We start from the raw sequence: 57,671 nt of genomic DNA on the forward strand, positions 1-57,671 counted from the left end.
CGCCAAATTCCTGGGCGCTCAGCCAGAGCAGGTTGGTAGCGGCGATTCTGCTCAATTGAAACAAGCTGAAGTTGTATCTGCCGATTCGAAAACAGTTGCTTAATATGAATATTCATGAAGTTCGCCGGTGGCATGGCCTTGTTGGAGCGGTGATAGTCTTTTTTTTGTTCTACCTGATGCTTTCGGGATTACCATTGAATCATGTTGAACTACTTAAATTAGAGAAACGTGAAATAAGCTCTCCTTGGCTAATGCGCTGGTATGGTGAAGATATTGCAGATCCCACTCAAGGGTATTTACTTGGTAATAAATATATAACTTGGGAGGGTAGTAAATGGGTTTTAGGCGATAAATTATTGGCTAGTAGCTCGGGTCAACCCGTTGGAGCAGTCGAGGTTGGGGGTATTAATTATGTTGCAACTACCGCTGCCCTATATTTGTATCAATCCGATGGACGGCTGTTAGACAAGGTAGAACAGCAATCGCTACCCGCCTCTCCTATATCTGCGCTCGGTAAAATGGGCAGCAATGTTATGCTGCAAACACCTACTGCTGTATATGCTAGCGTTGATGGTCTGAATTGGGAACAGTCAAATTCTACTGGAATGACATTGTCTTCTCTACAAGTGCTTCCTGCAGACGTTAAACGTCGCTCGGCTGACATTCTATCGCCGGGCATATCGCTGAAGCGTATATTGCAAGACCTGCACAGTGGCCGTTTTTTTGGACGCTATGCGGTATGGGTGATGGACATTGCTTCAATTGTTTTGTTTGGACTAGGTATCAGCGGGTTTTGGCTCTACTGGAGGTTAAGGTGATTGGAGAAAAAACTCATCGCTTGCAACTGCTTGTTGAGGATGGATTACGGAGCGTAAATATTCGGGATACTGTTGCCTGACTTGATCATTCTTAAATTAGTTTTACTATGTTAATTTCGGCTGAGTATCTCTCCCCTGAGCATGTGTTTATAGACTGTATAGATGACTGAGGAAAATAGATTTCTAGTCTGCGGTTCGATCTTCGGCTAGAATTTGCCAAAATTAACATGTGCTTATCCATGAGGTAAAGCAACTCAGCACGAACTTAAGTTCGTTTGTTCAATCTGTTGAATCGAACAGCAATTCACACTATCGTCCTGGTTAAAGGGATCGAGACGCAGCCAGAATATCTCCTGATCTGCGAATTGGGGCATGCCTGTGGGCAAGTTTAGCGCATTACCCTTCTTCACAATTTTTCTCCACTACGCTATCTGCTCGAATTCGCAGGTAACTAATCTGTTTAGATATTTGTTATTCCGCAAAAAATAAGCCCCTGCATATAATATAGCTACTGTTAAAAAATGCAGCGAAAAATTCCACCGTCACGTCCGACAGCCTCAGCAATGAGATCTTATTTCGATCGAAGAGAAGTTACATATCATCCCAGATGTTGACAATGGCAAGTTGCTTGGTCTGACTTGCCGAGGCTGTATGATTGAATAATTTTCCGCCCATATGACCGTGAACTATATCAATACATTCCTGTTCCTTTCTCATGAATGTCGATCCGCTATTGACGGAAATGGAAGCACAGTTTTGTAAGTACAACTATGAAACTGATCGATTTCAAGTCAGCCATTCTGAATTTTATATAGTATCGATGGTCAAGATCGTAGCGATCTGCTAGCGAAGATCGGCAGAGTAGAAAATATACTACTATTTGATAGCCTATCGCTTGGCGTGGTCAAATTCTGCATGAGACAGTGCTATGCTCACTATTACATTACCTCGGTAGTAGGTGATGTCCAAGAAGCAGGCAAAGAAAATCAATGATAACAGCCTGTTCACCCACCGCCGCAATGTAATTCAAAATAGTGATTACAAGTCCAATTAATTGGAATATATTATTGCTCAACTAAATTAAGTTAGTGGGACATAAGATATGTGAAGGCTCAGAGCCTGTGGAGAATGACCAACGGCGTCATGATCATGGGTGACCGAATGACTCTGTTGCATTAACTTAAATTTTAAAGGCACAATGCGACAGAATCAGGAAATCATTGGATATGACAGACTTTAATGTGTAGCCTGGTAAGTAAAAATGAATTCTAAAACCAGTAAAGATTTCAGTCCGCAGCATTTTATTAATCGTGAGCTTGGTCAACTGGAGTTCAATCTGCGCGTGCTGGCGCAAGCAGAAAATGTTAGCGTTCCAATTCTGGAACGTCTGAAATACCTGTGTATTGTCAGCAGCAACCTGGATGAATTTTTTGAAATTCGTGTCGCAGGGTTGAAGGAACAAGTTAATCTAAAAAGTGTTGGATCCGGGCCAGACGGCATGGATGCGCGCCAGACACTCAAGCGTGTACGGGAGCAGGTGCAACGTCTCATCGAGCGGCAATATCGCATACTGAACAGCGACATTCTGCCAATATTGGATACGCATGGCATCAGTTTCCTGCGCCGCACTAGTTGGAACGAGGCTCAGAGCGCCTGGATAAAAAATTTCTTTTTGTGTGAAGTTAAGCCGGTGCTTACTCCAATCGGCCTCGATCCATCGCATCCTTTTCCTCGTGTACTTAACAAAAGTTTGAATTTTGCTGTCGAGCTGGTAGGTAAAGATGCTTTTGGGCGCAATTCTGCCAAGGCCATAGTGCAGGCGCCGCGTGTTTTGCCGCGCACTATCTTGTTGCCGTCTGAAATTAGTGGTTGTGCTCATGGCTTTGTGTTTCTATCGTCTATTTTGCATGCGTTTGCTGGCGAGCTGTTCGGCGGAATGGAAGTGTTGAGCTGTCACCAGTTCCGTGTTACGCGCAACAGCGACCTCTTTGTCGATGAGGAAGAGGTGAAAAATCTACGCGTCAGTTTGCAGGGGGAATTACCGCAGCGACACTTCGGCAATGCTGTGCGCCTGGAAGTTACAGACCATTGCGCGCCACAAGTAGCCACATATTTGCTGCAGCAATTGGAGCTGGGTGAAGACGACCTGTATCGCGTAGATGGACCGGTAAATTTGGTGCGCCTGATGGGTATTCCTGACCAGGTGGCGCGCGATGACCTGAAATTCCCTGCTTTTGATCCTGGTATACCTGGCGATTTATTGAAGAAGGGCGCGGATATGTTCAAAGTCATCCGCAAGAACGATGTATTACTACATCACCCTTTTCAGTCGTTCAAACCCGTCGTCGATCTTATACAACAGGCTGCCGCCGATCCTAATGTCGTTGCCATTAAACAGACCGTGTACCGCACTGGTGTGAATTCAGAGTTAATGGAAGCGCTTGTTACCGCTGCCCACCATGGCAAAGAAGTAACGGTAATCGTTGAATTGCTTGCGCGTTTTGATGAGGAAGCCAATATCAACTGGGCAAGTCGTTTAGAGGAAGTCGGGGCGCATGTGGTATATGGCGTTGTTGGATACAAGGCACATGCCAAGATGCTAATGGTGATACGGCGCGAGGATGGCAAGTTGCGACGCTATGTACATCTGGGCACCGGTAATTATCATCCACGCACTGCCCGACTTTATACGGACTTCGGCCTGTTTACGAGCAATGAGCAAATATGCACAGATGTAAATGAAGTATTTACACAACTTACCGGACTAGGCAAAGCGGGTAAATTAAATCATTTATGGCAATCGCCTTTTTCATTGCACAGCCAGATTTTGCGCGCCATTCAGAATGAAATTAAACTCGCCAAGGCAGGTAAGCGTGCGCACATTATTGCAAAGATGAACGCGCTACTTGAACCAGACATCATAATGGAGTTATACGAAGCATCGCAGGCCGGTGTGAAGGTAGATCTTATTGTACGCGGGGTATGTGCGCTGCGTCCGAGAGTGCCAGGACTGTCCGAAAATATCCGTGTGCGGTCGATAATTGGTCGCTTTTTGGAACACACGCGCATATTCTATTTCCGAAATAATTTGGCGCATAACGTGTATCTGAGCAGTGCCGATTGGATGGACCGCAATTTCTTTCGTCGAATAGAGGTGTGTTTCCCAGTGCTCGACAAAAAACTGAAAAAACGCGTTATTGATGAAGGGTTGAAAGCTTATATGCAGGACAACGTTCAAGCGTGGGAAATGGACTTGAATGGCCATTATCGAGCTAAGTCTCCCCGGCGTGCTGTGCGGAAATGCGCACAATCTTCATTGTTGCAACAGCTCGCCAATCCAAAGTCGGAGCCGTTATAACTTATGTTTAACCCCCCTCCTCACTATATTGGAAAATGCTTAGGGTGACCTTATAAAGGACACGTCGTAACTCACCATGCTTGCCCAAGCCTCTGACTACGCGCGCCGCCAAGTGGTCCCAGATGCATAGTCTTCCAGCGCAATTCCCGCTTCTAATAGCTCCTTACGGATGCGGTCGGATTCGGCGAAATTTTTGGATTGTTTGGCGACAGTTCGTTCGGCAATTAAGGTCTGGACGCTTTTAGTCATACCCGGTGGAGTAAAGTCAACTGTAGAAGATCCATCGGATTTTAAAGAAGCCGTGGCAAAGCCTGTAGCAGAGCCTGTACCAGAAGCTTTAGCATATTTAAGCCCTTGCAGGTAATCCTTAGGATTCTGCTGCAACAAGCCAAGAACTTCTCCTAACACCTTAAGTGTTTTTGCAGCTTCTAACGAATGACTGCGATTCACCTCACTTGCCAGATCGAACAAGACAGCCATTGCTTCCGGCGTATTGAAGTCATCATCCATTGCGGTTTTAAATCGTTGTGAATACGGCTCGTTCCAATCGATTGAATTCGTTTCGATAGGGTCAGTGATTTTACTTAATGTCGTGTATAGACGATTCAATGACTGTTTTGCATCGTCCAGATGCGCATCGGAATAATTCAACTGGCTGCGATAGTGTGCGCGCAGAATAAAAAAGCGCACCACTTCCGCATCATATTTTTCCAGCACCTCGCGGATAGAGAAGAAATTACCGAGGCTTTTTGACATCTTCTCATTGTCTACGCGCACGAAGCCATTGTGCATCCAGATATTCACAGACTTGCACTGACAAGCCCCCTCACTTTGAGCAATCTCATTTTCGTGGTGCGGAAACTGCAAATCGGCACCACCGCCATGTATATCGAAATGTTTACCAAGCGTTTCCAAGCTCATAGCCGAGCATTCAATATGCCAACCAGGTCGTCCTTTCCCCCAAGGAGAATCCCATTTAACTTCGACTGGATCGCTATCTTTGGAATGCTTCCAAAGGACGAAATCGAGCGGATCAAGCTTGCCATCATTCACCTCCACACGCTCGCCAGCTCGCAAATCTGCCAGTGTTTTGCCAGATAATTTGCCGTAATTGGAAAACTTGCGCACTGCATAATTCACATCCCCATCGGCAGCTTGATAGGCTAATCCCCTGGCCTCCAACTTGGCGATCATGTCCAGCATTTGCGGTATATATTGAGTAGCTCGTGGTTCTAAGTCTGGTGGCAGGATACCAAGTGCACGTTCATCCATATGCATCTCATCAATGAAACGCTGAGTGAGTGCATGGATAGATTCAGCATTCTCCGCGGCTCGCTTGATAATCTTGTCGTCAATGTCAGTGATATTACGTACATAGGTCACGTCCAGCTCACTTGCCTTAAGCCAGCGATAAGCCATGTCGAATGCCACCATCACCCGCGCATGACCGAGATGACAATAGTCATAAACGGTCATGCCGCATACATACATTCGAACTTTGCCGGGTTCGATGGGAATAAAGTCCTGCTTGTCGCGGGTTAACGTATTGTAAATTTTCAGCATCAAAAACCTTTAGAGCAACTTTGTTTAATTATTTCTCACCAGCAACACCGGCATGGATGCGCTACGGGCCACAGCTTCTGCCACACTGCCCATCAGCAGATGCGCAATACCCTTTCGGCCGTGCGTGCCCACTACCAGCAAATCGGCATTCCATTGCTGTGCCTCTTCCGATATAACGCTACCGATACGGCCATCATAGGTCTCAACCAATTTCGTTTCGGCCGTCATGTCTTGCTCAGTAAGCTTTATTTTATGTTTTTCCAGCAATTCTTTACCTGCATTGGCAACAGCTTCCAAGCTATTCCGCATCAGCACCATATGCAAACCGTCGGGCTCCCACATGATGGGTATTTCCTCACACACATGCAGCAGCAGAATTATGGAATTCATCACTCGAGCTAGCTTGGTTGCTTCATCCAACGCTTTATCGGAAGTCTTGCTACCATCCACCGCCACCACAATGCGCTTATACATCAAAATCTCCCTGTTTAAACTGGTTCTTTTGTCCACGAATCTTTGAGGGTTACGGTCCGATTGAACGTCAGTTTTCCACCAGGCTGGTGCTCATACCGATCGGTGCAGAAATAGCCGAGGCGTTCAAATTGATAATGTGTTTCAGGTGCCGCATCACGCACGGTAGACTCGACCCAACCCTGCACTACGGTCAGTGACGCTGGGTTGATGAATTCACAAAAATCGCGTGTTTTGTCGTTGTCTGGTTCCGGCACGTTAAACAGGCGATCGTACAAACGAATCTCTGCGGGTAGTGCGTGTTCAGAGGACAGCCAGTGGATCACACCTTTTACCTTGCGCCCTACTGGATTCTTGCCCAGCGTGTCTTGATCAATAGAACAATGAAGTTCAATGACGTTACCGGCATCATCTTTAATGACCTCATCACAACGCATCACGTAACTGTAGCGCAAGCGCACTTCTCCACCAGGTATCAAACGCTGCCAACGAGGAGGTGGGTTCTCGGTAAAGTCGTCGGTTTCAATCCAAATCTCTTTGCTGAATGGCACCATACGGCTACCGAATTCAGGATGCTCCGGATGAAAGCCAGCTTCACGTGATTGGCTCTCGCCCACCACAAAATTGCTGATGATGACCTTCAGCGGTTTCACCACCGCCATCACACGCGGCGCTCGCGATTCTAAATCTTCGCGAATGCAGCCCTCAAGCACTGCCATGTCAACCACGTTTTCACTCTTGGAAACACCAATCCTGCGAGTAAATTCACGAATGCCTTGCGGTGTGTATCCGCGTCTGCGCATACCGACAATAGTTGGCATACGTGGATCATCCCAGCCGGATACATGTTGCTCAGTGACAAGTTGCAAGAGCTTGCGCTTGCTGGTTATGGTGTAGCGCAATTCCAGACGCGAAAATTCAATTTGCCGGGGATGAGACGGTACAGTCAACTGATCCAGCATCCAGTCATACAAGGGCCGGTGATCTTCAAATTCCAGAGTGCACAACGAATGCGTAATGTTTTCCAGTGCATCGGAAATACAGTGAGTGTAGTCATACATCGGGTAGATGCACCAAGCGTCACCCGTGCGAATGTGATGGACGCGACGAATGCGGTAAATCGTCGGGTCGCGCAAGTTGATATTGCCAGAAGCCATGTCGATCTTAGCGCGTAGTACCTTGGCGCCATCGGCAAATTCACCAGCGCGCATGCGTTGAAACAGGTCAAGGTTTTCAGTTACAGAACGCTCGCGGTACGGACTGGGTTTGCCCGGATTAGTAAGCGTACCGCGATACTCGCGCATTTCCTCAGCACTGAGATCATCCACATAAGCCTTGCCCTGATTAATTAACTCGATTGCGTAGCCATAAAGCTGTTCGAAATAATCAGATGCCCAACGCACCTCGCTCTGCCAATGAAAGCCTAACCATTGAACGTCCTCCTGAATAGCGCGTGCATATTCATCGCTTTCCTTTTCCGGATTAGTGTCGTCAAAGCGCAAATTGCAGTGGCCCTGATAGTCGATTGCCAAACCAAAATTCAGGCAAATAGACTTGGCATGACCAATATGCAAATATCCATTCGGCTCCGGTGGAAAGCGTGTGACAATATCCGTATGTTTACCACTCGCCAGGTCGGCCTCAATAATGTTGCGGATAAAGTGGGGGGCGGATGCTGGTGCTTGTGTGTGGCTGCTCATTATTCGACGTTTCTTTCAATACAAGAACTATTGATTTTACCCGAAAATCTCCTTGCTCAAACAGATGAAGCGCGGATGGCCTTGTCAGTTGATACGATAAGCTGTGAAAAAAATGGGCAGATTTGATAGAATCTGGTTCCCTTGGGTAACCCATTTATTCTGAATGCTTCATAAACTTCGCGTGATAATCACGCAGGATTGACTGATACGGAAATTTTGGTAAAGACGTGGCGTAATTATTGATACGCCCAAGCAGACAAAATATTTCATATCTAATGACCACATAATGGAAAATGTTCACCGTTTTGGCTTACGCGCAGCACTATTCATAGGCGCGCTGTCACTATGCTTCAGCCTGACTGCAGTCGCGGATGAAATCCAGGATATCAATAAGCTATTCAAACTGAATCAGCACACGCAGGCGCTGACGCGGATCGACACCTACCTCGCAAGCAATCCTAAAAATGCAAAGGCACGCTTCCTGAAAGGGCTAATTCTCGCCACGCAGAACAAAACTGATGATGCAATCGGCATATTCGTATCGCTGACTGAAGATTACCCAGAACTACCGGAGCCATATAACAATCTTGCCGTGCTATACGCTGGGCTAGGCCAATATGGCAAAGCCAAGGATGCATTGGAAATGGCTATCCGCAACCATCCGAACTATGCTACTGCACAGGAAAATTTGGGCGATATCTACGCCAAAATGGCAAGCCAAGCTTATGAACGTGCGCTACAACTGGACCGGAACAGTGCTAGCGCACAGGCCAAGGTGGCGCGGATTCATAACCTGCTCTCTCAGAACAAACCCAGTATAGTGAAGCCACAAGTCGCAACCCCTAAAACAACGCCTGTACCATCTAAAACAGTTTCAGTCGCACCTGAACCTGTTTCGTCCAGCGAGCCTGTTAATAAACTGACTGCCGATGATAGCGCTGAAGTCCTAAAGACATTACATAATTGGGTTGAAGTATGGACATCCCAAAACGTGACTAAATATTTAGATTTCTATTCCGCAGATTTTAAGACTCCGAATGGTGAAAGCCGCGACCAATGGGAAGCCGACAGCAAGGTACGTATCAGTACGCCCAAATATATCGAGATTAAAGTTAGCAATGAGAAGGTCAGCTTGCAGGATGAAAACCATGCCACCGTTACCTTTCATCAGTCTTATCGTTCTGACTACCTAATCACATCCTTCGACAAAGTCATGCTTCTGGTAAAATCAAAAAATAAATGGTTAATCCAAGAAGAGCGTGCTGCACAATAATTTAACATGTTCCTCAACCTGACTGTCGTTGTCGTTCAGTCACTGACATTGGCTTCTGCGCTTATGTCTGTATTTACTCCTTATTCACATACATATCGGAAAATGAAACGCTATGCTGCTATTTATCATCAGCATATAAGGGACAGCATATGAAACGCCAAGTCTCTCATCCGCCCTGCTGCTCAGTTGCGCCGCATCAACTGACAATTTTCTCAACCTTCAACAATAAATGGAGAATTTAGCATGGTTAAATTACATACCAATTATGGAATAATCACTATCGAACTGGATGCCGAAAAAGCGCCTACCACAGTTAAAAACTTCCTCGAATATGTTAACAGTGGTTTTTACTACAAGACCATATTCCATCGCGTGGTCGATGGCTTCGTAATTCAGGGAGGTGGCTATAACTACTCGTATGGGACAGTCTCGATGAGCAGCATTGCAAAAATGGTACCAAAAAATACTAATCCACCAATAAAAAATGAGGCTGCAAACGGTCTGAAAAACGACAAGTATACTATCGCCATGGCGCGTCCCTCTGCCCCTCACTCCGCCACGTCTCAATTTTTCATTAATTTGAAGGATAATAACTCCCTGAATTTCACCTCAGCCGATAAGAAAGGCTATGGCTATTGCGTGTTTGGCAAGGTGGTGGGTGGAACAGAAGTTGTGGACGCTATCAGCAAGGTAGCGGTCGGTGAGCGCTACGGACTCGAAAACGTCCCATTAGAAGAAGTTGTCCTCAAAAAAGTGGAAGAAGTGCAATAACTAAAATTAGCGCCAGAGAGCCTGGCCGTTTTAAAAATGGTGAAGTCTGCAGTATTAAAATGTGAGCAAAAGCATAGGCTATAATCTTGAAGCTGCATGATCATTACCCATCAAGGGTTAAGTGCAGTAACCGCTTTCAGATCATTTACGAGGAAACGTCATAATGAAATTTCAAGGATTATTCGCTACACTGATACTCAGTTGCCTGCTGCTGTGCACAGCTCAAGCAGCGCCCAATTCTCAACAACAGTCTGCACAAAAAGGAAAAGCTAGTATGGTCAAATTGCAAACAAACCACGGTGATATCACCATTGAACTGGATGCTGAAAGAGCACCTGCCACCGTCAAAAATTTTCTTGATTACGTAACCAGCGGTTTTTATGATAATACGGTGTTCCATCGCATAATTGATGGCTTTATGATTCAAGGCGGTGGCTTCGAAGCTGGCATGAAAGAAAAGCCCACCAAGGCACCAATTCGAAACGAGGCAGCTAATGGCTTGACGAACGATAAATATACCCTGGCCATGGCACGCACCTCTGATCCACACTCTGCCACAGCGCAGTTCTTTATTAACATAAAGGACAACAGTTTCCTCAACTACACTGCACCCAATTCACAAGGTTATGGTTATAGCGTATTCGGGAAAGTGGTATCAGGCACTGAGGTGCTGGATATTATCCGCAAAGTTAAGACGGGCAATGTCGCTGGGCATCAAGACGTGCCGGTTGAGGATGTAGTCCTCATCAAAGCGGAAGTAGTGGAATAACTTAAAGAACGGCGGGCGCCTCTAAAAATTCAAGTTTCTAATCACGGCAAGGCACGAATAAAAAATTTGAGTACTGCATAGATGTTGAAATGTAGGCGATAATTTTTTTCGAGTAACGCTGCCTTGAGACGGAACGAGATTAGCAAGTTAGCCGCAAAGCGGCTACTCGCAAAATTGAATTTTTTGAGGGCCCTAAATTCCTTTAGGGTTCCACCCATTCTGTGGCCTACAGTTTAATTATTTCTGACCTGCATCTCTGTGCGGAGCAACCGCTCAGCATGCAGGTATTTTTACACTTTATTCATCAGATTGCGCCTGGAGCAGACGCACTCTACATTCTCGGTGATTTATTCGAATACTGGGCGGGTGATGATGACATCGACGATCCATTTAATTGCCAGATCATCAATGCTTTGCACGCACTCTCCGTCAGCGGCACTCGCATCAGTATTATGCATGGTAATCGCGATCTGCTAATGGGCCAGACACTTGCACAAGCCAGCGGTGCCACGCTGCTAGCTGACCCTACGCTACTTGACCTGTATGGCACGCCGACGTTGTTCATCCATGGCGACACTCTCTGCACTGACGATATTGCTTATCAAGATTTCCGTAAACAAGTACATGAGCCAATATGGCAACAGAACTTTCTTGCCCAACCGCTGGCGCAGCGCAAGGCCCTCATTGCGCAACTGCGTGCACGTAGTGAGAATGAAAAAATGCACAAGAGTGATGACATCATGGACGTCAATCTGGATGCAGTTGTAAGCCTGCTAAAGAGGCATAATTATCCGCGTTTGATCCATGGGCACACACATCGGCAAAAGCGTCACCTGCATATGGTGGATGGCCATAGTTGCGAGCGTTGGGTGCTAGGAGACTGGCACGACACAGGGAATGCCTTGCGCTGCGATGCTATGGGGTGTAATTGGCAAACGATTACTTTTTAGCACGGCACAAACTCTCGCACGGTACGCCATCGCGATTCTTGTCCAAAGATCTCGCATTGCAATTCGATAGATAAAAAATTGCTTCGTCGCAACCGTTCATTTGTGAACAATATCGCTTGCTACCGCAGAGATTATTTTTTACAGCATAGTATTGTCGAGACGCTGCATGTGTTTTGCGCCATTTCCTCGGAGGTATCGGATTACTTTGTGCCCATAACCCGCGCTTCGCTTTCATAGCGTCATTCTGCAATGCGCGCAATACTTTACGATTGCTGGAACGAGAATACTCCCACGCCATTCCGCGCTTCACCTGTTCGTGGTTAACGTTCAATTCGCCCACTTTGATCCGCGCCACCAGCCTGCCATAAACATCCTCTGCTCGGCTATCTACATGCACTTGTTTATTTAGCACCAGCTTGGCCAGCGATTGCCTGGATTTTGCACCGAACGCCTGCGTTATTTCAGGTGCATCGATCTCGGCCAGCCGCACCTTGATCCGTAAATTGTCGCGTAATAAAAGAACAGTATCGCCATCCATCACGTAGATTACCTCGGCTGTAAATTTTTCAGCGTGAGCGGCATTGAGCGTACAAAGCAGAAGTAGTGCAGCTACAAACCCATTGTTAAGGACACATTTCACAGAAGCACACTTTTCACCAGCGCCAAGACCAGTAGAGCGTAGCCCGCCGCAAGAATGTCGTCGAACATGACGCCGAGACCGCCGTGCCATGACTTGTCAAAGTAACGAATGGGCGGCGGCTTGACTATGTCAAAAAATCGGAACAACGAAAACGCCAGCAGTTGCCAAAAAAAACCTTCGGGTGTAAAAAATAGCACCAGCAGAAAAGCTACAATCTCGTCCCACACCATCCCACCGTGGTCCGGCACACCCAGTGCTTCGCCGGTTTTGTCGCATACCCACACCCCTACGACGAAGGCCACGATCAACATTAAAATAAATTGCACATCAGTCAGATGTTCTGCAAGATACCAATACATCGGGAAAGCAGCCAATGTACCCGCTGTGCCGGGTGCTTTGGGAAACAGCCCGCTGCCAAAACCGAAGGAGAGGAAATGTGCGGGGTGACTAAAGATAAAGCGCCACGAAGGCTGCACGCTGCAATCAGCGGAAGTGGTCATAGCCCGGCTCCTCAATGTTGATAACACTGCCGTCCGCAGCTCGCACTATGCACTGCTTTTCCGCCGTGATGGTGCCAATGCGTGTCAGCAACAACCCGAGATTGGCAGCGATTTTTTCCACTTCAGAACGGTCCTCAACGGATACGGTAAAACAAAGCTCATAATCATCGCCCCCAGCCAGCACACAGCACTTGCCCAGTGATTGCTCAAGATAACGTTGCATTGTGCTGGAAGCTGGCAGAGCGTTGAATGTAATTTCAGCGCCAACATTAGAGCATTTCAGAATGTGGCCGAGATCTGCCAGCAGACCATCTGAAATGTCTATTGCACAGTGCGCTACACCCCGTAGTGCTAGCCCCAGTGCCACACGCGGCACTGGTTGGTGTAACGCCGAAGTACAAGCCGCAAAATCTTTCGCAGCCAATTGCATATGCCCTTGCACATGCGCCAACGCCAGTGCAGCATCACCCAATACACCGGACACCCAAACATCGTCACCAACCTGTGCACCCGAACGCCGCAACGCCGCACCGCGCGGTACTTCACCCATGATCGTGATGCACAAATTTAGCGGTCCTCGGGTGGTGTCACCACCAATCAGCTCTACGTGGTGTTCATCTGCCAACGCAAACAATCCCGCGCTGAATTTTTCCAGCCACATCTCATCAACCTCGGGCAGTGACAAAGCCAAAGTCGCCCAACGCGGCTGCGCCGCCATCGCCGCCATGTCGGACAAGTTTACTGCCAGTGCTTTGTAACCAAGAGAAAAAGGATTTGTATCAGGAAAGAAATGCGTTCCGCTCACCAGCATATCGGTTGACACTGCCAGTTCCATACCACTCCCAACACGCAGAAGTGCGGCATCGTCGCCTACACCCAACATTGCGCCAGGCGTGCTACGGGTGAAGAAACGGCGGATTAAATCAAATTCGGAAACCATGAACTGATTTTACCGCAAACCGGCGACCAACCCGGGCAACAATGCTAGCAGCCGATTTCCTTTATGTCCGACAGGCTGCTAAGAAACCCTTAAATACTCGTCTTGCCTGCGAAGGTGAGAATTCGGAGTTTTAAAATATGCTGTAGATACAGTTTTTTATGTATTAACGTTTACGATAAAACGATGTAAATTAAAAATTTTTAAAAATCCCCTCTTGCTACGATCATGGCAAGCTATCAATAAACTTTTTCATGGATATTTTAAGCGTTGAAAAATTTGGGTTAGCCATTAAACGGCGTAAAGTCCCGGCTTTAAGGTTGTCTTCGGTTAACTCACCCAGCAAAACTTGTTCTGAATTTTGGTTGCAAGCATCGTATTTTTTAATTTCATCTGGATAATAGTGTATGCAATTTGAATACTCTCCCATCATTCCATAGTACGCATCATCTAAAGGCAAGGTAATAGAAGTATGTGCAGCACTTAATATTTTCTGTTCAGGAAAAACGCTGTTTACCAACTCCACTTGTTCTGCTGGAATATCGGGCGGAAATTTATTAGTGTCGACCGTATAAAGCACCAGTTTATTGGAATCATGTCGCGAATGAGCCATAAAATCTAAAGTGGCCGAAGTATAAACCGTCGTGTCGTCCTGACTGACAGCAGTAAACACGGGAATTTTCAGCACGTGCTTATCCAGCTGAGATTGCACTTCCTGCGTCAACCCATATATCTGGGCAGCGGCATTTTTAGTGAACGACTCGTATCTGTAAATAGCCTTGTCAGGCATGATGCTGACCCACTTTGCTGATGGCATCAACCAACTGTAAATTTTATGTATATTGGCCAAGGCAGCCAATGGCGTAACTTTTAAAGCCGGAGCATAAAGGAACAATCCACGTACTCGATCGTCTTTCAATGCCTGGTTAATGCTTAGCGTGCCACCGGTAGAAAACCCTGCCAGATAGATTTCATCAGCCTCGGTGGCGAGCTGGTCGGTGCCATAAGCTACCGCCTTTGCCCACTCCTGCCATGTTACATCCAGCAAGTCCCCCGGCTGCGTGCCGTGTCCAGGTAACAACACTGCCATGACACGGAAACAGTTTTCCTGAAAAAAAGAAGCCAGTGCGTGCATGGAATAAGGAGCATCGGTCAAACCATGGGTAAGCAGAACGCCGCGTCGATAAGGTTTCTCACCTCCTTTTTGGCAACTCTCTGCCGGCTTTAATTCAAAAGGCGCATTGCCATCGAGCACCTTTTCCATCTCGGCCCCACTACTTCCAGAACGTACTTTTGTAATCATGGCGCGGCTATCTGCCACGTATTCCGAAAACGTCAATTGGCCGCTATTAAACTGAGTATTTAAGCCAGATGGCTGATGCCTCGCTCCCAGTGGTGTAGTTGTCCCGCATGCTTGTAACAACAGAAGCGGAATCCCTAAAAAAATAGTTTTAAGTCGTTTCATTTCTGCCCCTATTTACATTGCTCGGTTTAATAAAATAGCACCTCGTTCAGGGTTGAGATGATTGGTAATTCTTTCGAAGCTTTGGCTTGTATGACGCTATCTAACCACAGTAATTTGATTTCCGATACCTAACAATATAAAAAATTAACAACGCCGATTTCGCTTGGTTTTGGGCTGAAGCGGAGACCTTGCCCACAGCGGCAAGATGCGTCAGAAACTCCTCGATATCCTGCGCAGCTAAATTTTTCGGGTGTCTTGCCGTGGAAGTAAATATAACGTTTAATCCAGTCCACATAACATTGTTTGGTTCAGGTAGCATAGTGCTTCACCCGTAACTTATCGCGTTTGATCTAGCAATTTGGGGGCGTATTCATGCCGTTCTTATCGGAAAGTTAAGAGTGTGCGGAATTTTCACATCCGATTAAAGCAATGTTCTACATTGATATTTTGAGGTGATACACCTCGAAGGTGCTTTTATCGGCATTTTTTAGGGCGACTACTTGACGTTATGAGCAAGACTAAACATGATTTGAGAGGAATGGATGCCAGCAGATAATTACATAAGGGCAGTGCTTGCCAAGTACGCTGTGAATGTTGCAGGTGCGAAGGCTGCAGGGAATTTCTTGTACCCAATTATACAGCGCTGGGCAGGAAATTTTTTGGTGTGCGCGGAATTTTCAGGTTCTCTTAGCAAGGGGACTGCGGTAACAATAAGTACCGATGCCGACATTTTTATATCTCTGTCCTCTTCCACTCCAGATACTCTAGAGAATATCTACAACACTCTCTGCAATGCTGTAGCGTCAGCCGGCTATCCGGTTAAACGCCAGAATGTTTCATTGGGAACAAGCGTGAACGGTTTTAAAATCGATCTAGTACCAGGACGACGGCAATCGCCTAATGGGAATGATCACAGTCTATGGAAAGATAGGTCAAAAACCTGGACAAAAACAAATATTCAAACCCATATAGGATTAGTCTCGAAAAGTCGGCGATTAGAGGAGATTCGCGCGGTAAAAATATGGCGTAGCCTCCACGGTATCGAGTTCCCCTCCATCCACCTTGAATTAGTGGTAATTGAGGCTCTTCGGAACGCAAGAGTTGGAAACGTAGCAAGCAATCTGAGTTTAGTTTTGGATTATTTGAGAGATGGTTTTGAACGTGCCCGATTCATCGATCCAGCGAACACAAACAACATCATCTCTGACGATCTTGCATTGGCGCAAAAAAGGGCAATAGGACGACAAGCTGGAATATCTCGGGCAAAGCCGACATACGATCAGGTTATTTGGTGATGGCAAAAAATCGTGCAAAAAAAGAATCGATGGCTGATGGTGCTTCATTTTTAAGGAATGCTTTCGCGGCAGAAGAGCAAGTCCTTGCGCTCGAAATTAGCCTAGCTTCTTCCTCTATCCCTCATAACGGTACTGCCGGCTCCATAAATGAAAGACATTTTATAGATCTGCTGAGGCGGTACCTCCCAAAACGCTACGAGGTGGATTCTGCAATTGTGATCGATAGCGAGGGAAAAACGAGCCACCAGATAGATGTGGTGATTTTTGATAATCAATACACGCCGACTCTTCTAGATCAAAAAAACCACCGGTTCGTACCTGCAGAAGCTGTCTATGCAGTACTAGAGGTAAAACCAAAAATCGATAAAGAATACCTGGAATACGCGGGTGATAAGGCGAAATCGGTTCGTGCTTTGCACAGGACCTCGATACCTATTAGACACGCGGGAGGAGAGTTTCCTGCGAAACCTCATTTTCCAATAATTGCTGGAATCGTAGCTCCAGCAGTTAGCTGGAGCAAAGAGCTTAATGCCGAAGCTTTCCGAAGTGTATTGAAAACTTTAGAAAATAGCAGAGGGATTGATTGCGGAGTAGGGTTAAGCTCGGGCGCGTTTGATTTATACGATGGAGAGTTAGTAGTCAGAGATGGAGAAAATTCACTGATTTACTTTGTCTTTCGTCTGCTTCAACAGCTTCAGTCAATGGGAACGGTGCCAGCAGTTGATTGGAATAGTTACGCGACAGTATTAAGCAACGTACGCTCATAACAAGGGGCTCCAAGGGACGTCAAAAAGCTGCGCTTTTTGCCGACCCTGAGCCCAAGCGTTAACTGCCTTCAAACAATAGGAAGTATTTATGAAAGAAATTACTCGAATTAACCATATTGGACTGAGAGTAAAGGATCTTAGAACGTCCAGACAGTTTTATGAAAAGCTAGGATTTGTATTTCTTGTTGGACCAGTTGGCTCGGAACCTGTTGCAATAATGGAACATCCATCTGGTGTGAATATCAACTTTATTCTAAATTCTACGGATGAGACACCTAGTAATGTCTTGATGGATACTCCAGATAAACACACGGGTTACACTCATATCGCTCTAGAGATTACAAATACCAATGCTGTCGAGGAACAGCTTTTAAATCATGGAATAGCTATTACAGAAAAAGTAGAACTTGAAGGAGCGAATTTCTTTTTCATACGAGACCCGGATGAAAATGTCATCGAATTTCATAAGCCTGCCCAATAGAAATAAGGCAGTTAACAAGCGGCTCCAGTTCGACGCGCACAAAGCGCGCGCGTCTAAGCCGGGACGTTAGGTTGTAGGAACATGATTTTAAGAAAGGTGCTTTTCTCGATATCATCTGTTTATATAGTGTTGCTGTTAATTGCGGTAGTGCTGAGGGTTACCCGAATATTTGAATGGCGTCTACGTTCCAAGCAGCGATGACTTCCGTAAGCTCAAGAAATGCGTAGCCATCCGTCGCCGCGTTGTTCGCCAAAACGAACATTCGAGAACTGCAACAACTGCTCACTTTTCTTCGACGTCTGTACGAAGCACTGTGGCAGCTGTTCAACAACGGGTGCAGGCCAACTCTCAGGCCAGCGCGTTATTCAGTACCATTCGGGTCAAAGCTCTTTTAATCATCTTAAACGGATTCGAGAAGCATGACAGACAGGAACGCCGCTAGGCAGTGATTTGTTTCGTGAGAAGGCAAAGGGCAGCCGTCACCCCGGCAACAGTTAAAAAATCAGATTTTTCTGGGTGATGACGAATTTGTAAATAACATTCAATGCAAGCTTAACCTCGAAGAATCGCTTAAAGACATACCCAAAAAGCAAAAACAGGCACCCGTAAAACCATTGAGCTATTTTGCTGAGCGATATCAAACCTGCGACCAAAGCCTGACCTAGGCATATTGGAGTGGGCACTATACGCTCGCCTAAGTGGGTGAATATAGTGGTGTGAGTTATGCCACCATGAGCATAGCAGTGAAACAAGCGGAAAACAGGATGGCTAATGTTAAATGTGAGGCCTGACACCGTGGTTTAGAGGTGTCGCTCAACTTGAAACGTTATAAGACTGAGGAACGTTAGAGGTTATTTGCATGAAGTTTAGCTTAATTCGAACATTTGGATACTTTATAGGAGGCATTTGGACGGCTTGGGGTGGTCGTAAAAGGATTGAAGCCAAACAGCTTAAAAACCTCCGGCGCCTTATGCAAACGGCCCGTAAAAAGTCTCCGTATTTTAATAAACTTTATGCTCATTTGCCTGATACAAATCTTATTTCGCTAACCGATCTTCCTGTAACGTCTAAGAGCGATCTCATGGGTGAATTTGATAATTGGCTCACTGATCGTTTTTTAACTCTTGCTCAAGTAAGAGAACATATGAGCAATATGGATAACATTGGCGTTCCGATTGGCCAATATGCCGTGTTTAGAACTACTGGAACTTCAGGGGAGCCTGCGGTAGTCGTGCTTCCATCATCTGTACTTGAGTTTGTCTATGGCCTTGCCTTGGCACGGCTTTTTCGTCAATCAATGATGACCGATAAAATTCAAAAAACAGGTGCTAATCTGGCGATTTCGGGTGGGGATGGTCATTTTGCTGGCGCTGGACTTGGTAAGCTTATGCAACATTTAGCTCCTCGACTGGCAAAACAATCAATTCATATTCCGGTAGGCCAACCGATCGAAAAAACGGTAAAACAGATTATTGGGATTGGACAGATAGCTTCTATAGTGACTTATCCAAGTATGCTGGAGATTTTGACAAGAGAGCAAGAAGTTGGTCGTTTAGGAATCGAGCCTAAACTTATCAGGATTGCCGGCGAAACATTCACGCCCGAGCTTCGTAAACGTGTTGAAAAAGCATTCCCTTCACTTGAGCTTGGCATTCGTGATACTTATGCTTGTACAGAGTGTCTTTTCATGGCCTATGAGTGCGATTGTGGCCGTAAACATGTACTTGAAGATTGGGTCATATTAGAAGCAGTAGATGAAAATAAACAACCTGTTTCGGATGGGGAATTATCCAGCACGGCGTTGTTAACTGTACTTTCAAATCATGTTCAGCCTTTTATTCGCTATGATATTGGTGATCGCTTGCGGTTTTATCGTGCCCCTTGTGCATGTGGTTCGCCATTTAGAAGTTTTCAAATTGAGGGACGGCAAGCAACAGTAGTTCGAGTGGGAGATGTCACTCTGTCACATTTAACTTTTGATTTAGAACATGAAAGTGCTCAACGTGTGCAATTGGTCCAAACTTCAGAATTTGTTTTTGAAGTTCGGGCCGAACTTTTAAATCATGAGAATCCAGACCAGGTTTTTGAGCAAATAATTCAGTCAGTAAGTGAGGTGTTTGCAAAAAATGGGCTGGTAGATGTAAAAGTTGGTAAAAAGTGATACTCCGCCTTGCCTAACTGCAAGTGGTAAGTTTCATGAAGTGCTCCCCTTTAAATGACATGTTTGAGCATTCCCGAACTCAACCCTTAAGTGCAAGCGAAAAGACCTAATCCCGTTGTTTTTTGTGAAGAATTGAACATAATAGCTTATGGGTATAAGCTTGTTGGTGACTTTGGAATAATCTGGGTAGAGGGTAAATTTTGCACTACGGAAAGGAAAGCACATAACAGGGCAAATTCTCACGGAAATTTGCCGGTGATTTGCGACATTATGCGGTGGAATTGCATATGTTGAGACGTGAATCTGGAGATGAAATGCAAATGTCTGTTTTCGGCTAAAAGCGATCGGTTACGGGTATGGTTGACAGGCATACTAAGCAGAAGAGGAGTGCCGTCGTATGAAAGCTAAAACGTCTACAAACGAGTTTGATGTCATTGTCATCGGGTCCGGCATGGGCGGAATGACGACGGCCGCTGCGCTTTCCCGGCTGGATCACAAAGTTTTGCTTCTTGAGCAAGCGCAGACGATTGGCGGGCTGACTCATGCTTTCACTCGCAATGGATTCACCTGGGATGTCGGCCTCCACTATTGCGGCACATTCGGCCACGACCAGTTAGCGGGCCGGATTTTGGACTGGCTCAGTGGCGGAACAATCGAGTTTCGCTCAGTAGGTACCGTCTACGACACGTTGCATTTCCCGGATGGATTCGAGATTTCCGTTGGGCGCCCGGCTTCAGCTTACAAGATGGAGCTCAAAGACCGGTTTCCCGACAATGTTGCTGAAATCGATGCCTACTTCGAGGCGTTGCTGTCTGCGGAAGAAGCCAGCCACATGGTTGGTGCCGAGCGAGCCATGCCCGAGCCGTTCCGTTCCGCGCATCACTGGTGGAATAAGAGGAAGATCCAGCGCTGGTGCAGTCGCACTACTGGAGAGGTCATCTCGGAACTCATCAGTAACCCAAAGCTCGCCGCGGTGTTGTCGGCGCAGTGGGGCACCTATGGTGGCAAACCGAAAGAAGCGAGTTTCGCCATTCACGCCACCATCATGGGACACTATCTCGGAGGAGCCGCCTACCCCGTGGGCGGTGCCGCTGCCATCGCAAGGGGGCTTATTCCCGTGATCGAAGCGGCGGGCGGCAGCGCCCGAGCCAGGACGTCGGTCAGCGAGATATTACTTGAAGATGGCAAAGCCATAGGCGTGCGCACCCGATCCGGCGAAGAAATCAACGCGCCTTTCATTGTCTCGGCGATCGGAGCCGGCGAAACCGTGAAGCACCTGCTACCGGAGGAGATTCGCGAACAGCACTGGGCTTGTGAGATAGCCACTTTTAAGCCGTCGATCTGTCACTTCGAGGTCTTTCTAGGTTTCGAGGGTGACATCGCCCGACACGGAGCGACACGCTCAAACCACTGGTTTTACGAAAGTTGGGACACCAATGACGGTATATGGGCAGCGGCAGACGGTGGGCCAATTCTGATGATGTTCGTCTCGTTACCATCTCTCAAGGACCCCGCTCATGATCCAGGACCATCGAGCAAACACACCGGTGAAATGCTGGTTTTTGCGGATTGGTCGTCGGTGGCCGAATTTGCGGCTGAAGGTGCTGCGGCGCGCGCCGACAAGTGGGATGCATTCAAGCAGAGTATCGAGTCCAAGATGATGAGGTTCTTCGTGGAGAAGTTCCCGGCATTGGCACCGCTTGTCGTCTTTCGCGAAGTTGGTACTCCACTCGCAACCGCCTCATTCACCGGCCACGAGAAGGGCGGGTTCTATGGCGTCGAAACGACCCCACGCCGGATGTTGTCAGGCGCACTCAACGCTCGCACGCCTGTTCCAGGTCTATTCTTGGCGGGCCAGGACGTTATGAGCCCTGGGATCGCTGGAGCGCTATCGGGTGGCATGATCGGCGCTGCGGCGATTGATCCGCGTGTCTTCCAGAAATTCAGATAATGCATATGAATTAGATCTTGTCTCTGGGAATGGGATGCCGCCGAGGGGCCCAGACCCTCAACGAACTTGCGACTGAATAATTAAGGTCAGAGTATTATTGATTGGCAATGTCTGTTTTCTTTTGTAACTATTATTACTCCGCCCCTAATTATTAATATCAAACCCGCGACCAAAGCCTGTCTAAGTGTATTGGAGTGGGCACTATACGCTCACCCAAGTGGGTGAATATTTTGGTGTGAGTTATGCCACCGTGAGCAGAGCCGTGAAACAAGCGGAAAATAGGATGGGTGATGCCAGTGTAGGCCTGACCGCGTGATTTTTCGTGGCTAGTTTCGTGATATTGAGCGAAGCGTAGCTGACGTTCGCCGCATAACTGAAGACGTTGAGGTGGACGACGACGAGCTACATTTGCGGCGGCATAGAGCAGTTTTTCAGGATTCAATCTTTCAGCTGTCAGTTCAGGAGAGATCCAAAATGAGCGCGCATCACTCAGCAAGAAACTTTAGAGGCGGAGCATGTCAATCTGTACTTGATTCGAATCACGTTATGCAGAGCGAGACGTTTCAGATTCATCCCTTTGTGGAGAAGGATTCCTCTGCATTAATTGGAATTTACAATTCGGCGCGGAAGAGTGCGGGTTGTTATCTCTTAGAGGATACGTCGTGGGACAATTTTGAGAAGCAAATCGAAGGCGAAGTTATTTTAGTAGCTAATTGCGAGCTTAGGATTTTGGGGTTTGTATCCGTATGGGAGGCTGAAAACTTTCTCCATCATTTGTACGTGTCCCCGGAGTATCAAGGGCGGGGAATTGGTAGCAGCCTTATCAGGGTATGCAAAGAGAAATTCGGATTACCCCTTTCTCTCAAATGTGACCGATGCAATAACAAGGCCCGAGAGTTCTACATCAGAAATGGTTGGATAGTAAGAAAAGAGGGGGTAGGTGAATACGGCCCTTGGGATCACATATTTCTTGAAGAGGCATAGCCGGTCGCTGGAGGTAACCGCACTCGATGACGTTCGTAGCTGCACCTCAGCAATAACGTTGAGTCTGTAGAAAAACCTGAATTCGCTAAAGAATGTACTTCTTGCTCTGCCATAATTCCACTACCAAACAAAATTAAAGTGGATGCGATATGGCGCGATTCAAACCGATCCACAGAATGGAATAGGAGATGGTTCTATGAAAACAGCATATCGTGTGCTTCCCTCGCTCATTTTATTGTTCATGGCGGCGCCAGTGTTTGCTCACGAAGGTCATGGCAATCCCCAGTGGGTACGTTCGGCGCTTCACTACATGCTCGAACCCGAGCACTTGTATGTGATTTTGCCTGCAGTTTTTGCCGCGTTACTCATTGTGCGGTGGTTAAGGCATATGGTCTTGCATTCACGCGCCAGCTTAAACCTGCGCTCAAGCGGGGCTGCGAAAAAGCGCGCAGCTCCTTAGCTTCACGGTAGGTCCAATTCCGAGATTTTATTTGTCGCTCAAATCAACACAGCTTGTACTTGTCGGCCTGACGGACTGAAATGAAATCGGCTGCAAATTGAGCTGAGCGGTGACTATTTAGGCGCATTTTTTGGCAATAGAATAACAATTGCCCTGCAAAATTGTCATAATTACGCCTCGCTCAGCTAAAGTTTCGCTACGCTTCTATAAGTCCGACAGGCCGCCAGGGGGTAAGAATGAACCTGCAACAACTTCTGAGAATTCAACTACCAATCATTCAAGCTCCCATGGCGGGTGTAGCAGGCAGCGAGCTTGCTATTGCTGTCTGCAATGCAGGAGGTCTTGGCTCACTTCCCTGCGCAACGCTCAGCCTGGATGTCCTGCGTCAGGAGTTGCAGCTCATTCGAAAGCACACTACTTGTCCATTCAACGTGAATTTTTTTTGCCATGCAGAGCCAGAGCCGAACTCCTCTCGCGAGGAAGCTTGGAGGGCCACAGTTTCGCCATACTTTGACGAGTACGGCATCATCAACGACGTTGCATCGATTTCCACTCCAGGCAGGCTTTCAATTAGCTGGGAAGCAGTTGAGGTATTGGCTGAATTTGAGCCTCCAGTTGTGAGCTTTCACTTTGGATTGCCGCCCGCTGATATGTTGGCTAAGGTGCGTAGTTGGGGCGCTAAAATTCTGTCTTCGGCAACGACAGTGGAGGAAGCACTCTGGCTACAAGCAAAAGGCGTGGATGCCATTATTGCGCAGGGGCTTGAGGCGGGTGGCCATCGCGGTATGTTTCTTTCCGATGATCTCAATGCCCAAGCAGGAACCTTCGCGTTAGTGCCACAGATAGTGAGGGCTGTGAAAGTCCCTGTCATAGCAGCAGGTGGGATAGCAGACGCGAATGGTGTAGCAGCAGCATTGGTGCTCGGCGCTGCAGGCGTTCAAATCGGAACTGCTTACTTGCTTTGTCCGGAAGCCAAAACTAGCAATTTACACCGCGCGGCGTTGAAGAGCGATGCAGCGAATGTTACAGCGGTCACAAATCTCTTTAGTGGCCGCCCTGCGCGCGCAATTGTCAATCGCCTTATGCGGGAATTAGGGCCGTGTAATGTGATCGCGCCTGCATTCCCTTTGGCTGCAACTGCTATTGCTCCATTAAGGAGGAAAGCCGAAAGCCAAGGGAGCACCGATTTTTCGCCATTATGGGCTGGACAGAACGTGTCAGGATGCAAAGAGGTTCCTGCAGCCATGCTTACGAAATCATTTGTTCATTCACTGAATGAGGCCTGACAATTAAATTATGTTGCCCGCAAAATACACGGGCTGGGTGAGACTAACAATGCGCACTTTTACAGAGAAACCGAAGGCAACTTTGCTGACAATGCCTACTAAGCCCACGATATTCCCGGCCCACTTTGGGCGGAACCGTGAGGCGAACTCGATTTTTAACTTACAGCCGACGAGTGGGGATCAAGCTGTACAACAGCAATTAGAAGCAAGAGCGGCAAATGCACCAGGAGACTCTACTACGACTGGAAATGCTCGCTCTGCTCACAATTTTAGACAGATGCCGGTTCATACCACGGCCGAATTCGCCAGATCAATAGTCATGCGGGCGTCGGCGGAAGCCATGCAGTGCCGCAGGCGCTCCGGGGTCGGGTCGAGAGGGTCATTGGCGCGGACTTGGGCGGTGTCCGCATCCACACGGGCAGTAAATCACAACATGCGGCGCAGAATCTGAATGCGCGCGCATTCACAGTCGGCGGCGACATCCATTTCGCGCCAGGGCAGTATCGACCGGGCGACCAGGAGGGCGATCGGCTCATTGCTCACGAACTTGTCCACATTATGCAGCAGGGGCCGAATTCTGTTGTGACCGCACAAACGAAGCTCGACGTTAGCCAGCCGCGCCGTCGCCGAGGCGCTCGTGACGGCGATGCGCAACGACACCACACACAATCGTTGGGGACCCCCAGGCCAGTTTATCGGGCGACTCGGCAAGCTAATGCTGACTCTGTCCGAGGGGGGTGAGGAGGCACTCGTACCGCTCCTCGACGAAAACGCAGAGTTGCACTTCAAGGGCAGTGAGGCAGCTACATTGCAGTCGGCGGATAATTACCAGATCGCCGACCTGGCCGCATATCTGCTCAACCGATATCGAGGGTTGCACTGGGAGCTCCACACGGATGGGGCGCAGCGCGCCGAGGCCATCGCCGTGCTGCGGGCTAAGCTGCAGTAGTTGCCGAGTTTGTAATTGCAACAAAACTAGAGTCAGATTCGATTTAAATTTGGCGCACACTTATCGCGCGCTCAGCTAAATTTTCGCTACTATTCTTTAAGTCCGACAGTCTGCAAGCGCCTTATTCAAAGATTGGGTCTGTACAGGTAAACAAAAACTATGTCAGCTTTCACTTAATGTCGGGCTATGTTTTCCCTGACTTACTTAAAGATATATTCTCTGGCCTGAAAAATCGAATGCAAGGAAAATCCTGTTTCATTTTTAAATCTATCGATGTAGCCTTATTCGAAGAGCATAGTGAGTGAACAGCAAGTGGATTCAGCCAGTACCAGATATCAGGCAATTTGCAACATTTTAATGACACAACTAACCGCTCTCCGCAAAATGTGCAGGTGAGATCTGCGTAATACCCTTAAGGAGGTTTAAATGGCGCTAGAAAGTAAATTAAACTCGCTAGTTCTTGGTGTATTCATATTTCTTGGGTTGACTTCTCTTGGCTATTTACTGGGAAATTCGGCGATTAAGTTCAAAGAATATGAACGAACAGTAACTGTAAAAGGTTTGTCCGAAAAAGAGTTTGGAGCCGATGTTGTTATATGGCCAATACAATTTACGGCTGCTGGCAATAAACTTGAAGATTTATATGAAGCTATAGATGGAAATACGACAAAGATAAGTGAGTTTTTAGCGGGTAAGGGGTTTGATAAAAAGGAGATATCATTTACTACACCTTCAATCACTGATAAATCTGCTCAGCAATACGGAAGTCAGACTAAGGCCGAATTTCGATACACCGCGATTCAAACGGTAACTGTTTACTCTAGTGATATCGATTCCGTTAGAAAAGTAATGGGTGAACTATCGGAGCTGGGTAAACAGGGAATTGTTTTTACAGGTGGGAACTATCAGTCTCAAACTGAGTATTTGTTTTCTCGCCTTAACGAGATAAAGCCAGAAATGATTGAAGAGGCCACCCGCAAAGCACGAGAAGTTGCAGAAAAATTTGCATCAGACTCAAAAAGTACCCTGGGTAAAATCAGAAAGGCTACACAAGGTCAGTTCAGCATAACCGCCAGGGACAAAAATAATCCACATATCAAGAAAGTTAGGGTCGTTTCTACAGTTGAGTACTATTTGTCTGACTGAGGCGATATGGATATAAGGAGGCGTATCAACTCGGATTAAGCTCCACGGCGCTAGTTTTATCCTAAAAAAATCTAGCATAAAACAATTCCCGCTACGTTCGCCCAGTTATGAGCAACGTCAGGCAATAGTAAAATCAGGATGAAATAATGATAGTGAAGCTCGTAATTGTGATGTTACTTATTACAGCTGGTTGTTCGAGCAGAGGAGCCTATGAAGGTTTCCAGTCTAGCAAAAGATTTGAGTGCTCTAAACTTCCACCATCTTCTCAGTATGATGAGTGTATGCACAACGCTAATAAATCATATGATCAATATGAGCGTGAGCGAAAAGAATCTCGAAGACAGTAATATTTGATTTGGCTTAGTGTTTTGTACTGTCGTAATAGCTTATACGCATAACGGGTAAGGTTAGACTGTGATCTTGAAGCGAGCCACGATCTGAACCGTTTGTTTGGCGGGCCCATTTACCCCAACAAGGTTTGTCTGCTGCCAATACAGGACGCGGGTTAAGGGTGTTGATGAATCTGGTGGGGAATCGCTTTATATAGATCCAAAAGATAATAGAAAATGGTTCTTGAATAATCTCGCAAAGTGAGATGCATGGCGGTACCCACTCAGTTTAAGAGTATCAGGCGAGAGTGAATCTGAGAGGAATTTTAGTGCGCAATAAATACATTATAAGTACCTCAAGCTAAGGAAAGTATATGGATTCAATGAAAGGCATAATCTATGGAATGTGCTTAAATTTATTGCTGTTAAATTGCGCTTCGGCGAAAAAGTTAAATGAAATCGAAATTGAGGTGCTTACAAAAGCAATTGCTAGCTGGGATGGCAAAGAATTACCAGATTATGCAAAAGGAAAACCAGAAGTATCAATACTGAGAATCACAATTCCTCCAGGTACAGAATTACCCTTACATAAACATCCAGTGATAAACGCTGGATTGTTATTACATGGCGAGTTAACTGTAGTGGCGGAAGATGGTGCTACATTACACTTAAAAGCTGGTGACACTATTGTTGAAGTTGTGAATAAGTGGCATTACGGCAAGAACGAAGGAAGTGAGCCAGCAGAAATAATTGTTTTTTATGCCGGCATACAAGGTAAACCGTTAAGTATTAAACAATAAGCATCAACACACAGATTCAGATCAAGGTCAGCCAGCTTGATCTATATTAGTCACACTTTTTCGATCGATTTTATGCAGGACGCAACGGGTAGAGTAGAGAACTGGCTCTCGCCCTCTCCGATCACACAGTTGACGACCCGCCGCAAGTCCATACAATCCCCATCGGTTCCGCTCTCCGTAGGATTCAGTTCAACAAATATCTGCCGATAATGGGACGCGGGTTCAGCCAGTTGGAGCGGGGTGTCAGGTAAAAGCTATTCGTTCGACGGAAGTAACAAAATCGATAACGTTGGGAGAATAAGGGAGATCGTAATGAAACATAAGCAACTCATTCTATTTGCTTGCATTGTTCTTTTGGCGAGCGCGTGTGCAACCAAACGGTACGGCCGAATGCAGCCAGCCACTGGCCACGAGATAAAATCTTATTCGTGCGAAGACATAAAAATTGAAATATCAAAGATCGATGCTTTCGAGCTTCAGGTTGCTGAGGGTGCTGAATTCAGCGGCCTTTCCGTCCTTAGTTTTCTTGGTGACTTAGGAATTGGCAACACTATGGAAAAGGATGCGGCACTAAAAACTGCTAAAGAACGTCGAGTGTCGTTAAACAATGCATCGGCTATGAAAAATTGTCCGTAATCGAACGGGCTGCAACATAACAGGTGGCAAAAGAGCAGGTCTTGCAATGTATCAAAAATGCAACTCTGTGCCCCATCCCGCACGCTGACAAGGTTTATCTACCGCTAATATAGGGTGCGACTTAAACAAATTTGGGTGGAGCAGCAGGTTAAGGCTATTTGTTATGGGGCCATGAAAGACGAAATGAGAATGTGAGATAGTTGATGGTCTGATAGATGCTTATTTTCTTATAACTGTAAGTCAGTAAGGTGGAAAATGGAAAACCATATAAAAGATAATGCTTTTTTATATCAACTGGTTCGTAATATGTCGTTAATCATGGCCGCTAACGATACTTATACAGTCCATCATCAACATAATGTTGCGGTGATAGCTCGTTTGATTGGGCAACAAATGGAGCTGAGTGCATTTGAAGTTGAAGGAGTCAGAGTTGCTGGCCAGATACATGATATTGGCAAGTTTGCTATACCCAAAGAGTTATTATCAAAGTACGGAAAGCTTAATCACGAAGAATTTACATTAATAAAAACTCATGCCAAGAGAGCTGAGGAAATATTAACGGGTATAGATTTTCCTTGGCCAATCCTTGATATGGTTTTGCAGCATCATGAAAGAATGGATGGTAGTGGTTATCCTAAAGGGCTTGCTGGCCAAGAAATTTGTTTAGGCGCACGAATTCTAGCAGTCGCAGATGTAACTGATGCGATGATAAATCCTCGTCCTTATAGGAAGGCTCTTGGATTACAGGCTGTTATTGGAGAAATTACTACAAATAAACAGCTTTACGATAGTGATGTTTGCGAGGCTTTTATGAAAGTAGTTTCAGATGGAGGTGGTCGCCTAATAGAGGCAGTTCAATTTTCACATTAACTGTTAATTTCAAATCCTAAGTTTCTTTTTCCTTCCTAGCGCAACTGGGGCAGGTTTTGCAATATGGCATGAATAGATTGCAATGCCGCCATTAATGGTAAGGCACTCGGAATAGTATGATTGCCAGACCTGCCTTCTTCCTGTATTCACCGTTAAGGCAACGGGTAATTTGTCGGGGCTTTGCTCATGTGACGTTGCCCAACCACGGCATTTTGATTTCCAACATCTCGCAGTATAAGAACAACAACGCCGATTTCGCTTGGTTTTTGGTTGAAGCAGAGACCTTGCCGTGGAAGTAAATATAACGTTTAATCCGGTACAGATAGCTTTGCTCAGTTCGGATAGCATAATAATTCATCCGCAACGTATCGCATACTTGATCAAGCAATTTAGGAGGTGCATTGATGTCGTTTTTATCAGAAAAATCAGGGTGTGCGAAATTTTCGTACCGTATCAAAACCATGTACTACGTTGATATTTTTAGACTCTACACATCGAACGTGCTTTTATCGGCAGGTTTCAGGATGTCTGCTTTACGTTACGGATGATGGAATCATACGGTCTCTTAAAATCCGTTCTCGATACAATCACCGAGCATATCGTCGTAATAAATCACACAGGCAATATTTTATATGTAAACAAGAGTTGGCTTTCTTTTGCAAAAAAGAATGCATGTTTAATTGACAACGCATGGTATGACGTTAATTATTTAAACGAATGTGATAAGGCGACTGCCATGGGTGATGATTTTGCTATCAAGGCTGTAAATGGAATTCGGTCTGTGATAGAAGCCGAAGCAGAATGTTTTTACTTTGAATACCCATGCCATAGTCCAGACGAGAAGCGGTGGTTTTTGATGCGCGTTATGCCTTTGGATATTATGGAGGAGTGTAAGTGTTTTGTGATTTCTCATCATAATATTACGGAAAGAAAACTTGCCGAAGAAAAAATGCTGTACCTGTCACGTATTGATGATCTTACGGGTCTTCCGAATCGCCGATATTTTGATGAATTCTTTGATATGGAATGGCGCCGCTGCGTTCGCATTGGCGCGCCAATCTCACTTGCGATAATTGATCTTGATTATTTTAAATTGTTAAACGATTCCTACGGACACCAAGCAGGAGATGAATGTTTGAAATCAGTTAGCAGCGTACTAAAAAGTTTCCATAAAAGACCTGGTGATTTATGCGCTCGGTACGGCGGCGAGGAATTTGCAGTCGTGTATGGAAATACAAATAGGGATCAAGCCGTAGTCTTGGTCATAGAACTACAGCGTGCAATTCGTTCACTAAATATTCCAAATGAAAACTCTCCAACACTCCCCACCTTGACTGCAAGCATCGGTTTGGCGTCAATACATCCAAACAAGAACGACAATAAGGATGATCTTATTAGAATTGCCGACGAGTCACTATATTTGGCAAAGGGAAATGGTAGGGATCAAGTGTTTGTTAAGTTGGATTCGTATGCATAGCACATCGTTCAAATCAGATGCACAATGGCGGTGAGCAGGTTAAATCTGCAACGCAACGGAGTTAGGTCTTACGGCGCAGTATAAAAATATTACAATTCTCGCACTTATAGTATGAGCATTCAGAATCGCATGATGTGCAAGACATGACTTCTTTCGTGCTACGGATAACTGAATGGAGTTTGGTAAGCCAAACATTAAAAACAAAAGAATATATACTATAGAAACTTGTGGGTTGCCTGATTTTCAGTCAAATATCACGTTTGTGCACCTTTTTTGGTAAGTTCCAGGTGATTTCTATGCTTACAAATTGGTATAGAGACATGTAACCACACCGAGCCTTAGATTTGCAAACGCAAACCTAGCGAGCCGTAACTCGACCATTTGCAATGGTCAGCCTTGCATTGCCACACCAGGCCCAAAAAAATTGTAAGTTACGGTTATTGTTCGCAGCACGAGTATGGCTAAGTTAAGCATTTTCGTTACAAGTTGTATTGTGGTTGGATATACCCCAATTCCATTTTATTGTACTTGTGATGTTCTGAATTAATGCTGCAAGTAAAATCATTGGAGCGAATATGATTGCCAAAGTAACGAATAAAGCAATTTTTAGTAGCAGTATATTTTCTATAAATTTTGTAACTTATCCTACCAACCATAGTGTAATGAACCATATTGACCACGTGCAACATGGTCGTTATTACAAGCTAAATTTTGTACTTATAAAGCCTCAAGCCGGTGGTGTGTTTAAGTGTTCAAAATGCATTGTAAATTTGTTTAATCGCGTTTATTTATTTCGTCCAGATATGTACGAGCACAGTGTATCTAAAATTGATTCAGGTAAACGAGTGTTGCTGAGTTTTGCGCTAAACATCTAGCATAGTGCGTCATCAATAATGGGTATTTATTCAGAATGGCATGATTGAAAGGCCTGCGTCCTTCCTCTGTGTGTAATCCATTGCATGTCTAACACACTGATTGTATTATAGAGTTTGAATTTATGTGGAAAGTGAGGTTTGCTTTACCTGCACACTATTCCTGGACGAGCAAAATAAGTGCGAATTGATTCTCTGGGTCCGTCCAATAGGCTTCAATGTTAAGGTTTGCATTTTTTGCAAGTTTTGAAAAAGACTCAATTGAGTATTTATGAGAGCTTTCAGTGTGAATTGTTTCACCTTTGGCGAAATGAAATATTTTGTCGGCACACGTTACGCTTTGGTCTCGCGTGGAAGCCAGATGCATCTCAATGCGGGCCTTGTTTTCATTATAAATAGCAAGATGTGAGAATCCGGAGTTCACATCAAAGTCTGCATCGAGTTCATCATTAATACGCGATAGAATATTTTTATTAAACTGAGCTGTAATACCTTTGCTATCGCTATAAGCCGCAATGAGTCGTTCTTTATCTTTGAGTAAATCAAAGCCTATTAATATTTTTCCATTATTTCCACTGAGTTTTTTAAAGGTATGAAGTATTTCAGGGACTTTTTCACTTGAGAAATTACCAATGGTTGAACCAGGGAAAAATATTAGATTTGATGTTTGATTAAGTTTTTCTTCTTTGATCAGCTTTAAAATTAGCGCTTCGTTAGTAAAGTCACCGATAAGGGAGCGTACATTTAACGAAGGGAATTTCTCTTGAATGGTTTTGGCCGATGCATTTAAAATTTCTGGTGAGATCTCAAGGAGGATAAATTGTTCAATGTTGCTGCATGCACTCAAAAGTTTTTGGATCTTAATGCCCGCACCAGAACCTGGTTCAATAATAGCAGTAAGGTTTTGTAGACGCTGCTGTATCTCTTCAATATGCAAATCTAAAATAGCAAGTTCAGCACGCGTTACATAGTATTCATCTAGTTGGGTAATCTCTTCAAAAAGTTTCGAACCTATATCATTGTAGAAATATTTACAGGGAAGCGTTTTTTGTGTTTGGCTCAAACCCGTAACAATATCTTCTAACATTGCTTCGTCTATAGGGCTCACATTTTTAAGCGTTGCGGTCTGTTTCATTTCAAATCCTCGGCAAGCCGAATACCGCTCATCATCCACGCTTGGTTGGCATAGAAAAAATTTCGATATGAGGCGCGAATATGCAGATGTGGAGACAAACATGAGCCGCCACGTAAGACGTATTGGTTGCTCATAAATTTGCCATTATATTCACCAGCGGCGCCTGGCAGAGGCTTAAAGCCCGGGTAGGGTGCATATGCACTACTAGTCCATTCCCAGCATGTGCCAAACATACACTTTAATTGTGAATCGCTAGCGATTGTTTGTGAGAATGGGCTGCAAAGTGCTTGTGGATGAAGTCGATTGTGAGTGTAATAATGCGCTGAGTCAGTGCATTGCCTGCTCGCCACTTCCCATTCGAATTCACTGGGTAACCTTTTTCCACGCCAGCTCGCAAAAGCACAGGCTTCGTAGTAATTAATATGGCATACAGGTGCTGCTAAATTTAGTTTTTGTAAACCATGTAAAGTGAATTCGTACCATTCGTTATCAATAAGCCTCCAATAAAGCGGCATGTTCGCATGAGATTCTTTAAGTTGTGCCCAACCATCCGATAGCCAGTGCTCGGCTTGCGTGTAGCCGTCTGCCAAAATAAATTCTAGAAACTCGCCATTCGTACTTGGGCGTGATGCAATTTTAAAGTCGTAAACTAATTGTTGGTGGTAAGGACGTTCATTGTCGTAGGCAAATTCACATTCTTTGGCGCCTATTGGATAAATGCCGCGGGTAAACTCTATCCACTGTAAAGGTGGTGTTGATTGGTTTGCGGTTGGGGCCACTTGACCATCGCTATAACTCGGGTACAACGGATTTGCCGAGAAGGCGTGTTTGATATCCATTAGTAACAGTTCTTGGTGCTGTTTCTCATGGTGAATACCTAGCTCTGTACATGCGTTTATAGCGATATCATTTGTCTGTTGTGTTAACAAATTTTGCATTTCGCTATCAATATAACTGCGATATTCGATGACCTCTTGCAAGCTCGGGCGCGATAGTATGCCGCGCTGTGGACGACTGAATTGCTCGCCAATACCGTTGTAATAAGAATTAAATAAAACTTGAAAGGCCGGGTTAGCTGCTTTGGTTCCGTGCGGCAAAAGAATAAAAGATTCAAAAAACCATGAAGTATGTGCCAGATGCCACTTTGCTGGACTCGTATCAGGCATCGACTGCAATAAACAATCCTCGTCACTTAAATGTGCGATCAGTTGCTCCGATTGCTGACGAGTTGCTTGATAAAATTCGCACAGTGTTTCTTGATGAACGCTATGGTTATTAGTGCTTATGGCATTAGGCGTTGTCATTAAACACCTCCATAATTGTTGCCATTTAGGCGGTTGAGTTATGTGCGGATTAGTTTATTTTGCTTTGTAGAAATTTGATCTTGCTTAAAGCATTATATTCTCCAGGACCTTTGCACAGCAAGCAACAAACTCAAGAGTGACTTGCAAAACTCGAATAAAGCGAGTTGAATTCGTGACCGGAATGGCTGAAAGAGAAGAAATAATTAGCCCAGAATGATAACAACTTGGAGGTAGATCTTAATACCGTTCGGTGAGAATTATAAGTTTTATAAAGTCAATGTGCAGAGCATAAAAAATGCTTCGCCAAGCGCGTTGTCTGAACAATGTTGAGACCTGTCACCTTTCTTGCTATGGCGCGTTAAAACTATAAAGGAAGGTAATGAAGAAGCTGCATATAGCTATCTCCACAGATAATATAGAGGAGTCGATAAAAGATTATAGTGTTCGTCTAGGCGCGGAGCCATGTTCATTTGTTTTAAATGAATATGCACTTTGGAGAACCGACACATTAAACTTTTCAATTCGCCAAGATCCTGAATGCCCTCCTGGTCAACTAAGGCACTTAGGCTGGGAAGACAATTCGGCTTCTGGTTTTAGTGAGGAAAAGGATGTCAATGGTATTACTTGGGAAAAATTTAATTCTCAGCAACAAGCAGAAGAAATTAATGAGTTATGGCCAGAAGCAAATTATCAAGTAGTAAATTAGGCTTAAACAAGTCAATGCAACCGGCCGCTAACGCGACGGCTGATTGAAGCATTATGTGTAAACATGGGTTAATGAATTTGGGAGTTAATCATGACAGATGTGCATGAAGGGAAAGGGAGTTGTCTCTGCGGTGCGGTGAAGATGTTGTTCAAAAGCATAAGCAGCGAGGTAGGAGCTTGCCATTGTGGTATGTGTCAAAAATGGACCGGTGGCCCATTGTTAGTCGTAGATTGTGGAACCGATGTTTTATTCGAAGGCCGAGAAAATATTTCGGTATACAAGTCTTCTGAATGGGCCGAACGCGCTTTTTGCAATAAATGTGGAAGTCACTTGTATTATCGATTATTGGAGCCGAACCAATATATTATGCCTGTTGGGTTATTCGATACCGATATACCATTAGTATTTGATCACCAGATATTTATTGACTCCAAACCGTCTTACTATCATTTCGGAAATAAGACCAAGGAAATGACGGGCGAGGAAGTCTTTGCTCAATATGCGCCACCAGAGAGCTAACAAATAACACTGCGCTTCAGCCGACCAATAAACGTGACGGCTGAGTGCAGCGTTATTTGAGGGGAGACGCATCTTGGAAACGCTCAAGTGGGGAGAGCCAAGCTACATCACTAAAACAGGCAGTGCAATCAAGTTAGGTTGGCGCCAAAATGGCTCAGCGAGCTATTGCAATTGCAATACTAAGCACTTAGGCACCCTTCGTGAACTTTATTCGGATATATTCAAGTTCGAGGGTAATCGAGCGATTTTATTCAGATTGGCACCTCAATCGACTACCCACACGAACGAAAAATTGTATTCGGCTGCCCTTACCTATCACAAAGTAAAGCATCTGCCGTTGCTAGGGGCTTGAAAGCCACTCGTTAACAGTAATCGGTGAACTTGCGCTCCATTTAGCAAGGCGTTAAAAAGTTAATAGTATTTATCGAGCTTGTTTAAATTTGGAAGGCATCCTGATGCGTAAAAAAATTATTAGTACAGATGACAAAAAAAAGTTTAATTCTGATCATCACTGGCTAGATCTAGAAAAAATTTCGGTAGTTGAAGTCACTTCAGAGGAGGAAGCATTTCCTATCGAATCCGCACTGCTACCCGGTAAAGTCTCGGGGTGGCGTGCCTCAAGTCAAGGAAAACAGATGATCAGGATTCTCTTCGACAATCCTCAGAGGCTCCGATGGATCAGGTTGAAATTTGAAGAGTTAGAGATTGAGCGTACGCAAGAATATGATTTGCGTTGGTCTCCGGATGGTGGTCAATCGTACCAAGAAATTATAAGGCAGCAGTGGAACTTCAGCCCTGAAGGTGCGACCAATGAAACTGAAGATTACCAGGTAGAGCTTCCGACAGTCACTATTCTTGAGCTGAGCATCAATCCAGATATAAGTGGGAGAAATGCATTTGCGTCTTTAAAGGAGTTACGGCTTGCTTAACATAGCGAGGTCAAACGGGCAAATTTCCGCTGACCGCGAACGTTATGCAATCAATAAAAAGTAACGTTATGGCAAAAATTAATAAGCTTATAGTGAGCTCAAACTACACCTCAAAAGGCAACCAGGTCAGGCCTTGCAGAACGGCATAAAATGATTACAATAATAGATCTTGCACCATCGCCGCGTTCGTCATCTCACGCAGTTTTTTGTTGTTTTGGCTGAAGGTATGCGCCAACTTCCAACAACATAGTATGAGCAAATTGTAGATGGCGCGCCGGTACGCAAAGGTCAACGCCCTGCATTGTGCTGCAAAGGTAAAATGTCAGCCGGAAGAACTTGCCAGACACCTGTGTAATCCTTGACCCTGCAATGAACGTGCTGCTAATATACCCAGTGAATCACTCAACTAATTTTTAGAGGCTATAACATGAACGTACAAGAGCTCATCAAAGAACAGGTAACCAACAATCCTGTAGTGTTATATATGAAAGGCACAGCAGATTCCCCACAATGTGGATTTTCTGCAAATGTAGTACAAACTCTCAGGGCATGCGGCGTGACAAGCTTTTTCACCGTTGACGTGCTCTCTGATCCGGCAATCCGCCAAGGCATCAAGGAGTATTCTGATTGGCCGACTGTTCCTCAGCTTTATGTGCATGGTAAATTCGTCGGTGGCTGCGACATCGTGAATGAAATGTATAACAACGGAGAGTTGAAGACAGTACTACATTCATAGCACAATGGTTTTGGTATTGAGTTTTTTTTGGGCGACCGCAAGGTCGCCTTTTTAATGTTTAAATTGACCCTGCGAGGTGCTTGCGCGCTTGCGCGATGGCCGTTTCAACCTGCTGCGGTGCGGTGCCGCCGATGTGGTTGCGGCTGGCTAACGAACCTTCCAGAGTGAGTACAGAGTAGACGTCATTTGCAATAAGTGACGAAAATTGTTGTAGTTCTTCCAGTTTTAGATCGCTCAAGTCACAATTTCGCTGTTCGGCAAAGCGCACAGCCAGCGCGACCGCTTCGTGTGCATCACGAAACGGCATTCCTTTTTTGACCAGATAATCAGCCAAGTCTGTGGCCGTGGCATAACCTTGCAACGCTGCGTTGCGCATGGCTGCCGGCTTGACAGTAATGCCGCCTACCATGTCGGCGTAGATGCGTAATGTCTGGGTTAGTGTATCTACCGTATCGAACAGGGGCTCTTTGTCTTCCTGATTATCTTTATTGTAGGCCAGTGGTTGGCCTTTCATCAGAGTCAATAACGTTACCAGATTACCGTTCACGCGGCCGGTCTTGCCGCGTACTAGTTCCGGCACGTCAGGATTTTTTTTCTGCGGCATGATGGAAGATCCAGTGCAATATCGGTCAGCAATGTCGATGAAGCCGAAGCGTGGGTTCATCCACAGGATCAATTCTTCTGACAGGCGCGATAAATGTGTCATGGTGAGTGCTGCGCAACAATTAAACTCGATGGCGAAATCGCGATCGGATACCGCGTCCAGAGAGTTTTCACATACTCCGTCGAAACCAAGTAACTCTGCCACCATTTCGCGCTTAATCGGGTAGCTGGTACCTGCTAATGCGGCCGCACCAAGTGGCAGGCGGTTGACGCGCTTTCGGCAATCGATGATGCGTTCCTCATCGCGCTTTAGCATCTCGAAATATGCCATCAGGTGATGCGCGAAACTCACCGGTTGTGCCACCTGTAGATGGGTGTAGCCAGGTATTATTGTGTGTGTGTGCTGTGCGGCAAGATCAACTATTGCAGATTGCAAACTGCGAATGAGTTCGTGCAGGTCGTCGATGGCGTGACGCAAATATAAGCGCACATCGGTTGCTACTTGGTCGTTACGCGAGCGTCCGGTATGCAAACGCTTGCCTGCATCGCCTACTAGAGTGGTCAGCCGCTTTTCGATATTAAGATGCACGTCTTCCAGATCCAGTGACCAAGCGAATTCGTCATTGAGAATTTCATGTTCGATTTGTGCCATGCCACGACGGATATCAATTAAATCCTGCGCGGCAATGATGCCGCATGCCTCCAGCATCTGCGCATGAGCCAGCGAAGCATGAATATCGAACGGTGCTAGTCGTTTATCAAACTCTATCGAAGCTGTATAACGCTTCACTAATTCTGCAACTGGTTCGGCAAATCGTCCCGACCAGGTGTTATTGTCTTGCATAGTCATCGTCTCTTGTCCAGAATGTGCGGTATAAACAGAGATGTCTCTGTCATGCCAAAGATGCAAAGTATAAATCAAAACACGCTGTCCAATACGTTACCCAATTTTCGAAGCTGGGGTGTCATATTGCAGAGTCTGCTGCTAGTCAATAGCATGGTGATGTTACTTGCCATTGCAGAGGCGTCATCTTGGCAGAATATTGCCGAGTGCATGATAGACATTTCAACGTTGCTGCAACCTGTGTTGTTGTTGTGCTTGTCGCTATTGTTCATGCTAAACCCTTGGCTAGAGCGATTGACTTACAAGCAGGGCGCCACTGTAGTGCTGCTATTGGTAATGGCTGTCACTTTGATGATTTATCATTTTGGGAGCCAGCTGTTTGTTTACGCCATAGCGCATGGGTATTTCTATTCAGGGCGTAACGCCTTGCTCGGTAGTGTAATTGCTGGCCTTTTGTTAGCCTATTTTCGATTTCGTGTCTGTGTTCCTCCCCCAGTTCTGGATGAGGCGCGGTTACAGGCCTTGCAGGCTCGTATCCGTCCGCATTTCCTGTTTAATACTATTAATGCTGTGCTCGGTATCATGCGCGCCGACCCCAAGCGTGCTGAGACTGCATTGGAAGATATGGCCGACTTGTTCCGCATGGCGATGTCGCACGATGGTGATCTAGCGCCTGCGCGGCAAGAAGTGGCACTTGCGCGTCAGTACCTCGCGCTGGAACAATTACGCTTGGGTGACCGTCTAAAGGTAAACTGGTATACCGAAAACATGCCGGATGATGCGCTGCTGCCCCCACTGATATTGCAGCCGCTACTTGAAAATGCCGTATATCACGGCATAGAGCCAATGGCCAAGGGCGGGTTTGTCGATATCAAGCTGTATCGCAAAGACAATGAAATTCACTGCGAGATGTATAACCCACGTCAGGAACAAGGTAGCCACCATGTAGGCAACAAAATGGCATTGAGCAATATACGTGAACGTTTAGCACTGCAATTCAATGCCGATGCAAGTTACACGGTAGAGATTGGCAAGAATTTTTACCGTGTGCATATCAAGCTGCCGTATGTTAAAGAGTCCCCACAATCTCATCCTTTCCGTGATAAAGGCAAAGTTAAAACGCTTGCGTGAAGAGAAGGGGGTATTGTTCAGTGTTGTCTTAAGGAGAGTCCAGTGACCGATGTTGAAATGCCACTCACTGTTTTTATAGTGGATGACGAGCCGCCTGCACGTAATCGCCTTAAGGATCTGCTTAACGATTGCGTCGAGCAACTGCCGCTGCAACTGATGGGTGAAGCAGGTAACGGATACGAGGCGCTGGATAAGTTATCCGAACTACAAGTTGATGTGGTGTTGGTAGATATCCGGATGCCGCAAATGGATGGCATTGAGTTGGCGCGACATCTCAATAAGTTGCCTAAACCGCCAGCAATCATTTTTACGACAGCTTTTGAGACTCACGCTATTCAGGCTTTTGAGTTACATGCCGTTGATTATCTCCTTAAACCTATTCGGCTCGGTCGTTTGTTTGATGCTCTCATGCGTACGCGTTCTGCTCTGCCCTTACGCAGCGAAAAGCTGCAGGAACTTGCCCCAGAGCCGCGAAAAAATATTGCAATTCGCGAGCGTGGCAAGATCCATCTTATTCCCACCGAAAAAGTGCTGTACCTTCGTGCTGAGCTGAAATACGTTACCGTGCGCACAGTGGAACGCGAGTACCTGATTGAAGAATCGCTCGGCGCGCTGGAAAAGGAATTTGCTACACGTTTCATTCGTATCCACCGCAATTGTTTGGTGGCTAAAGACGAGATCGTTGGTTTTGAAAAAGCTGCCGATGAGAAAGGCGGCGAACCTCACTGGACAGTCAATCTCAAGGGATTGAACGAGACGTTACCGATTAGTCGCAGACAGCGATTTATAGTAAAAGAGTTTGGTTAGCTGGGTGTGGTTGCTCAAAGCTTTCGGGCACATCTATTAAAGATGGGCAGCTCTGAAATTCAATTTTGCGAGCGGCCGTTTTGCTGCTTGTCCCATTCGCCACAATAGGGCGTTACTCGAAAAGATGTCGATGGCATTCCCACTATATGCCGCGCTCAAGTTATTACTTGTGTCTTGCCTGAAAATTTGAATTTTTAGAGGCGAACTAATGTTTGTTGCAACAGCGTACATGCAGGTTTTTCAAACCGCTTAAATATATCCAAAGCCTTTCTAAAACCTGCATGTAAATTGAATGGCAGTAATATTGCCTCGACTATCCGCTATTTCGTAAACCTGCTGCAATTCCGTTTATTGTCAGGTGTATCCCACGTTTAACTAAGTAGTGGTTATCACCCGCGCGGTGGCGGTGTAATAATCCCACTTGCAGGTGGTTAAGCGGGTCGATATAGGGAGTGCGCGTAGTGAGGCTGCGCGCCAAGGTAGGATTACCTTCCAGCAAAGTGGTCGCGCCGGTGATTGCGAACAGCATGTCCACTGTGCGCTGCCATTCTGTTTCAATCATGCCGAATATGTTGTGACGTAAGGTTTCGTCAGGCACTAATTCTGCATAACGTGAGGCGATGCCCATGTCTGTTTTCGACAGAACCATGTCCAAGTTGGAGAGCAGGCCGCGAAAAAAAGCCCAATTTTTATACATGGCTTGTAGTTGCTGTAGCCCAGACTCACCTTCACGTTCAATAAATTGTTGTATCGCGCTGCCAAACCCATACCAGCCAGGCAATAGTACACGGTTCAAACTCCAACTGAACACCCAAGGAATTGCACGCAAGTCTTCGATGTTGTTGGAGGCATTACGCGAGGCGGGGCGACTACCGATGTTGAGTTCAGCAATCTCTCGGATCGGAGTAGAAGCGAAAAAATAATCGGTAAAACCGGGCGTTTCATATACCAACTTGCGGTAGGAGGCGAAGGCGTCCAGACTGAGTGCTTCCGCAATACGGAGGTATTCCGGCATGGAACTACCATTGTCATCGCCATGGTTATGCAGTAGCGTTGCTTCCATGGTGGCGGCGATGAGAATTTCAAGATTGCGTCGTCCGATCTCAGGGTCAGAGTATTTGCTGGAGATGACTTCACCCTGCTCTGTAATGCGAATTTGAGCGTTTACGCTGCCAGGCGGCTGTGCCAGGATAGCCTCGTAACTTGGACCACCACCGCGCCCTACTGTGCCGCCACGTCCGTGGAAAAGTCGCAAATCAACACCATGATTTTCGAAGACCTTAACCAGCTCGAGTTCAGCTTTATAAAGTTCCCAATTGGCGGTCAGGTAACCACCATCTTTATTACTGTCGGAATAACCGAGCATTACTTCCTGTGTATTGCCGCGGCTCTTTAGTAATTCACGGTAGAACGGAATGGAGAATAATTCGTTCATGATCACGCCGCAACTACGCAAATCGGCGATAGTCTCGAATAGCGGAATAATGTTGAGATGTAACTCATGACTGTTTTCCAACAAGCCGACCTGTTGCAGTATCAGTGCGACTTCGAGCAGGTCGCTTACAGCGTCAGCTTTGGAAATAATATAGTTGGGGAGTGCAACATGACCAAATTGGGAGTGAATTTTGGCAGCCACTTGCATCAGTTGAAGCTCGCTTTTTACGACATCAGAATACTGTTCTATATCACTGGCCAATATCTTGCCTGTCTGTAGCGTCTTAATTAATATGCTGCAGCGTTCTGTCTCATCCAGCTTCTTATAATTGATGTTTTCAGCATTGGCGAGTATCTCGCTCACTACAAGCTCATGCACGCCACTGTGCTGGCGCATATCCAGCGGTGCAAGATGAAAGCCGAATAGCTCGACGGCGCGGCGTAGACAACCCACTCGTCCGCGTGCCAGATATACTGCACCATGTTGTTCAAGCGAATTAATAATGATATCAAGGTCAGCTATATATTCTTGCGCATTAGCGTAAGGTTTGGCATTTCGGCTAACTGGGCGCACGTGTTTAACGTGATGTCCAAGCTGTGCCGTAGTAGCTACTAATCGCGCGTAGATGGCGATTAGAGCACGGCGATAGGGCTCATCTTTGCGGCTTATTGCTCTGTCTGGCGACCGGGCGGAAAACGCTTCCAACTCTTTGCTGACTTTTACCCACCGGGTAGACAGGCTAAGCCGCTTGCGGAGCAGGTGGGTTTCTGACAGATAATATTCCAGTGTTGTAGCCGAATGTCGCATTGCAGCATCCAGCATAACTTGATGCGTGACAAATGGGTTGCCATCACGGTCGCCCCCGATCCAGCTACCGATGCGCAGAAATGGCGGAATGCGTAGGCGCTTGCCAAAACGTGCTTCGATCTGTTTTTCCAGGCTGACATAAATTTGGGGAATTTCCCTGAAAAAGGTATATCGGTAATAGGACAGTCCATTTTTGATTTCATCCGGCACTGTTAATTTTGATGTGCGTAACATGCGCGTATGCCACAGAATCAGCACGAAGCGGCGCAATGCTTCTTCATTGTCAGCCAGCTCGTTAGGCGTCATGTTGATTCGATCGCGATCTGATAGTAAGCTGGCGATTATGAGCTGACAGTCGAGGATACTCTTTCGTTGCACTTCGGTAGGATGTGCCGTGAGCACAGGAGAGATTAGTGCCTTGTCAAAAAATTCCTGTATCGCTTCTACGGAAATTTGCTTTTCCTGCAAACGGTCGAAAGCCAGTTCCACACTTCCTTCCCGGGGTGGGGAGTTGGCAATGAGATGCGCGCGGCGGCGACGGTTGTGATGTAAATCTTCAGTAATATTAGCAAGTTGCGAAAAATAACTGAAAGCACGAACAACTGACAATGTATCCTGCGGTGATAACGCATCCAATATTTGTTCCAGTTGATCGCGATCGCCCTCGTCCTGAGTCTTGCGGAAATGTACTGCACAGCGGCGCACACTCTCGACCAAATCGAAGGTTTCATCGCCTTCCTGCTCGCGCAAGGTGTCACCAAGGATACGTCCGAGTAGACGAATGTCTTCGCGCAGTGGCGTGTCTTTTAAGCTAATATCGGCGGGCGTAGCAAGCAAGTTCATAGTATTTATCTTCTTAAACAGGTATCTTCTAAAACATACGGTATAACGCACGCACAATAGGCTCATGTTAGAATGCGGCGTAATCGAATTTACAACTTAAAGATTCAGGAAAACCAATGAATCAAGTATTTCAGGCGCAAGCCGTTCCAGCAAAACTGGTCATCGTATCGCGCGAAAGCGCGTTGGCAATGTGGCAGGCAGAGTTTATCCGTGATCGACTAAGCGCATTATACCAACAAACCGAAATCAGCATATTGGGCATGACTACGCAAGGCGATAAAATCCTTGATGTATCGCTATCTAAAATCGGTGGCAAGGGTTTATTCGTAAAAGAACTTGAGACTGCGTTGGAAGATGGACGTGCTGATATTGCGGTGCATTCGTTGAAGGATATGCCAATGCATATGCCACAGGGATTTATGTTGGCCTGCATTGACAAACGAGAGGATGCGCGCGATGCCTTCGTTTCTAACCTCCATGCCAATCTTGAATCACTACCGCCGGGCAGTGTGGTAGGTACTTCGAGCTTACGCCGTGAAAGTCAGTTGCGCGCACGTTTTCCTCATTTAAAAGTTGAGTCACTGCGAGGTAATGTACAGACTCGATTGCGTAAACTGGACGAAGGTCAGTATGCCGCCATTATTCTCGCCGCTGCTGGCTTGACGCGTTTAGGCCTGGGTGATCGTATCCGCGATTTGATTTCTCCTAAGAGCAGCCTGCCAGCAGTAGGCCAGGGTGCGCTTGGCATTGAATGTCTTACTTCCCGGCCCGATCTGGAAGTATTGTTGCGACCACTGCACCATGAGGATACTGCTGCTTGTGTGCGAGCTGAGCGTGCCTTAAGTCGTGCGTTGGCGGGTAGTTGCCAGGTACCGTTAGGTGGTTTTGCAGAAATAGTCGGCAGTGAACTGCACTTGCGAGGTTTTGTCGGCAGTCCGGATGGCAGGCGCATGGCGCATGCCGAGCTAAGTGGTACAACTGCCGATCCAGAAGCATTGGGTAATGCTGTGGCGCAATCATTGCGCGCGCAGGGTGCGGATGAGATCCTTGCAGCTATATGAACCTTGATACCAGGATACAAAAAATACAATATATTTCGGCGGTTATGGTTTTTGATTGCAAGAGCGAGTGAATTAAATTTTTAGCCCAGGATTTTTGACTTTGCACAGCAGCTTGTTTGTGATAATAAATTCATTTTGACATTATGCAACAGCCACTAGCCGGATTGAATGTCGTGGTGACTCGCCCGCGCGAGCAGGCGAGGGATTTGGCTCATCGCATAACACAGGCTGGTGGACGGGCTACTCTATTTCCCCTGTTGGAAATCAGTCCGGCGCTTGACTTGCAGCCTTTGCATGCACTTGTTGCCCACTTACATGAATTCAATCTTGCTGTTTTCATTAGTCCCAATGCAGTGCGCTATGGTATGGCAGCTATTATTGCTGCAAATAAATTTCTTTCCGTCAGTCAGTCTGGCTCTTCCAGCGTCTTTCCCCCAACAAATGGAACAGATGCGGACAGCCAAATTGGAGGGGGCGTTAGTGATTCAATTGAGCAAAACAATGAGTTACCCGCGAACTTAAAAATTGCGACGGTAGGACAAGGTAGTGCTCGCGCACTGCGTGATTACGGTGTGAAAAATGTCATCACTCCACAGGAACGTTTCGATAGCGAAGCCTTGCTGGCGTTGCCGGATTTGAAAAATATCGCAGGTTGGCGCGTGGTGATTTTTCGGGGTAATGGTGGACGCGCGGTATTGGGTGATACCCTTAAATCACGTGGCGCAAAGGTTGAGTACGTAACTTGCTACCAACGATCCAAACCGCATCAAGAGGCCACTATGTTGCTTACTACCAACCCCGATGTCATTACAATAACCAGCAGCGAGGCTTTAAGTAATTTGTTGGAAATACTAGATCCTGTAACGAAAAAACAGCTTGCGGCTGTGCCATTATTCGTAACGCATGCACGCATTGCCGAAGCCGCGCATAAGCAGGGTTGGAGCGAGGTGGTGCTGACTGGAGAAGGGGATGATGGTTTGATATCCGGTTTGGCAATATGGGCAAAAAAAAATTCGCCTAACACAATTGGGAAGAAGCTATGACCAAGCAAGAACCACCCACCGAACCAGTCAATCTTATTAAACAAGAGGCCGCAAAAGCACCTGCCGATCCGCCGCAAAATAATGCGGGAAATTTTATTTCGCGTATTAGTATTATGCGAATAGTGTTGGCTGCAGTGCTGATATTGTTCTTATGGCAGTGGTTTGACACCCACCGGCGGGTTAATGGTATGCAACAAGATTTGGCGCGCCGCTTGGCCAAAATGGATGACAACAATAAGGCAAATCAACTATTGACGACGCAAATGCGGGAGTCTATGCGCGAATTATCTGCCAAAGTTGGTGTGCTGGAAACCTATGCTGCCGAAGCGCAAAATCATCGAGCTGCGCAGGAGTCGCTGTATCAAGACCTGTCCGGCAGCCGCGATGAGACGGCGCTGGCTGAAGTTGAGCAACTACTGCTGATTGCTGGACAGCAATTGCAACTTTCAGCCAATGTTAAGACGGCATTAATCGCGATGCAACAGGCTGATGATCGTCTTAAGCGTATGGATCGAGCTGCTTTAAAGGGATTGCGTAAGATCATCAATCGCGACATTGACAAGTTGCGTACCTTGCCAGATGTAGATGTTCCTGACATTAAGTTCCGTCTCGACAATCTTATCGCTGATGTGGGTACCTTGCAGCTCATACAGGACAATACTCATGTGCCGCAGGAAAAAAATATCGCTACGATTGCGCCAGTGAGTAATGAGGCTGCATGGCGAAGGTTGCTGCGCGAAGTCTGGGAAGATATGAGTCGCTTGGTTCGAATCGAAAATACGCAAAAGCTTGAGTTGCCGCTACTACCACCTACGCAAGCTTTCTTTTTACGTGAAAATTTGAAGCTGCGTCTATTATCTGCACGTCTTAGCTTGTTGTCGTACGACGAAAGGAGTTTTAAACATGATCTGCAGTTGGCACAGGAATGGATAGTACGTTATTTTGATGTTAAATCCACCAGTGGCGCGCTGGCGGTAACCACCTTGCAGAAGCTGCAGGAGTCCAGCATTAACATTGAGTTGCCGGATGTCAGTGCGAGTCTGGAAGCTGCACGTAACTATCGTTCATCGATCGGCAAGGGGGCGCGATGAAGTTCCTGGTTTGGCTACTAGGATTGTTCTCGCTAGCCGTGGCGCTGAAGTTGGCCGCACACAATCCCGGCTATTTGCTGCTGGTGTATCCGCCCTATCGAATGGAAATGTCGCTCACCCTGTTTGTGCTGCTGCTGTTAGCCCTGTTCGTGTTGGGATATTTAGCTGTGCGCTTTGCGCTATCCGTCATCAACCTTCCCGCATACGTGCGCCAGTTCCGCATTGAACGTGCTCACAGTAAAGGACGCTCAGCCATGACGGAAGCACTTATCGCATTCTTCGAAGGACGCTACGCGGTGGCAGAAAAGGCTGCTGTACGCGCGATGAAACTTGCCGAAAGTACTGACCTCAACTCTGTCATTGCAGCACGTGCAGCACATGAGCTGCGTGAATTTGACAAGCGAGATGCATACCTGGCTGCCGACAATAATTCGGCCGGCGGATCCACCATGCGCTTGATGGCGCAAGCCAAATTCAATCTTGATCAGCATCAACCGCAGGTTGCACTTCAATCACTGAAAAAATTGCGAGAAAGCGGGGTAAAAGGGCATGTCGGTGCACTTCATCTTGAACTTAGAGCACAGCAACAGGCGCGAAATTGGGATGCAGTACTAGATACCGTAGATCAGTTGAAAAAACGCAATGCAATGGATGACACCGCTGCTGCACAGATACGTCAACAGGCTTGGCTGGAAAAAATCCGCTCACACAAACTGGATGCTTCAGCATTGTTGGCCATTTGGAAAAGCACCCCAGGCGAATTCAGAAAGCGTCCTAAAGTCGCAGCAGCCGCTGCGCGTGCTTTCATCGAACAGGGGGATTGCCGTAGTGCAAAGCAGATTATAACTGACAGGCTAAACGCGGAATGGGACAGTGACTTGGTCATGCTATATGGGGAATGTCTGACGGGTGAAGCTGGGAGCCATATTGAACAAGCGGAACGTTGGCTTAAGCGTCATTCTGACGATTCCGGATTGCTACTGGTGCTGGGGAAGTTGTGTTTACATCAAGGGTTGTGGAGTAAAGCGCAAAACTATCTGGATGCCAGCAACAGTATTACACCCAGCAGCGCTGCGTATACCGCGCTCGGTGATTTGTCTGAAAAATTGCAACAACCGGACGAGGCATTTAAGTATTTTCAGAAAGCAATGGCATTGACGCAGGGAAATAAGTAAGCGTAGCCTGGATGCACGCGCGGTGCATGTTTGCGCATTTATTGTCAGAAGGCTTCTGACGGTTGATAAAGTCGAATCTAAATATAAAAAGTGCTGGGTCAAATCACCTCTGGATGCCTTTGATAGCTGACTATCAGCTAGCTCGTAAGCCTTCCAGTAAGTAGCCGATTTGAATTAAACAATGTGGACAATTTGTTTGCTGTCGCAATTACGTCATCCGAGCCAAATAAAGCCGAAATTACCGCCAGCGCATCTGCACCAGCATGTGCTAACGATGCGGCATTGAGAGGGGTGATGCCGCCTATTGCTACCAATGGCACGGAAAGTTCGGCACGCGCCTGATGCAATAATTTAATATCTGCCACTGCAGCGTTGGGCTTTATGGTCGAGGGGAAAAATGCTCCGAATGCCACGTAATTCGCGCCTGCATGAACTGCATCTTGAGCCAGTGATAGACGGTTATAGCAAGAAACCCCGATGATTTTATGCGCTCCTAGTGCGGCACGCGCCGTATGAACGCTATTATCCGCTGCACCTAAATGCACGCCATCCGCATCCACCTGCGCCGCCAGTTGTACATCGTCGTTTACAATAAACGTTGCGGCAAATTCATTAGTCAGTTTGCGTAAGGCATGAGCCTGTTCCAATCGCTGTGCAGGAATTGCTGATTTATTGCGGTACTGAAGAACCTGTATCTTGCCTGTCAGTGCCAGTCGCACGAGGTGCAGCAAATAGGCTGTATCCGCACAATCTGGCGTTATGGCGTAAATGCCGCTAATGGCGTACGCTGGATTCATCCTCTTCGTCATCACGGGCCCAAAATAAACGATCTGGAATGTGCTGCCCCATGCCGGGTCGGAAGGCATATTGCAATGCCTGCCATGTAAACTCTTGAGCCTCTTTCACCGCTTCATTCATCGACAGGCCGTTTGCCAGCAATGATGCAATGGCCGAGGCCAGTGTGCAGCCGGAACCGTGGTAAATGTTCGATAGACGCGCCCAGCTATCGCTACGTACTATGCCGTTCTCGCTGTAAAGTGTGTTAATCACCTTTGGCGTATGCTCATGCGTTCCGGTCACCAGTACATATTCGCAGCCGAGCTGCACGATGCGCTTGGCACACTCGGCCAAGTCAGGATTATCTTCGTCATTATCTTCATCGTGAATGAGGCGGCGTGCCTCTATGCTATTTGGTGTCAGGATAGTGGTCTGCGGCAGCAAAAGCTCATGGAGTGCGTCCAACATGTCTTCATCAGCTAGTTCATCGCCACGGCCAGATGCTAATACCGGGTCAAATACTAACGGAATATCTGGATAATCTGAAATTATTTCAGCAATCGCCGCAATATTCTCTACGCTGCCCAGAAGGCCGATTTTGAACGCTGCCACGGGCATGTCTTCCAGCACTGCACGTGCCTGGTCAGATACCCATTCAGCATCTATTGGCAATAGGTCATCTACTCCACCTGTGTCTTGTACCGTGACTGCTGTCACAACGGTCAGGGGATGACAACCCATGCTGGCAATAGTCAGAATGTCGGCCTGCAAGCCTGCTCCCCCGCTGGGATCGGTGGCACCAAAAGCAAGGACAATAGGTGGGATATCAGACATGGCGGTGTGTGTCATTGTAAAATACAAAATTAAAATGCAATTTTAACTGAAATTACGCTCCATGACCCCGAACCCTGAATATAAAACTTACATGTGCTTAATTTGTGGCTGGCTATACGACGAAGCCACCGGCTCCCCAGAAGATGGCATCTTGCCCGGCACGCGCTGGGAAGATGTGCCTATTAATTGGACTTGCCCGGAGTGCGGGGCGCGTAAGGAAGATTTCGAAATGATCGAGTTTTAATATTTGCAGATTTACTTCCTACGCCTTGGCGCAAGAGCTGACTGAAAATCAGTGAATTGTATGAGTTCAATTAACATCCCTCTGCTTGCAACGGGGGCTTGATTTACTCTTATTAAACAACTTGAATTTGTCTCAAGTTGAGTGTATAAAAGAGGTAGAAGAGTTGGGTAAGATCAGTACGTAAACCATTTGGGAGGCGCTTATCGAGACTGGAATAAATACAATCTGAAGTGAATATTTACCGGCGTCGAACCGGTCAAGTCGGTACCCATATATCGACATATAACGCCGCGCAACGCGGCGTTATTCTCTTTATAAAACTATTTGGTAATACAGTTATTGGCAACCATTTTTATGGTTGTGTTGGGATGCTCTTGTTACTACCTTTTGTGGATTCCTACTTATATAGAGTAAGCTATAATTTTATAGCAATGTCCTAGCAATACGGAAGCCTGTGTAAGAGTCACGGCTTGACTGATCACTCATAAATCGCACAGCGGAGCGGGCATCCCTTGGATCAATGATCCAAGAACCGCCGCGCAGCACGCGCCATTCCTGGTTGCTCAGGGTGCTTATTGCACCGCCAGACGACCAGGCTGAGCCATCTGCTGGAGCCCCTCGGTAGGTGTCATGCCATGTATCCTCAACCCATTCCCATACGTTCCCCAGCATGTCGTACAGCCCAAATCCGTTAGGCGCAAAACTCCCTACTGGCGAGGCACGCTTACAACTCCATTCGCTTTTGCTGTCTTGGCAGTTGCAGTTGTTCTTGCCAAGTTCATCACCCCAGTAATATTCCGTCAGCGACCCGGCACGGCACGCGTATTCCCATTCAGCCTCTGACAACAAGCGGTAGCTCTTGCCGGTCTGCTTTGATAGCCAGCGCACATAAGCTTGCGCATGAAGAAAATTAACATTGGTTACTGGCAAATTATCACCTGCCCAACCATTGTCTGCGGGGGAATAGGCTGTCTCGCCGGATACGACGAAACGCTTCCAGTCCGCCACGGTAACCGGATATTTTCCTACTGCAAAAGGACGAGCAATGGCAACCTTATGTTTGTTAGATGCTTCGCCCATACGATAACTACCTGCCGGTATCACCACCATCTCAGGCGTATCTGGCCCATCACGAAAAACTGTGGCAAGACCAGCTTCTTTTGCCGCCGCCATCTGTTCCAGTTGAATTTGTTCTACCGACCAGCACTCGATACCCAGCGGTCCGTTCAGCTCTTCCTTCTGTTCCCTAAGCTTGGTCTGTGCCTGCGTATGTTCCTTCGCCAGATAGATGTGTTGGGTGACCTCTTCATTAGCAGATGCCTGCACCCATTCTTTTTCCACTAAACCATCTTGCGTGACGGCATTAATGAGGTTGCTGCCTGCAGGCAGAACAAAACGACGGGGTGTGTTTTTATCCAATTGACCTTGATCTTCACCATTGATCTCGAGATAACAGTCCATATCGGACTCGAGCAATAGAGCAATCTGCTGGGACGAAGCTGTAGTCGTATCTGTAGGTTCGCCACCGCAGTCAGGATTCTTGAGATGGTCTTCGCGTTGTTCGTTACTCATAAATACCATCCAGTGTTAAAAGAGTTGAAAAGGGAATAAAAAAGGTTCAAAAACGCCTCTACAATTTTAAAGTGTTACCAAATCCAGGAAGCGAAGGGAATTTACAAGGCCCTGCTACACGAATGTTCACAAACTTAGATTGGTTTGAAAATAAATTACAATAAACTAGCTATCGTTTACGGCAGCGTCCTGGCGAGACGCAGGCCAAAATTAAAATTTCTTATTGCCGGCACACTTCCATGACGATGGGCGCAGCGAGCGTACCTCGGAAAACTACTCCAAGAGCCACCGCGCATCACGCGACCTAGCTGGTTACCTCCATACGACCAAGGCTTCCCATCGGCCGGAGCACCTTCGTAATTATCATGCCATAGGTCCTCTAACCATTCCCAGATGTTGCCCAGCATATCATGCAGCCCAAAAGCGTTAGGTGTAAAGCTACCCACCGGTGATGCACGTTTACGACTCCATTCGCTACCGCTATCTTGGCAGTTGCAATTGTTATGTCCTATCTCATCACCCCAATAATATTCAGTCACCGATCCGGCACGGCAGGCGTACTCCCATTCCGCTTCAGACAATAAGCGATAGGTTTTACCTGTCTGGGTTGATAGCCAGCGAACGTAATTCTGTGCGTCAAACCAACTAACATTGGTCACGGGTAAATTATCACCTCCCCAATCATTATCCGAGGGGGAATAAGATATTTCGCCCTTTTCGACATAATATTTCCACTCCGCTACCGTAACCGGGTATTTGCCTATTGCAAAAGGGTGAGTAATGGCAACCTTGTATTTATTAAATGCTTCCCCTCTGCGATAGCTACCTGCCGGTATTACCACCATCTCGGGAATATTTGGCCCATCGCGGAAAACTTTGGCAAGCCCAACTTCGGTTGCCGCCGCCATTTGTTGTTGTTGTATCTGTTCCACTGTCCAACATTCTATGCCCAGCGGTTCGCCCACTTCTTCTTCACGTTTTGCTTGAAGCCGGTCATACTCTTCCTGCAGTTGAATCAAACAGACAACCTGCTCCTCATGGTTTAAATCCTGCGTCCATTCCTTCTCCAGCAGACCATCTTGCGTGATGACGTTAATAAGATGGCTACCTAAGGGCAACACGATACTGAGTGGCGTCTTTTTCTGCAGTGTGCCAAGGTTGTCGCTATTCACCATGAGACGGCAATCCATGTCAGTCTTGAGTAGCAAGGTGGCTTCACGACTGCGCTCAGTATCCTTCGGTTTTTGTTCTTCCATATTAGCCACCTTAATCACCTCTCGTTGCATACCACCAATATTAGGGCACCTCTAAAATTTAATCTTCGTCACAATACCGCGCCATTCTAAAAAATTATCACTTATATATCAAAGAAATACTGTGCTCATTTTTCTCGCACCTTGCCTTTTTTGGCAACGGGGTAAGCAGGCAAAATGTGAAGCGGCTGCATGCAAAATTGAATTTTTAGAGGCGTCCTTAAAATGACGATCTGGATCAGCTTTGTACTTGCAGCGGAAACTCCCGAGACGTTGCGGAAGTAATAGCGAGCTTATCGCACCAAGATTCAATTGAGATTACTTCATCATCATTTGTCACTTAAAGTGAGTTAAGGATGAATAGGGGAAAAAATAGAATGGAAGCAATTAATCAGTCGGTTCATCCAAAGTGCTGGCAACACGAAACCCAAAATCGTCGTATCGGCTTGACGTTACGGCTCGAGCGCGACTGGCAGAGCGAGAAAGTTTAGGGCTACAATCCCAAGAGCCACCACGCACTACGCGTCCCTGCTGGTTACCTCCATACGTCCAAGCTGTCTCGTCTGAGGGGGCTCCCTCGTAATTATTATGCCAGTGGTCTTCCACCCATTCCCATACATTTCCCAACATGTCATGCACACCAAAAACGTTAGGTGCAAAACTTCCCACTATCGATGCACGCTTACAGCTCCATTTGCTCCCGCTATCCTGACAGTTGCAGTTCCTATCACCAAGTTCATCGCCCCAATAATATTCTGTTACAGAGCCCGCTCGACAGACATATTCCCATTCCGATTCAGTTAACAAGCGGTAGGTCTGGCCAGTTTGGGCAGTTAGCCAACGCACATAATCCTGCGCATCAAACCAACTGACGTTCGTGACCGGCAGTGTAGTACCTATCCATCCATTATCAGAAGGGCAATGGGGAGGGTCTTCTGGCTCCACGTAAGGCTTCACTTCACTACCATCACCAGCTGCGCCAAAGTAAACGCTCATCGGCTCTTCTTTGACTTCGCTTTTAGACTTAACGTATCTTCTCCATTCCTCCACTGTAACTGGATATTTCCCTACGGCAAAAGAACGGGAAATAGTGACCTTATGTTTATCAGATACCTCGCCCATTCGATAACTGCCTGCCGGTATTATCACCATTTCGGGATAATCCAGCCCATCACTGAATTCTATGTTAAGCCTCGCACTTTCCGCAGCTTTCAGTTGCGCCTTCCGTATCTGCTCCACTGACAAACATTCTATGCCCAGCGGCTCTCGCATTTCCTCTTCAAGAGCTAATCTTGCCTTGGCATGCTCTTCCTCCAGATAAATAAAATGCTCGACATCATCTTCTGCTCGATAAAGTGGCTGTACCCATTCTGTTGCTATTAAGCCGTCTTGTGTAACGGCATGAATAAGAGGGTATCCCAACGGCAAAAGGAAGCTGCGGGGGTAATCTTTTTTTAGGATGCCATGATCCTCACCATCGATCGTGAGGTAACAGTCCATATCCGTCTCCAGCAGCACATTAGCTGCCTGATTGTGTTCGGCCTCCTGATTTTTTTGTTCTTTCTGATCAATCACCCAATAATCTCCCTTTCAGACTTATCATTTTAATAGCGCCCAGCCTGTTACCCTAGCAGACAAGGTAACAGGCTGGGCGCGACAAACCAGAGTGGGGCATCTCCGCCCAGATTTCGCTCTTTCGGACGGCTTCCATACTTACGACATCACGTGACACAATCCAATGTCATACAGTGCAGGGAACGTGCAAATAAAAATCCAATCACTAAGCCGTTGCTTCGTTATAGCGTCCTGGCAATTCGGAAGCCAATACCATAGTTCCTAATTGAAGGTTCAATCCATAACCGTAGAGCAGATCGCGCGTCACGCGGATCGCTATCCCAGCAGCCCCCGCGTAACACACGCCACTGTCGGTTGCCTTCGGACATCCAAGCAGAACCGTCATTCGGTGCTCCTTCGTAATTTTCATGCCATGGATCCTCTACCCATTCCCATGCGTTCCCATGCATGTCATACAAGCCAAAAGCGTTAGGTTCAAAACTGCCCACGGGCGAGGCACTTCTACAGCTCCATTCGCTTTCGCTATATTGGCAGTTGCAATTATTAATCCCTATTTCCTCACCCCAGAAGTATTCAGTCACTGACCCTGCACGACATGCGTACTCCCATTCTGCCTCAGTCAGCAAACGGTAGGTGTGGCCAGTCTGAGTCGATAACCAACGCACATAATCCTGCGCATCAAACCAATTGACATTAGTTACCGGCAAGTCGCTGTTAGTCTCTTTAACATGACTTAGAACTTCGTGATGCAATTCAGTTGCCTTGGTTGGGGATTTGAGTAAAACCTTGTTGTGCCCGCGTATTGTTCCTGTGCCCGCCAAATATCCCGCTCCAATACCCGGCAATAGGTCGTCTTCAGGACGCAATCTATCGACGAAACGTTTCCATTCTTCTACCGTAACCGGATATTTTCCTACTGCAAAGGGACGAGCAAAGGTAACCTTATGCTTCTCAAATGCCTCGCCCATGCCATAACTTCCTGCCGGTAACACCACCATTTCAGGAGTATCTGGTCTATCGCGGAATACTACTTCTTCAAATCCAATTTCCTTTGCTGCTGCTATTCGTGCTTGTTGCATTTGTTCGGCCGACCAGCACTCTATACCCACAGACTGGTTCAGCTCCTCAACATTTTGGTCATTTTTCATGATATCTCCGAGGCTTAATGCCTAAATATAGGTAATCGTATGGACTGACAGTCCCACAGGCACTCGGCCAAGAGCCACAACTCAGTGAATTTTTTCTTCTAGGGAAATATCTCAGTCATGTCAATTTATGAAATATTTAGTTATTTTAAGCTAATCTACTCGTTTCAGAATAGCCTAAAGCAGCCCTTTCAGTCAACCAAAAGTGTAGTGAGAAATTAAACGATCCAGACATGTAATGTATGTTCAACTTTTTACATTCAGTATCATAATGATTGGCCATTTTGGTAGATGCTAAATAGTAAATTAAGGTGTAATAATAAGCTGTGTTTTAATGGCCTGTAAAAACTGATTTGCTCTTCCAAAAGTTGAGATAATAAAAGCTGTTGGTGCGACGGTTTGAATGTGATAAATGCCGCCTATTCCCGCTGGCTAGTGGCAACATTGGCTAAGTGATGAACTCTTCCCCATTGTTGGGCGATTTGATCTCCGCTTCACGTAAGCTCAACGCTTGAGCTATCGCCCTTTCACAATTGAACCACTTGTCTATGTGGTGCATGGCACCAATGGTGTGTGGGTGAGTGTATTGTGAAGGTACGCTGACACATTGGTAAGACCTTGCCCAATCGGTTACACAGATGTGGTTGTCAAGAACCAACAGGTAGCTGTGAGATAGTTAATATACATAGCGGTATTACAGAAAAATTATCGAGAGTACTCAAGCAACAATATACCCGTTATGCTTTTATTTATGAGGTTAAATAAACTATTCAGGAATACCTAATGCATGCTTAACGTCTTCTGCGCCACCATACCGTAGCGCCCACTAGCATTAAAAGTAGAGGTATGGCAATCAGAAAGCTGCCACTGATTAAGGCCAGATGAATTTTGCTCAGGGTAATCGCCCCATCTCTCACTGCACGGGGTTGAATGGTGATGAGTCTCTCTTCGTTGCCTAACCAATTTGTAATATTGATGCCGAGATCAATATTGCCGCCGTTACCGGAGTAGGTATTGGCAAGAAACGAACCGCTCCCAACGATGACGATGCGTTGTTCGCGATCATTTATGTTGCGTTGCAGGGCTAACGCAATGGTTGCTGGGCCGGGGATGTCATGGGATTCGTTGAAGTGTGGTTTACCTTGCGGTATGTCGCGGCTAATCCAGCCACGTGGCGCGGCCTCTACCAACATGGTGTGCTGCCATGCGGTATTTTCCTCCCAGTCAATGGCGCGCGCAAATGGAAAGACCGTATTTAAGTTGAAGTTTTGTGTGATGGCATGTGGTGGGTAGCTAGCGCCTAGTGCCCAAGTCGCAGGGATGTTCATTTGAACAGCTACTGGATCGATGACTATGCCAGGTGTGAAAATTATGTCCAGTTTTTCGGCCAAGCGCTCCAGTCCATACAATGGCTCGGCGTCTACTAGCCATAGCAGATTACCGCCGCTGTCGATATAGTGCATTAGCTTGTCTATTTCGCCTTGCAACAGATCGATTTGCGGCTGCGTGATGATCAACATGCTGGTATTGTTGGGTACTTCCTGTGCTAGTGTTAAATTCAGGCTGTTAAGGCGGAATCCATTTTGCTGCAGACGCTTGCCGAATTCGCCGAGATCATGGTTGGCTATGCCTTCCAGATTACGCTCACCATGTCCTTCAAGATACATAAGCAATTGATTTTTTGCGTGAGCCATGCGTAACAACACGCTGGTAAGCGCTTGCTCGTTCAATATGGTGAGATGTTCGCGCTTGCCATCATATTCAACCAACATCTCGCCATTGGCATGAATGTTGACCTTGCGCGCTTCCTCTGGTTGTTTTACCGGATCGATGAAGGTGAGCGAAATATCAGGTTTATAGCGCTGATAGAGGGCGACAAAATCACGGGTTAGTCTGTGCATATCGCCCAAGTTGGCATCTTGTCCGGTTACATACATCGTTAGTTTTATTTCACCTTGCAGCTGATTCAGTACGTTCACACTGCTGTCTGCCAAGCTGTTACTGGCGTTTTGAGTCATATCCCATTGTGCGGGTTGCTGTGCAGCGAGTTGATACAGCGTGACTACAGCGGCAAGCAGCAGTGCGGTGAAGGCAAGATTTCTAATCAGTCGTTTGGTTTGTGGAAATTTCATACTGGAAGGCTATTAGCTATATAAGCGGTTGTTATGCAGCCGCCGTATTGTTAATAACAGAAAAGCGATAGAAAACAGCAGGAAGAACAGCAGATCTGTGCTATTTAACAGGCCAATATTAAAGCTTTGAAAATGGCTAGTGGGAGCAAGCGCGCGCCAAGTGTTGTCATGATCCACGGCGCTGACTTCCATAAGCCATAGACCGAAAAATATGGCCAATGTACCTATAGCGGCCACCACTGGCTGCGCAGTAAGCGAAGAAACATATAGCCCCAATGCGACGTAGCTGGC

54 protein-coding genes (1 of these 54 running past the window's edge) are annotated in these 57,671 nt (G+C 46.5%); 32 read left to right on the forward strand and 22 right to left on the reverse strand.

Features of this window, described 5'->3' with window-relative positions; genetic code table 11:
• Positions 1-104: 104 nt before the first annotated feature.
• Together MJ770_RS01640 and ppk1 are read left to right on the forward strand one after the other, a co-directional pair.
• Entirely contained in the window at positions 105-818 is a 714-nt protein-coding gene (locus MJ770_RS01640; RefSeq protein WP_239249778.1) for a PepSY domain-containing protein, read from the forward strand.
• 1,261 nt (positions 819-2,079) lie between these two features.
• Positions 2,080-4,176 (forward strand): polyphosphate kinase 1, encoded by a 2,097-nt coding sequence (gene ppk1, locus MJ770_RS01645; RefSeq protein ID WP_239249780.1) that lies wholly within the window; start codon positions 2,080-2,082, stop codon positions 4,174-4,176.
• 96 nt (positions 4,177-4,272) lie between these two features.
• Here the strand turns inward: ppk1 and cysS are convergent, their stop codons facing one another.
• Genes cysS through MJ770_RS01660 form a run of 3 tightly spaced genes read right to left on the reverse strand, consistent with a single transcriptional unit; the run spans position 4,273 to position 7,910 of the window.
• Complete coding sequence (gene cysS / locus MJ770_RS01650) at positions 4,273-5,739, reverse strand: cysteine--tRNA ligase (RefSeq protein WP_239249782.1); 1,467 nt, start codon at positions 5,737-5,739, stop codon at positions 4,273-4,275.
• Between the two features lie 24 nt (positions 5,740-5,763).
• Entirely contained in the window at positions 5,764-6,213 is a 450-nt protein-coding gene (locus tag MJ770_RS01655; protein WP_239249784.1) for a universal stress protein, read from the reverse strand.
• A gap of 14 nt (positions 6,214-6,227) precedes the next feature.
• On the reverse strand, positions 6,228-7,910 hold the full coding sequence (locus MJ770_RS01660) for a glutamine--tRNA ligase/YqeY domain fusion protein (RefSeq protein WP_239249786.1): 1,683 nt from the start codon (positions 7,908-7,910) through the stop codon (positions 6,228-6,230).
• Between the two features lie 286 nt (positions 7,911-8,196).
• Here MJ770_RS01660 and MJ770_RS01665 point away from each other — a divergent pair, with 286 nt between their 5' ends.
• The 4 genes from MJ770_RS01665 to MJ770_RS01680 all read left to right on the forward strand — a co-directional run bounded on the left by MJ770_RS01665 (position 8,197) and on the right by MJ770_RS01680 (position 11,673).
• Positions 8,197-9,183, forward strand: coding sequence for a L,D-transpeptidase Cds6 family protein (locus MJ770_RS01665; protein WP_239249787.1), 987 nt, complete (start codon positions 8,197-8,199; stop codon positions 9,181-9,183).
• Between the two features lie 243 nt (positions 9,184-9,426).
• A complete protein-coding gene (locus tag MJ770_RS01670) occupies positions 9,427-9,954 on the forward strand; it encodes a peptidylprolyl isomerase (protein ID WP_239249789.1) in 528 nt (175 codons plus the stop codon).
• Positions 9,955-10,228: 274 nt separating this feature from the next.
• The gene (locus MJ770_RS01675; protein ID WP_239249985.1) at positions 10,229-10,723 is read left to right on the forward strand and encodes a peptidylprolyl isomerase; all 495 of its coding nucleotides are present in this window, start codon (positions 10,229-10,231) and stop codon (positions 10,721-10,723) included.
• 221 nt (positions 10,724-10,944) lie between these two features.
• Positions 10,945-11,673: a UDP-2,3-diacylglucosamine diphosphatase gene (locus MJ770_RS01680; protein WP_256448770.1), complete on the forward strand. Its 729-nt coding sequence runs from the start codon at positions 10,945-10,947 to the stop codon at positions 11,671-11,673.
• Here MJ770_RS01680 and MJ770_RS01685 read toward each other — a convergent pair.
• The 5 genes from MJ770_RS01685 to MJ770_RS15540 form a co-directional block, all read right to left on the reverse strand.
• On the reverse strand, positions 11,663-12,313 hold the full coding sequence (locus tag MJ770_RS01685) for a thermonuclease family protein (protein WP_239249793.1): 651 nt from the start codon (positions 12,311-12,313) through the stop codon (positions 11,663-11,665). The two genes, MJ770_RS01680 and MJ770_RS01685, sit on opposite strands and share 11 nt — an antisense overlap.
• Positions 12,310-12,813: a phosphatidylglycerophosphatase A family protein gene (locus MJ770_RS01690; RefSeq protein WP_239249795.1), complete on the reverse strand. Its 504-nt coding sequence runs from the start codon at positions 12,811-12,813 to the stop codon at positions 12,310-12,312. The genes MJ770_RS01685 and MJ770_RS01690 overlap by 4 nt, the downstream gene beginning before the upstream one ends.
• Entirely contained in the window at positions 12,797-13,753 is a 957-nt protein-coding gene (gene thiL / locus MJ770_RS01695) for a thiamine-phosphate kinase (protein ID WP_239249797.1), read from the reverse strand. Before thiL ends, MJ770_RS01690 begins: the two co-directional genes overlap by 17 nt.
• Before the next feature lie 223 nt (positions 13,754-13,976).
• Positions 13,977-15,215 (reverse strand): alpha/beta hydrolase, encoded by a 1,239-nt coding sequence (locus tag MJ770_RS01700; RefSeq protein WP_239249799.1) that lies wholly within the window; start codon positions 15,213-15,215, stop codon positions 13,977-13,979.
• A gap of 100 nt (positions 15,216-15,315) precedes the next feature.
• Positions 15,316-15,534: a phage integrase N-terminal SAM-like domain-containing protein gene (locus MJ770_RS15540; protein ID WP_445083113.1), complete on the reverse strand. Its 219-nt coding sequence runs from the start codon at positions 15,532-15,534 to the stop codon at positions 15,316-15,318.
• A gap of 223 nt (positions 15,535-15,757) precedes the next feature.
• Between MJ770_RS15540 and MJ770_RS01705 the strand changes: the two genes are divergently transcribed.
• From MJ770_RS01705 to MJ770_RS01725, 5 genes are all read left to right on the forward strand, one after another.
• Positions 15,758-16,510 (forward strand): hypothetical protein, encoded by a 753-nt coding sequence (locus MJ770_RS01705; RefSeq protein WP_239249801.1) that lies wholly within the window; start codon positions 15,758-15,760, stop codon positions 16,508-16,510.
• Positions 16,510-17,277: a DUF6602 domain-containing protein gene (locus MJ770_RS01710; protein ID WP_239249803.1), complete on the forward strand. Its 768-nt coding sequence runs from the start codon at positions 16,510-16,512 to the stop codon at positions 17,275-17,277. The genes MJ770_RS01705 and MJ770_RS01710 overlap by 1 nt, the downstream gene beginning before the upstream one ends.
• 88 nt (positions 17,278-17,365) lie before the next feature.
• Complete coding sequence (locus MJ770_RS01715) at positions 17,366-17,758, forward strand: VOC family protein (RefSeq protein WP_239249805.1); 393 nt, start codon at positions 17,366-17,368, stop codon at positions 17,756-17,758.
• Positions 17,759-18,617: 859 nt separating this feature from the next.
• Positions 18,618-19,919: a phenylacetate--CoA ligase family protein gene (locus MJ770_RS01720; RefSeq protein ID WP_239249807.1), complete on the forward strand. Its 1,302-nt coding sequence runs from the start codon at positions 18,618-18,620 to the stop codon at positions 19,917-19,919.
• A gap of 397 nt (positions 19,920-20,316) precedes the next feature.
• Entirely contained in the window at positions 20,317-21,870 is a 1,554-nt protein-coding gene (locus MJ770_RS01725; protein ID WP_239249808.1) for a phytoene desaturase family protein, read from the forward strand.
• Positions 21,871-22,027: 157 nt separating this feature from the next.
• On the opposite strand, the gene MJ770_RS01730 is transcribed toward MJ770_RS01725, so the two are convergent.
• Positions 22,028-22,312, reverse strand: coding sequence for a hypothetical protein (locus MJ770_RS01730; protein WP_239249810.1), 285 nt, complete (start codon positions 22,310-22,312; stop codon positions 22,028-22,030).
• 32 nt (positions 22,313-22,344) lie between these two features.
• Between MJ770_RS01730 and MJ770_RS01735 the strand changes: the two genes are divergently transcribed.
• From MJ770_RS01735 to MJ770_RS01775, 9 genes are all read left to right on the forward strand, one after another.
• Positions 22,345-22,854: a GNAT family N-acetyltransferase gene (locus tag MJ770_RS01735; RefSeq protein WP_239249812.1), complete on the forward strand. Its 510-nt coding sequence runs from the start codon at positions 22,345-22,347 to the stop codon at positions 22,852-22,854.
• Positions 22,855-23,050: 196 nt separating this feature from the next.
• Positions 23,051-23,314 carry a hypothetical protein gene (locus tag MJ770_RS01740; RefSeq protein WP_239249814.1) on the forward strand — a complete coding sequence of 88 codons (264 nt, stop codon included), beginning with the start codon at positions 23,051-23,053 and terminating at the stop codon, positions 23,312-23,314.
• Between the two features lie 236 nt (positions 23,315-23,550).
• Positions 23,551-24,600 carry an NAD(P)H-dependent flavin oxidoreductase gene (locus tag MJ770_RS01745; RefSeq protein WP_239249816.1) on the forward strand — a complete coding sequence of 350 codons (1,050 nt, stop codon included), beginning with the start codon at positions 23,551-23,553 and terminating at the stop codon, positions 24,598-24,600.
• A gap of 345 nt (positions 24,601-24,945) precedes the next feature.
• Positions 24,946-25,341 carry an eCIS core domain-containing protein gene (locus tag MJ770_RS01750; RefSeq protein WP_239249818.1) on the forward strand — a complete coding sequence of 132 codons (396 nt, stop codon included), beginning with the start codon at positions 24,946-24,948 and terminating at the stop codon, positions 25,339-25,341.
• Positions 25,316-25,549: a hypothetical protein gene (locus MJ770_RS01755; RefSeq protein ID WP_239249820.1), complete on the forward strand. Its 234-nt coding sequence runs from the start codon at positions 25,316-25,318 to the stop codon at positions 25,547-25,549. Before MJ770_RS01750 ends, MJ770_RS01755 begins: the two co-directional genes overlap by 26 nt.
• A 426-nt stretch (positions 25,550-25,975) precedes the next feature.
• Entirely contained in the window at positions 25,976-26,695 is a 720-nt protein-coding gene (locus MJ770_RS01760) for an SIMPL domain-containing protein (RefSeq protein ID WP_239249822.1), read from the forward strand.
• 703 nt (positions 26,696-27,398) lie between these two features.
• Positions 27,399-27,824, forward strand: a complete 426-nt coding sequence (locus MJ770_RS01765) for a cupin domain-containing protein (RefSeq protein WP_239249824.1) — start codon at positions 27,399-27,401, stop codon at positions 27,822-27,824.
• A gap of 312 nt (positions 27,825-28,136) precedes the next feature.
• Entirely contained in the window at positions 28,137-28,460 is a 324-nt protein-coding gene (locus tag MJ770_RS01770) for a hypothetical protein (RefSeq protein WP_239249826.1), read from the forward strand.
• A gap of 255 nt (positions 28,461-28,715) precedes the next feature.
• Entirely contained in the window at positions 28,716-29,330 is a 615-nt protein-coding gene (locus MJ770_RS01775) for an HD-GYP domain-containing protein (RefSeq protein WP_239249828.1), read from the forward strand.
• A 184-nt stretch (positions 29,331-29,514) separates the two neighbouring features.
• On the opposite strand, the gene MJ770_RS15470 is transcribed toward MJ770_RS01775, so the two are convergent.
• Positions 29,515-29,793 (reverse strand): phage integrase N-terminal SAM-like domain-containing protein, encoded by a 279-nt coding sequence (locus MJ770_RS15470; RefSeq protein ID WP_320412208.1) that lies wholly within the window; start codon positions 29,791-29,793, stop codon positions 29,515-29,517.
• 81 nt (positions 29,794-29,874) lie between these two features.
• Here MJ770_RS15470 and MJ770_RS01785 point away from each other — a divergent pair, with 81 nt between their 5' ends.
• Complete coding sequence (locus MJ770_RS01785; RefSeq protein WP_239249830.1) at positions 29,875-30,807, forward strand: sensor domain-containing diguanylate cyclase; 933 nt, start codon at positions 29,875-29,877, stop codon at positions 30,805-30,807.
• A 1,029-nt stretch (positions 30,808-31,836) separates the two neighbouring features.
• Here the strand turns inward: MJ770_RS01785 and egtD are convergent.
• Positions 31,837-32,814 (reverse strand): L-histidine N(alpha)-methyltransferase, encoded by a 978-nt coding sequence (gene egtD, locus MJ770_RS01790; RefSeq protein ID WP_239249832.1) that lies wholly within the window; start codon positions 32,812-32,814, stop codon positions 31,837-31,839.
• Complete coding sequence (gene egtB, locus MJ770_RS01795) at positions 32,811-34,118, reverse strand: ergothioneine biosynthesis protein EgtB (protein WP_239249834.1); 1,308 nt, start codon at positions 34,116-34,118, stop codon at positions 32,811-32,813. Before egtB ends, egtD begins: the two co-directional genes overlap by 4 nt.
• A gap of 379 nt (positions 34,119-34,497) precedes the next feature.
• On the opposite strand from egtB, the gene MJ770_RS01800 reads away from it, so the two are divergent.
• The 4 genes from MJ770_RS01800 to grxD all read left to right on the forward strand — a co-directional run bounded on the left by MJ770_RS01800 (position 34,498) and on the right by grxD (position 37,008).
• Complete coding sequence (locus MJ770_RS01800; RefSeq protein WP_239249836.1) at positions 34,498-34,824, forward strand: hypothetical protein; 327 nt, start codon at positions 34,498-34,500, stop codon at positions 34,822-34,824.
• A gap of 90 nt (positions 34,825-34,914) precedes the next feature.
• Positions 34,915-35,343, forward strand: coding sequence for a GFA family protein (locus MJ770_RS01805; protein ID WP_239249838.1), 429 nt, complete (start codon positions 34,915-34,917; stop codon positions 35,341-35,343).
• Between the two features lie 455 nt (positions 35,344-35,798).
• Positions 35,799-36,272, forward strand: a complete 474-nt coding sequence (locus MJ770_RS01810) for a hypothetical protein (RefSeq protein WP_239249840.1) — start codon at positions 35,799-35,801, stop codon at positions 36,270-36,272.
• Between the two features lie 427 nt (positions 36,273-36,699).
• Positions 36,700-37,008: a Grx4 family monothiol glutaredoxin gene (grxD, locus tag MJ770_RS01815; protein ID WP_239249842.1), complete on the forward strand. Its 309-nt coding sequence runs from the start codon at positions 36,700-36,702 to the stop codon at positions 37,006-37,008.
• A 58-nt stretch (positions 37,009-37,066) separates the two neighbouring features.
• Here the strand turns inward: grxD and argH are convergent, their stop codons facing one another.
• Positions 37,067-38,461 carry an argininosuccinate lyase gene (gene argH / locus MJ770_RS01820; RefSeq protein ID WP_445083114.1) on the reverse strand — a complete coding sequence of 465 codons (1,395 nt, stop codon included), beginning with the start codon at positions 38,459-38,461 and terminating at the stop codon, positions 37,067-37,069.
• Positions 38,462-38,506: 45 nt separating this feature from the next.
• Here argH and MJ770_RS01825 point away from each other — a divergent pair, with 45 nt between their 5' ends.
• Complete coding sequence (locus MJ770_RS01825) at positions 38,507-39,586, forward strand: sensor histidine kinase (protein WP_239249846.1); 1,080 nt, start codon at positions 38,507-38,509, stop codon at positions 39,584-39,586.
• Positions 39,587-39,643: 57 nt separating this feature from the next.
• Complete coding sequence (locus MJ770_RS01830) at positions 39,644-40,393, forward strand: LytR/AlgR family response regulator transcription factor (protein WP_239249986.1); 750 nt, start codon at positions 39,644-39,646, stop codon at positions 40,391-40,393.
• Positions 40,394-40,706: 313 nt separating this feature from the next.
• Here the strand turns inward: MJ770_RS01830 and ppc are convergent, their stop codons facing one another.
• The gene (gene ppc / locus MJ770_RS01835; protein ID WP_239249848.1) at positions 40,707-43,478 is read right to left on the reverse strand and encodes a phosphoenolpyruvate carboxylase; all 2,772 of its coding nucleotides are present in this window, start codon (positions 43,476-43,478) and stop codon (positions 40,707-40,709) included.
• Positions 43,479-43,594: 116 nt separating this feature from the next.
• Here ppc and hemC point away from each other — a divergent pair, with 116 nt between their 5' ends.
• From hemC to MJ770_RS01855, 4 genes are all read left to right on the forward strand, one after another.
• Entirely contained in the window at positions 43,595-44,539 is a 945-nt protein-coding gene (hemC, locus tag MJ770_RS01840) for a hydroxymethylbilane synthase (protein ID WP_239249850.1), read from the forward strand.
• A 143-nt stretch (positions 44,540-44,682) separates the two neighbouring features.
• A complete protein-coding gene (locus MJ770_RS01845) occupies positions 44,683-45,582 on the forward strand; it encodes a uroporphyrinogen-III synthase (protein WP_239249852.1) in 900 nt (299 codons plus the stop codon).
• Positions 45,579-46,673, forward strand: coding sequence for a uroporphyrinogen-III C-methyltransferase (locus tag MJ770_RS01850; protein ID WP_239249854.1), 1,095 nt, complete (start codon positions 45,579-45,581; stop codon positions 46,671-46,673). Before MJ770_RS01845 ends, MJ770_RS01850 begins: the two co-directional genes overlap by 4 nt.
• Positions 46,670-47,848 carry a heme biosynthesis HemY N-terminal domain-containing protein gene (locus tag MJ770_RS01855; RefSeq protein WP_239249856.1) on the forward strand — a complete coding sequence of 393 codons (1,179 nt, stop codon included), beginning with the start codon at positions 46,670-46,672 and terminating at the stop codon, positions 47,846-47,848. Before MJ770_RS01850 ends, MJ770_RS01855 begins: the two co-directional genes overlap by 4 nt.
• Before the next feature lie 137 nt (positions 47,849-47,985).
• Here MJ770_RS01855 and thiE read toward each other — a convergent pair whose 3' ends face one another.
• A complete protein-coding gene (gene thiE / locus MJ770_RS01860) occupies positions 47,986-48,645 on the reverse strand; it encodes a thiamine phosphate synthase (protein WP_239249858.1) in 660 nt (219 codons plus the stop codon).
• Complete coding sequence (thiD, locus tag MJ770_RS01865) at positions 48,623-49,459, reverse strand: bifunctional hydroxymethylpyrimidine kinase/phosphomethylpyrimidine kinase (protein WP_239249987.1); 837 nt, start codon at positions 49,457-49,459, stop codon at positions 48,623-48,625. The genes thiE and thiD overlap by 23 nt, the downstream gene beginning before the upstream one ends.
• 61 nt (positions 49,460-49,520) lie before the next feature.
• Here thiD and MJ770_RS01870 point away from each other — a divergent pair, with 61 nt between their 5' ends.
• Complete coding sequence (locus tag MJ770_RS01870; protein WP_239234493.1) at positions 49,521-49,703, forward strand: rubredoxin; 183 nt, start codon at positions 49,521-49,523, stop codon at positions 49,701-49,703.
• 423 nt (positions 49,704-50,126) lie between these two features.
• Here the strand turns inward: MJ770_RS01870 and MJ770_RS01875 are convergent, their stop codons facing one another.
• From MJ770_RS01875 to MJ770_RS01900, 6 genes are all read right to left on the reverse strand, one after another.
• Positions 50,127-51,275, reverse strand: coding sequence for a formylglycine-generating enzyme family protein (locus MJ770_RS01875; protein ID WP_239249860.1), 1,149 nt, complete (start codon positions 51,273-51,275; stop codon positions 50,127-50,129).
• Between the two features lie 176 nt (positions 51,276-51,451).
• A complete protein-coding gene (locus tag MJ770_RS01880; protein WP_239249862.1) occupies positions 51,452-52,531 on the reverse strand; it encodes a formylglycine-generating enzyme family protein in 1,080 nt (359 codons plus the stop codon).
• A 384-nt stretch (positions 52,532-52,915) separates the two neighbouring features.
• On the reverse strand, positions 52,916-54,103 hold the full coding sequence (locus MJ770_RS01885; RefSeq protein WP_239249864.1) for a formylglycine-generating enzyme family protein: 1,188 nt from the start codon (positions 54,101-54,103) through the stop codon (positions 52,916-52,918).
• Between the two features lie 221 nt (positions 54,104-54,324).
• Positions 54,325-55,251: a formylglycine-generating enzyme family protein gene (locus tag MJ770_RS01890; RefSeq protein ID WP_239249866.1), complete on the reverse strand. Its 927-nt coding sequence runs from the start codon at positions 55,249-55,251 to the stop codon at positions 54,325-54,327.
• A 788-nt stretch (positions 55,252-56,039) separates the two neighbouring features.
• Complete coding sequence (locus MJ770_RS01895) at positions 56,040-57,380, reverse strand: GldG family protein (protein ID WP_239249868.1); 1,341 nt, start codon at positions 57,378-57,380, stop codon at positions 56,040-56,042.
• 12 nt (positions 57,381-57,392) lie between these two features.
• Positions 57,393-57,671, reverse strand: the final stretch of a protein-coding gene (locus tag MJ770_RS01900) for an ABC transporter permease (RefSeq protein ID WP_239249870.1). 465 nt of this gene lie beyond the right edge of the window; the window shows 279 of its 744 coding nt (coding positions 466-744); its start codon lies off the right edge, out of view; the stop codon is at positions 57,393-57,395.

The sequence above is a fragment of the Candidatus Nitrotoga sp. M5 genome (assembly GCF_927904885.1).
In the GTDB taxonomy this organism is placed as follows: domain Bacteria; phylum Pseudomonadota; class Gammaproteobacteria; order Burkholderiales; family Gallionellaceae; genus Nitrotoga.

Coding starts and splice junctions, on each gene's coding strand:
- MJ770_RS01880 (WP_239249862.1), bottom strand. CDS start 52,531: ATGGAAGAACAAAAACCGAAGGATACTGAGCGCAGTCGTGAAGCCACC.
- MJ770_RS01700 (WP_239249799.1), bottom strand. CDS start 15,215: ATGAAACGACTTAAAACTATTTTTTTAGGGATTCCGCTTCTGTTGTTA.
- MJ770_RS01845 (WP_239249852.1), top strand. CDS start 44,683: ATGCAACAGCCACTAGCCGGATTGAATGTCGTGGTGACTCGCCCGCGC.
- MJ770_RS01660 (WP_239249786.1), bottom strand. CDS start 7,910: ATGAGCAGCCACACACAAGCACCAGCATCCGCCCCCCACTTTATCCGC.
- MJ770_RS01715 (WP_239249805.1), top strand. CDS start 17,366: ATGAAAGAAATTACTCGAATTAACCATATTGGACTGAGAGTAAAGGAT.
- ppk1 (WP_239249780.1), top strand. CDS start 2,080: ATGAATTCTAAAACCAGTAAAGATTTCAGTCCGCAGCATTTTATTAAT.
- MJ770_RS01775 (WP_239249828.1), top strand. CDS start 28,716: ATGGAAAACCATATAAAAGATAATGCTTTTTTATATCAACTGGTTCGT.
- MJ770_RS01740 (WP_239249814.1), top strand. CDS start 23,051: ATGAAAACAGCATATCGTGTGCTTCCCTCGCTCATTTTATTGTTCATG.
- thiL (WP_239249797.1), bottom strand. CDS start 13,753: ATGGTTTCCGAATTTGATTTAATCCGCCGTTTCTTCACCCGTAGCACG.
- MJ770_RS01665 (WP_239249787.1), top strand. CDS start 8,197: ATGGAAAATGTTCACCGTTTTGGCTTACGCGCAGCACTATTCATAGGC.
- MJ770_RS01655 (WP_239249784.1), bottom strand. CDS start 6,213: ATGTATAAGCGCATTGTGGTGGCGGTGGATGGTAGCAAGACTTCCGAT.
- MJ770_RS01720 (WP_239249807.1), top strand. CDS start 18,618: ATGAAGTTTAGCTTAATTCGAACATTTGGATACTTTATAGGAGGCATT.
- MJ770_RS01830 (WP_239249986.1), top strand. CDS start 39,644: ATGCCACTCACTGTTTTTATAGTGGATGACGAGCCGCCTGCACGTAAT.
- MJ770_RS01785 (WP_239249830.1), top strand. CDS start 29,875: ATGATGGAATCATACGGTCTCTTAAAATCCGTTCTCGATACAATCACC.
- argH (WP_445083114.1), bottom strand. CDS start 38,461: ATGACTATGCAAGACAATAACACCTGGTCGGGACGATTTGCCGAACCA.
- MJ770_RS01745 (WP_239249816.1), top strand. CDS start 23,551: ATGAACCTGCAACAACTTCTGAGAATTCAACTACCAATCATTCAAGCT.
- cysS (WP_239249782.1), bottom strand. CDS start 5,739: ATGCTGAAAATTTACAATACGTTAACCCGCGACAAGCAGGACTTTATT.
- MJ770_RS01850 (WP_239249854.1), top strand. CDS start 45,579: ATGACCAAGCAAGAACCACCCACCGAACCAGTCAATCTTATTAAACAA.
- thiD (WP_239249987.1), bottom strand. CDS start 49,459: ATGTCTGATATCCCACCTATTGTCCTTGCTTTTGGTGCCACCGATCCC.
- MJ770_RS01870 (WP_239234493.1), top strand. CDS start 49,521: ATGACCCCGAACCCTGAATATAAAACTTACATGTGCTTAATTTGTGGC.
- MJ770_RS01760 (WP_239249822.1), top strand. CDS start 25,976: ATGGCGCTAGAAAGTAAATTAAACTCGCTAGTTCTTGGTGTATTCATA.
- MJ770_RS01735 (WP_239249812.1), top strand. CDS start 22,345: ATGAGCGCGCATCACTCAGCAAGAAACTTTAGAGGCGGAGCATGTCAA.
- egtB (WP_239249834.1), bottom strand. CDS start 34,118: ATGACAACGCCTAATGCCATAAGCACTAATAACCATAGCGTTCATCAA.
- MJ770_RS01895 (WP_239249868.1), bottom strand. CDS start 57,380: ATGAAATTTCCACAAACCAAACGACTGATTAGAAATCTTGCCTTCACC.
- MJ770_RS01675 (WP_239249985.1), top strand. CDS start 10,229: ATGGTCAAATTGCAAACAAACCACGGTGATATCACCATTGAACTGGAT.
- MJ770_RS01810 (WP_239249840.1), top strand. CDS start 35,799: ATGCGTAAAAAAATTATTAGTACAGATGACAAAAAAAAGTTTAATTCT.
- MJ770_RS01705 (WP_239249801.1), top strand. CDS start 15,758: ATGCCAGCAGATAATTACATAAGGGCAGTGCTTGCCAAGTACGCTGTG.
- MJ770_RS01670 (WP_239249789.1), top strand. CDS start 9,427: ATGGTTAAATTACATACCAATTATGGAATAATCACTATCGAACTGGAT.
- MJ770_RS15540 (WP_445083113.1), bottom strand. CDS start 15,534: ATGCTACCTGAACCAAACAATGTTATGTGGACTGGATTAAACGTTATA.
- MJ770_RS01690 (WP_239249795.1), bottom strand. CDS start 12,813: ATGACCACTTCCGCTGATTGCAGCGTGCAGCCTTCGTGGCGCTTTATC.
- MJ770_RS01825 (WP_239249846.1), top strand. CDS start 38,507: ATGCCAAAGATGCAAAGTATAAATCAAAACACGCTGTCCAATACGTTA.
- MJ770_RS01725 (WP_239249808.1), top strand. CDS start 20,317: ATGAAAGCTAAAACGTCTACAAACGAGTTTGATGTCATTGTCATCGGG.
- ppc (WP_239249848.1), bottom strand. CDS start 43,478: ATGAACTTGCTTGCTACGCCCGCCGATATTAGCTTAAAAGACACGCCA.
- MJ770_RS01640 (WP_239249778.1), top strand. CDS start 105: ATGAATATTCATGAAGTTCGCCGGTGGCATGGCCTTGTTGGAGCGGTG.
- MJ770_RS01765 (WP_239249824.1), top strand. CDS start 27,399: ATGGATTCAATGAAAGGCATAATCTATGGAATGTGCTTAAATTTATTG.
- MJ770_RS01800 (WP_239249836.1), top strand. CDS start 34,498: ATGAAGAAGCTGCATATAGCTATCTCCACAGATAATATAGAGGAGTCG.
- MJ770_RS01710 (WP_239249803.1), top strand. CDS start 16,510: ATGGCAAAAAATCGTGCAAAAAAAGAATCGATGGCTGATGGTGCTTCA.
- MJ770_RS01890 (WP_239249866.1), bottom strand. CDS start 55,251: ATGAAAAATGACCAAAATGTTGAGGAGCTGAACCAGTCTGTGGGTATA.
- MJ770_RS15470 (WP_320412208.1), bottom strand. CDS start 29,793: ATGGTTTTGATACGGTACGAAAATTTCGCACACCCTGATTTTTCTGAT.
- MJ770_RS01875 (WP_239249860.1), bottom strand. CDS start 51,275: ATGAGTAACGAACAACGCGAAGACCATCTCAAGAATCCTGACTGCGGT.
- MJ770_RS01770 (WP_239249826.1), top strand. CDS start 28,137: ATGAAACATAAGCAACTCATTCTATTTGCTTGCATTGTTCTTTTGGCG.
- egtD (WP_239249832.1), bottom strand. CDS start 32,814: ATGAAACAGACCGCAACGCTTAAAAATGTGAGCCCTATAGACGAAGCA.
- thiE (WP_239249858.1), bottom strand. CDS start 48,645: ATGAATCCAGCGTACGCCATTAGCGGCATTTACGCCATAACGCCAGAT.
- hemC (WP_239249850.1), top strand. CDS start 43,595: ATGAATCAAGTATTTCAGGCGCAAGCCGTTCCAGCAAAACTGGTCATC.
- MJ770_RS01855 (WP_239249856.1), top strand. CDS start 46,670: ATGAAGTTCCTGGTTTGGCTACTAGGATTGTTCTCGCTAGCCGTGGCG.
- grxD (WP_239249842.1), top strand. CDS start 36,700: ATGAACGTACAAGAGCTCATCAAAGAACAGGTAACCAACAATCCTGTA.
- MJ770_RS01805 (WP_239249838.1), top strand. CDS start 34,915: ATGACAGATGTGCATGAAGGGAAAGGGAGTTGTCTCTGCGGTGCGGTG.
- MJ770_RS01755 (WP_239249820.1), top strand. CDS start 25,316: ATGCTGACTCTGTCCGAGGGGGGTGAGGAGGCACTCGTACCGCTCCTC.